The following is a 55,023-nucleotide window of genomic DNA, read 5'->3' on the forward strand; positions in this document are numbered from 1 at the left end:
ACAGGGTCGAGCCCAGGAGGTTATAGACCACATATTGCACGCCGGCCTGAAACCGCTTGGCGCCGCCTGCGTGGATCATCAACCCGTAGGAGGCAATCAGCAGCACTTCGAAGAACACGAACAGGTTGAAGGCATCGCCCGTCATGAAGGCACCGAGAATGCCCATGATCTGGAACTGGAACAGCGCGTGGAAATTGGCGCCGCGAGAATCCCAGCCGGTGCCAATCGCGTAGAGCACGACAGCCAGCGCCAGAACCGATGTCAGGACGATCATCATTGCCGACAGGCGATCCAGCACCAGCACGATGCCAAAAGGCGCAGGCCAGTCACCCAGCTCATAGACCTGCACGGTGCCGTCGGCGGCCTGCGCTGCCAGCGCCAGGGTCAGGCAGAGCACCAGCAGGCTGCTGGCGACCGAGAAGATCCGTTGCAGGTCCAGATGGTAGCGCAGGACCATGATAATAAAGGGCGCGACGATTGCCGGCAGGACAATCGGCGCAATCACGAGGTGGTTCATGCGTCATCTCCAACTTTGGCATCATCATCGCTGAGATTGATCCGGTCATCCTGCGACGACAGATAGGCCCCCAGCGCAATCATCACCACAACGGCCGTCATGCCAAAGGAGATCACGATCGCGGTCAGCACCAGAGCCTGCGGCAGCGGGTCGGTATAGGGGACCTCTTCGTATTTATTGAGGATCGCAGGGGCGTTGGTCATCAAGCGGCCAGTGGCAAACAGGAACACGTTCACCGCATAGGAGATCAGTGACAGCCCGAGGATGACGGGAAAGCTGCGTCGGCGCAGGATCAGGTAGATGCCGGCCGCGGTCAGGACGCCCACGGCCGAAGCGACTAGAATTTCCATAGTCAGCCCTCGTTCTCGGTCATGGCCACGTCATCGCGGGCCGGGTTGATATCCATCGCGTGGGTGCTGTCGGTGCCAGGCTGCCAGGCAAAGCGTGACAGGCTCTCCAGCGCCAGCAGCACAGCGCCAACAACTGCCAGAAACACGCCAAGGTCGAACAGCGCAGCAGTTGCCCATTCAAATTCTTCCAGCGGTTCCCAGTGGATGTACCCAAAGGCGCTGGTCAGGAAGGGCTTGCCGCTGAACCATGATCCCATGCCGGTTGCGGCGGCGATCAGCACACCGGATCCGATGATGCCATGATAGGGGTAGCGCTGCCGCTCGGTCGCCCAGGCAAAGCCCGACGCCATATATTGCATGATGACCGCAATCGCCGCGATCAGCCCGGCGATAAAGCCGCCACCGGGCAGGTTGTGCCCCCGGAAGAAGATATAGGCCGCCACCATCAGCGCCAGCGGCATCATCACGCGGGTCGCCACCACCATCATCATCGGATGCGAGTCACCGGCCTGCGGCAGATCGGGCTTGCGGTTCAGCAGATAGGCCCGCACGCGGGTGCCCAGCACCGCCTCGGTCAGCGCAAAGATCACCAGCGCGGCAATGCCAAGAACGATGATCTCGCCAAAGGTGTCGAAGCCTCGGAAATCCACCAGGATCACATTGACGACATTGGTGCCGCCGCCGCCCTTGTAGGAGTTTTCAAGGTGGAAGCCGGAAATCGTCTCGCCGATGAAATCACGGGTCATCAGTGCATAGATCAGCCCCGCAACCCCAAGGCCTGAGATGCCGGCAATGGAGATGTCGCGCAGGCGGGCGCCGCCAGAGCTTTCGACCGGGGTTTCCTTGGGCATGAAGTTCAGCGCCAGCAGCATCAGAATGATGGTGACCACTTCGACCGAAATCTGCGTCAGAGCGAGATCCGGCGCTGACATGTAGTTAAAGCCCATCGACACCACCAGTCCAACAACGCCGATCAGCACCAGCGCCAGCAGGCGGTTGCGGTGCATGGCAACCAGAAAACCGGTTGCGATCAGCAGGCTGGCCCAGCCAAGGATCGGGATCAGCCCGACATCCTGAAGGCTGCGGGTCGGCGCCGCCAATGTGCCGGATTGATAGGCATAGAAGGACAGTACCGCTGTAAAGGTGATCATGATGCCGGCATAGCGTGGCATCGAGCCATTGTGCATCCCGTCGGTAATGGCACGCGAAAGCCGTGTGAGCGCGCCGATCAGCGCCTCGAAAATCACCTTCGCCTCCGGGCGCGGTGCGGCATCCCACATACGCATCAGCGGTTTGTGCAGCATCAGCAGGACGACACCCCCGGCAACCGCCGCCATCGACATATAAAGCGCCGGAGTAAATCCGTGCCAGAGTTTCAGCGAATAATAGGGCAGTTTCTCGCCACCAATCACGGCAGAGGCCGCAGTGGCCACCAACGGCCCGACGATCTTGGCCGAGAACAGGCCGATCAGCACGACAAGACCAACCAGAAACGCAGGGGCCAGCCACATGCCGGTGCCGGGATCATGCGGGGTCGCAGGGTAGTCGTCACGCCTTGGTCCGAGGAAGACATGGGCGATGAAGCGGAACGAATAAGCGGCGGAGAACAAGGCCCCCAATAGCGCTAGACCCGGCACCAGATAATGTGAACCCGCCCAGACCGTGTGAACGGCTTCCTCCAGCATCATCTCCTTCGACAGGAAACCGTTGAAGGGCGGAATGCCAGCCATCGACAGGGCCGCGACCGTGGCGATGGCAAAGGTGATCGGCATCAGGTGCCGCAGGCCGCCCAGCCGTTTGATGTCGCGGGTGTGGGCCTCGTGATCGACAATGCCCGCGCTCATAAACAGAGCCGCCTTGAAGGTGGCATGGTTGATGATGTGGAAAACGGCGGCGACGGCAGCAAATTTGGTACCAAACCCCAGAAGCATGGTGATCAGGCCCAGGTGGCTGACGGTGGAGAAGGCCAGAAGCGCCTTCAGATCATCCTTGAACAGGGCAATGATCGCCCCCAGCACCATCGTGATCAGACCCGTCGTTGCGACGATGTAGAACCATTCCGGCGTACCGGCCAACACAGGCCACATCCGCGCCATCAGGAACAGGCCTGCCTTCACCATGGTTGCGGAGTGGAGATAGGCCGACACCGGCGTCGGTGCGGCCATGGCGTGCGGCAGCCAGAAATGAAACGGGAACTGCGCCGATTTGGTGAAGGCGCCAATCAGGATCAGGATCAGGGCCGGCAGATAGAGCGGCGAAGCCTGAATGACCTCCTTTGCGCCTAGGATCACGGTCAGATCATAAGACCCGACGATATTGCCGAGGATCAGCATGCCACCGATCATGGCAAGGCCACCGGCGCCGGTAACAGTCAGCGCCATTCGCGCGCCCTGACGTCCTTCGGGCAGATGCTTCCAGTAGCCGATCAGCAGGAAGGAACTGAGCGACGTCAGCTCCCAGAAGATCAGCAGCAGCAGAATGTTGTCCGAGGTGACAATCCCCACCATCGCGCCCTGAAACAGCAGCAGATAGGTGTAGAAATTACCCATCGGATCCTCGCGCGACAGGTAGAACCGGGCATATAGGATGATCAGCAGGCCAATTCCAAGGATCAGCCCGGCAAAGAGAAAGCCCAGGCCGTCGAGGAAGAAATTGGCATTCAGCCCAAGCGCCGGCAGCCAGTCGAATTGCGCCTGAATAACTTCGCCGCGCATCACCGCCGGGGCGTGCAGCATCAGTCCGACAAACGCGAGCAATGTTGTCAGGCCTGCCGCCGATGCCGAGGCATTGCGCCCGGCACGGATCAATAGCGCGGGGAATACCGCGCCGAGAAAGGGCAGGGCTGCAATCAGGAACAGGGACACGTGCGGTTCTCCTCCATGCACAAGGCCAGATCGTTTGGTGCCTAAGCAATTTTTCGCAACTGTGCCAGCCCCGACCGCGCCTGCAAACCCTGCAAAGGCAGCGATCCGGTGAGTTTTTTGCCCGCCGCAGCAATTTGGCGCGGCCCGGTGTCAGGTTGACAACAACTTGATCACCATGCGGGATGTCTCAGGCTGAACACTTTGCAGGAACCTGCTAGGTCTTGGGTCATGTAGGACGGCGCCGGCAGCGCGGGGAGAGGCCAGATGTCGCATTCTCAATCAAAACGGTCAGATAACTCCGGCCCTCAGACTGATGGCGCGGACAGGGACCCGGCAGCTGAGGCGGAGGCGGGTGATCCGTTGCTCTCGCGGCGTCGATTACTGCAGGCCGGTGTGGCCTTCGCCGGGATCGCCATTGCGGGGGGCGGTGGGTATACATGGTGGCGCAGGCAACCCCCGGCCCATGACCGTCCCCGCCTGTCGGTTGAGGACGCATTTGCCAGGGCCAAGGCGGGGGAGCTGATCCTGGTAGATATCCGCACACCGCGTGAGTGGCGGGCCAGCGGTGTGCCAGTGGGCAGCCATCAGATCGACATGCGGCGTGAGGATTTTCTGGCCGCGCTTGATCACGTCACCGGTGGTGATCGCAGCGCGCCGCTGGCCCTGATCTGCGCGCGCGGTGTGCGCTCCGCCCGGGTGACGCTGGCGCTGGACGCGGCCGGTTATACAAATGTGATCGACGTGCCGGAGGGGATGCTCGGCTCCGCCGCCGGACCGGGATGGCTGCGCAGCAATCTGCCGGTCGCGCGCTGGACGGGGCTGGGCTGATGAAACAGGTGATAGCAGGTATGGGGCGCCTCTGGCCGGGCGTAAGCGTTGCTCTGTCGGGCCTGCTTTTCGGCTCGGCGGTACAGGCTGGATGCGGGCCCCTCGCCGATGCCTGCCAGATTGACGGGGGCGACTATCACATCGTGCTGCCGGATACCGGCGATGAGAAAGCGCTGCCGGCGGTGATGTTCCTGCACGGCTACGGCGGGTCGGGTGAGGCTGCACTGCGCAATCGCGCGATGGTCGATGGGTTGAACGATCGGGGCTACGCGGTGATCGCCCCCACGGCGCTGCCGCGCAATCCCGGTGGCCCTCGCTCTTGGGCGTTCTTGCCGGATTTCGGTGGCCGCGACGAATCCGCGTTTTTTGAGGCGGTGCTGGCAGATGCTGAACATAGGTTTAATATCGACCGGAAATCCGTTGTTTTATCAGGATTTTCCGCAGGTGCCTTCATGGTCAGCTATCTGGCCTGTGCAACCCCCGATCAATTTGCCGCTTACGCAACGATTGCGGGCAGTTTCTGGCGGCCGCAGCCTGAGAGCTGCACCGGTCCGGTGCGTTTGATGCACACTCATGGATGGCGCGATGAGGTGGTGCCGCTGGAAGGCCGATACCTTGGCAATCGTCGTTTTCAGCAGGGAGATATCTTTGCCGGGCTTGAGCTGTGGCGCGATACCAACGGCTGCACGACACATGCGCCAAGCCACAGCGGATCTGAAGGAGGCACCCTGCGGCGCCGATGGGCCTGCGGTACAGGCGCGGATATCGACGTGGTGCTTTTCGACGGCGGGCACCGGGTGCCGGAGGGCTGGGCCGCATGGCTTGCCGATTGGTTCGAGGATCGCCCGCTGTCGCAGTAGTGCAACACATGGCGTCGATGAGGCGGCTGTTAATTCTCAATAAAAAATTCCGGAGAAACCTGATGGTTCCTGCCGGAATTTTCAATTTGATGCAAATTGTGGATATTTTCGCCTGAACTGTCTTTTTTACTCAGCGGCTGTGGGATGGGCGGGGGATCGCTCCAATGCCAGACGCAACCTGTCCCGTCTGGCACGGGCGATGCGGGTGATGCGGGGCTCGTTATGGACCTCACGGGTGGCCAGAAGGGCTTTGGCAAAGCGCTGCAACGGTACGCTCGACAGGGCCGAAAGGGGCACCGCAAGGATCAGCGATACGGCGATTGGCAATAGCCAGACGGATACCACGCCGGCAAGAATCCCCGTCCACAGCGCGATGCCGCTGACGGTTTCCAGCGCGTGGCAGGTGAACAGCGTGCGCCAGGAGTAGCTGCCACCGTCGCGTGCCTGCGGCGCCCATCCCTTTTGGAGGCCAAAGGCGGTGCGCAGCACCGCGATCATCTGCTGAACCATCAGGATCGGCGCATAAAGGATCGCGAGCAAGATTTCCGTCAACAGTGACAGGGCAAAGGCGCCCGCGCCGCCATAGTCGGAGAATCGGCTCCCGGTCATCGGCAGCGCCGCCACGGCCAGAAGCTTTGGGGCGAGCAGCATGGCATAGATGAGCAGGATCACCAGCACATGGCGCGGCTCTGACATGTCCGGCCAGGAGGGCATCAGCGGATTGGTTTCACTGAAATAGGTCAGGACCGAGGCTTCCTCGCCACGTCCGATGAGCGCCCAGATCACCAGCAGGGCGAACCAGACTGGCGCCATCAGGTAGCCGATGGCCCCATGCAGCAGATGAAAGCGTGACAAGGCGCGAAACCCCTTGGCGTTGAGCAGGTTCAGGTGCTGTAGATTGCCCTGACACCAGCGCCGATCCCGCAGCACATGGTCAATCAGCGTCTGCGGAGTTTCTTCGTAAGACCCACGAATGCGGGGCAGGAACTGCACGCTCCAACCGGCGCGACGCAGCAGCCCGGCCTCCACGAAATCATGGCTCATGATCAGCTTTTCACCACCAAAGACAGAGCGCAGCGGTGGCAGCCCCGCACAGGCGGCAAAGGCACGGGTGCGGATGATCGCATTATGCCCCCAGTAATTGCCTTCATGCCCTGCCCAGCGGGCCAGACCTTCGGCCAGAGCCAGGCCGTAGACGCCATTGGCAAACTGCTGCATCCGGCCAAAGACGGAATGCGCACCGATCAGCTGCGGATAGCTCTGGATCAGACCTGCGCCGGGATCACGAGCCAGCGCGTCGGCCAGATGGGCAATCGCGCGCCCGGTCATCAGGCTGTCGGCATCGAGCACCAGCATGGCGTCCCAGCCGGCGCCCCAGCGGCGTACCCAGTCGGCGATATTGCCGACCTTGCGTCCTGCGTTGTCATCGCGGCGCCGATAATAGAGCTGGGCCCCTGCGGGGAGCATACTGCGCAGGGCCTCGACACTGGCACGTTCCTCTGCGGCGATGGCATCGTCGCGGGTGTCGGACAGGATGAACATTGCATAGTCATGGACACCGCCACGGGCGTGCAGCTCTTCCAGCATGGATTGGGCACTGCCAAGTACATACCAGGGGACCTCGTTGTAGATCGGCATCAGGAGCGCGACCTTCATCCGCTGCGGGCGGCCTCGTCCCAGCGCGCGGGGGCGCTGGGACAGGCCCCAGAGACCCAGAAGAACGGTAGAGACCGAAAAGCAGATCCAGAAGAAATTGAACGCGATCAACACCAGAAGTGCGACCTCCAGCATGGAAAACCCGTCTGCCGCGAACCAGTCCTTCATACCCCAGGTCAACAGCCCCGTAGCGGCCATCGCCGGAGAGAAGGCCAGAACACGCCATAGCGCCACCTGACGCTGGCTTGACTCGCTGGGCTGTCCGCCGGTTGCCGCGCTGTCACCGGGTAAGGGGCAGGCGTGATCCTGAAAATGGGCACCGAAATTCTGCTCTGGCATAGCCAGCGGTTGTTCCGGTGGGGTCAGGGAGAAATTGGTCATTTGGTCCACCGGTAAAGCCAGACTTCGGAGGCGGGCTGATCATCCTTGCGCAGTTCAGCGCGCAATTCGACGTGGTCGCGTTCGCCCGGGTCAAAGGCAAAGGCCAACCGCACCCCGCCAGTTTCCGGGTTTTGCTGCAAGACGCCTTCGGTTGGGGTGACATGAGGTGACGTGATATGCGCCTTTAGATCATCAACGCCACCGGCAAACAGCGGATGGGCGGCGAAATCGATGGTGATGATCCGACCCGGATCACCAAAGATGCGCGCGCCCGCGGCGGTGTTGATCACCTGTGGCACCGGCAGATCCGGGCCGTTGCCCCAGGTCAGCCGATAGTCAATGGCAATCTCTGAGCCTGGGGCGTAGCTGTCGCGTGGGCGCCAATAGGCCACGATATTGTCGTAGATTTCCTTGTCCGCCGGGATTTCAACCAGCGTGACGGCGCCTTTGCCCCAATCACCCTTCGGCTCAACCCAGAGCGCCGGGCGCTGGTGATAATGCGCTTCCAGATCCTCATAATCAGACAGCAGCCGCGGGCGCTGCATCAGGCCAAAGCCACGCGGATTTTCATCGACAAAGGACGACAGCTGCAGCGTCTTGGGGTTGGCCAGTGGGCGCCACAGGGTCTCGCCGTTGCCATTGACCACCAGCAGACCGTCGCTGTCGTGAACCGCAGGGCGGAAATCGTCAAACCGGTTGCGATTGGTCTGATCAAACAGGAACATCGAGGTGAGTGGTCCAAGCCCGATATTGTCCAGTTCCGCACGTGCAAACAGGCGCGCCTCGACATCCATCACCGTGTCTTGCCCCGGCAGTATGTCAAACCGGTAGGCCCCGGTGACAGACGGCGAATCCATCAGCGCATGGACGATCATGTTCTTTTGGCCGGGAACTGGAGCTTCGAGCCAGAAGGCAATGAATTCAGGGAATTCTTCGCCCTTGGAGGTAGCGGTATTCACCGCCAGGCCGCGCGCCGACAACCCATAGGTGTGTGCAGCCCCGATGGCCCGGAAATAACTCGCGCCCTGGAATACGCAGAATTCCGTTTTCTTGCCGGGTTCCTTCAGATCGGTACGCAGTCGGAAACCGGAGTAGCCGAGGCTGTCGTCGACGCTGAGGTCGGGGGCTTTGTCAGTTTTGTCAAACAGTGACAAGTCAAAGGCCACCGGCTGGGCGAGGCCGTTTTCCACGGTGTAGATCTCGACCGGGCGCGGGAAATAAAGGCCGGGCAGAAAGAAATCGACATTGTAGCTGCGCGGGGTCTTCGACCAGAGCGCATCGCGGCTGCGGAACCAGCGGGTCTGGTATTCCTCATAGGTCTGCTCCTGCCAGTCCTGCGGCACGCTGGGGCGGGGCGCATAAGGGGCGGCCGCCAACTCGCGCGCCAGCGCCACAACCGTTTCGCGCGAGAATGCAGGGCCTCCGGTCGCACGCGCAGGCGAGGTCAGCGCGGCAAGCGCAAGCGGGGCCGTGCTGGCCAGGGCGGTTGCCAGAAAGGTGCGTCGCGAGAATTCTTTCATCTCTTGGTTTTCCATGGATGTGATTTGAACCAGGCAGCGATATAGGCGCAGCCGATGATCAGGCCAAACCCGGTGAGGTTAAAAAATGCAGTGGTCATGATCGACCTGTCGGTGAGATCCATGGCAAAGCCCAGCAACCGGGCCAGCGCCATGGAAAACACAAAGACCGCAAGCGATTGCTGACCGACTTTGGTGATCAGCGACAGCAGCACGGCCCAGATCCGGGCGGGTGTGGATTGCCCGGAGGCGATCAGACGGCGACCGCCTTCGCCCGCAACCACCCAGCCGAGGTAGGCCAGCGACAGGAAATGGCCATAGCGCAAAAGGCCAAAGTCGGTTTTTTCCCGCCATTCGGCTGTCAGCTGCCAGGTCGGTCGGATCAGCTCCGCCAAACCGGTGTTCCAGGCTTCGACCCAGAGGAAGACTTTCCAGGAGCCGAAGGGCGCCAGCAGGAGCAGATACGCGGTCGCTATGATCGTCAGTCCGCGTGAGACTGGCGGGGCGGGCAGCCAGCCTTTCATGAAGGCAAAGCCGGTGAAGAACAGCAGCTGCCAGCCAAAGGGGTTGAAAAACCATTCGCGGCTCGACCAGGGTTCGGCGGAGAGCGACAGCCCATTCGGCCGGAGGCCGATCATATACGGGTTGGCCAGCAGCCAGATCGCGATCGAGGTGGCCGCCACTGCCCAGACGCCGACGCGTTCCAGCCCCATCATCAGCGGCATCAGCCCCAACACGACGAGATACATCGGCAGAATGTCAAAGTAGTTTGGCACGTAGCTGAGTGTCATCAGCCCAACCAGCTGCGGCACCGGGTTTTCAAAGAACGGCAACAGGTTCAGCGAGGCAATATAGCTCTTGTCAAAAGCCCCGTAGAGATCCAGCGCCGCCATGGTGGTGGCGAGAAAGACGAACAGGCCGATATGGGCCCAGTAGACTTGCCAGCAGCGAAACACCACGCGCGCGCTGCCAATCAGCCAGCCGCGGCGGGCAAAGGTGCCGCCAAAGGCGATGGCCGAGGCCATGCCCGAACAGAAGACAAAGATCTCCGTCGCGTCGGAGAAGCCAAACCGGGCCGGAATCCAGCCGGTCCAGCGGTTCCCGGGAATATGAGCGCACAGGATGATGAACATCGCAATGCCGCGGTAGAAATCCAGCCGGGGATCGCGAAGCGCGCGGGTCTGCGCGTCCGATTGCGGGGCAACCGGGCGATTGGCCACTGGAGTGGTCTCGGTGCCCTTGGCACCGGGAAAGGGCGAGATGGTCGCCATAGGCTGTTGTGTCCTTACTTTTGTTATTCTGCCGGGACGCTTTGCGCGCAGGGCGCGCCACGTCCGGCAGCGATCAGTGCACGGCGCGCCTGTGCATAGCTGTCCTCGGCGCCGCCCCGCTGGGCGCGCCGCTCGTTGAGGATGGCCTCCACCGCGTCCAGACGCCCCGCGCGGATGCCCGCATCAATGGTCACGCGTTCGAAAACGTCCCGCTGGGCATGGCTGCCCCCTGCCAGTTGCAGGGAACTGCGTCCGCTGGCGAGATAGCCGAAGGCTTCGCTGTAGTTACCTTCGCCAAAGGCCTCGAGCCCCAGCGCAAGGCCGCAGCCTGGCGTTGCCATGCGGCCATCGCTCTCGCTGGCGCCGCGACGCGCATCAGCGTGGATCCGCTGCACCAGCTGGCCAGCCTCAACCTTGCGATCATCGCCCACCAGGGCAAGAAGATAGTGAAGATCAGCAAAGATCAGGCAGCCGTCTTCGGTCCGGTTGGCACAGAGTTCTGCGAGTTCTTCCCAGCGGTCACCGATTGCAACGCCCTCCAGCTCCAGCCGCATCAGCAGTGAGGTGGCGTTGGAAATGTCACGGTAATCATCGGTTTTGTCTTTGCGGATCTCGTGATCGTATAGCGCCAGCACCTGTTCGGTCTGCCCCTGATCCAGATGCATCAGCGCCTTGTGCCACCAGACGTGGTAGCGAAAGTTGTTGCAATGTGCCCAGGCCTCTTCGCGACCGGTCAGCCAGTCAAGCCCGGCACGGGAGTTGCCCGTCATATCATGGACATGGGCCACCGCATGCAGGCCCCAGGCATCATCCGGTGCCATCCAGAGTGCCTGACGCCCGGTTGCTTCGGCCAGGTCATAAGCGCCGGTTTCCTCCAGCGAAAAGGCGTGGCATCCAAGCAGGTAACCGCGCCCGGCGTGATCCGGCGCATAGGCGGGTAGGACCCGCTCGATCGACCGGCGCATACCTGCGCTGTCGCCCAGGATGAAGCGGATCGCGTGGCTCAGCTTCATCGCCAGTGCGTCCTCGGGGTGGCTGCGCAGCACGGTCTCCATCTCTGCAATCGCCAGCGATGGACGGCCCTCCAGCCAGGCACCAAGCGCCGCGATATAGTGGCGTTCGCGTGGCAAAGCACCATCCTCGGCGGCCTTGGCCGCGGCATAGGCGTCGCGTGCGGCCTGCATCAGTTCTGCCCGGCCCAGCAGCAGCACAAACATGCCCTTGGCCGCCTGGGCCATGGCAAACTCCGGTGCAGCCTCCAGCAGGGCGCCCAGATGTTGCGGCGCGGCAGCGCCGTGAGACAACACCCCCATCTGAACGCAGTTCCAGTTCTCGAGCGCCGCGGCGTTTGTCAGGCTGGTGTCCTGGCCAAAAATATCTTGCATCATCGTTTGTCCGATCCGTGTCAAAAACGAAAGCAGAGGTGCTTTGTCGTCGAGCCTAAAGCACGGCCGCGCGTCTCGCGATGCCCGCTCGCGGTTTGGTGAAGCGGCGTGTGCAATCTCGCCGGATTAATGGGCCAACCATATTGATTGACAGCGATTTCCCGCATTTTTTGTAATCTGGCAAGCCCGTGCAGCGCGACTTTGGCCGAAGACCGCCAGTTTCTGTAACACTCGGCCAGATCCTGCCGGTTGCAAGCCCGAGAAACAGGCGTTTTCTGCGGTGTCTTAAGGGGATAGCAGAGATATTGAGCAGGCAGCCGCCCCCGGGTGATGGGGCGTCTGCCTGTTCTCGGTGGCGGCGCGCCGCTGTCTTAGTTGTCGTCTTCCGAAAACGGGTCCGCGGTCCTGGCAAGGAGGTCGCTGTCTGCGCCGCAGATTGGAGGCGCATGGCGGTAGGTCACCGGCGTCCGGGAGAATTTGAGCGGATTGCCAAGCAAACGCACCGGCCCCGCCGCCGAGGACATTTCAATTGTCATATCCCGCGCCGCCACCTGATCAGAGGCAAAAACCTGATCGAGCGTCTGCACCGGTCCTGCTGGCACCTTGCGGGCCTCCATCGCGGCGATCACCTCATCGGTGCGGTATTGGCGCAGCGCCGGTACCAGGATATCGGCGAGCGCGTCGCGGTGCTGCAAGCGGGCCGGGTTGGTTGCAAAGCGCGGGTCCCGCGCCAGCCCGTCCAGACCGAGAAAAGATAGGAAGCGGCCAAATTGCGCGTCATTGCCGACCGCGAGGATCACATGGCCATCTGAGGTCTCATATAACCCATATGGCACGATGCTGGGATGCTCATTACCGCGCCGTTTGGGGGCGCTGCCAGTGTTGAGTGTTGCCACACCTTCGTTGATCAGCCAGGCGATCTGCGCATCCACCAGCGCGATATCGACCTGCTGGCCTTCGCCGGTCTGTTCCTTGTGGCGCAGCGCCGCGAGGATGCCGACACAGGCATACATTCCGCACATTACGTCGGCGATGCCGACGCCAACCTTCATCGGTCGGCCCTCAGGCTCACCGGTGAGCGACATGATCCCGCCATAGCCCTGTGCCATCAGGTCATAGCCGGGTTTCTGGGCATTGGGTCCAGTCTGGCCGTAGCCGGAGATCGAACCATAGACCAGATGCGGGAACTCCGCGTGCAGGCTCTCGTAGTCGAGGCCGTATTTGGCAAGCCCGCCGGGTTTGAAGTTTTCCAGCAGAATATCGGCTTCGGCGGCGAGACGACGTATGACCTGCTGGCCCTCGGTCGTGGCGATGTCCACCTCAATCGAGCGCTTATTGCGGTTTGCAGCCATGAAATAGGCCGACAGATCCGACTGGTGACCGTCTCCATCCACCACATAGGGCGGCCCCCACTGCCGGGTGTCATCGCCCCCGGTTCGCGGGTTTTCGACCTTGAGCACACTGGCCCCCAGATCTCCCAGCATCTGGGTGCAGGTCGGCCCTGCCAGAATGCGGGACAGGTCCAGCACCTTGACGCCAGTCAGCGGGCCATGGGGCAGCTTGGCTTCGGATGTCCGGTCAGATGAGTCCATCATAGGCCTCCCGCTCGAATTCTGCGGCAATGACGGTGAAACGCTCGGCCTGCTGTGCCTCTTGCAAGGCAGCGCGCAGGCCTGCGCGGTCGCGGACCCTGACGCCATGGCCGCCAAAGGCCCGGCCCATCGCGGCAAAGTCGTGCTGGCCGAAGTCGACGCCAGCGTTATCCAGCCGTCGCTGTCGCTGCTTCAGATCGATCAATGCGAGGCTGGCATCGACGAAGACGACAAAGATCGGCGCAACGCCAAGCTCGGCGGCGGTGGACAACTCGCCCGCCACCATCAGGAAACCCGCATCACCGGAGAAGCTGACAACCGTGCGCTGCGGCTCTGCCAGTTTGCGGCCAATGGCCATCGGCACCGCGCAGCCCATGGTGCAGAGGCCCGAGGATTGGATCAGGGCGCGAGGCTCATGGCAGCTCCACATCTGCGAGAGCAAGATCCGATGGGCACCGCTGTCTGCCGTCGCCAGCGTATCGCCGGGCAGGGTGGCCTGACATTCGGCAACGATCGCAGCGGGTCCCCAGTCCGCCTGCGGGGTGAAGGCGGAGCGAAGGGCTGCCCGGGCCACCTCAGGCTGACCTTCGGGCCAGCGCCGAGGGGACGGCTGCGTGTCATCGGCGAGCTGCGCCCCAACCGTCAGGGCGCGCAGACTGGGCGCAAGACCGGCAACCAGCGTCAGAGTGGCCGCGTGCATGTAGTGGGTGTTGTCCTCGGCGCAGATATCAATCACCCGCTGGCGGGAACAATCCCAGGCGTTGCGCCAGCCCGGGCGCATCTCGATTGGATCGTATCCAAGCGCAAGAACCAGATCGGCCTCGCGCACAAGCGGCAGCAGGTGACGATCGGCGAGCGGCGACAGCCCGGCGCCGCCAAGGCAAAGCGGGTGCTTCTCAGGCAGGATGCCCTTGGCCTTGTAGCTGGTTACAAAAGGGATCTGGTAGTGTTCGAGAAAGGCCAGAAGGGGCGCGGATGCGGCCTCGGCAACAGCGTCAAGACCGATCACCGCCAGCGGGCGCTCGGCCTCGGTAAGCCACGCGCGCGCCTGCGCCAGGTCAGCGGGCTGCGGTTGCGTTGCTCTGGCAGGCGCGAGGCAAGGACGGTGGGGGCCGGCAGGGGAATCGGCGACAGAGATCGGCACATCGATATGCACCGGCCCATTGCGCGGCGCTGTTGCGATCCGCACCGCCTTGTCGGCGATCACACCGGCAGCCTCGGCGTCGAGGCGATAGCTGGCCTTGGTGATCGGGGCAAAAACCGCCTGATGGTCCAGTACCTGATGGGTATAGGTGGCCGCTTCCGCCGCATCCACACATCCTGTCAGCACCAGCATCGGCACCCGGTCCTGATGCGCATTGGCAACAACGTTCACCCCATTGAGCGCCCCCGGGCCCAGCGTGGCCACCAGGATAACCGGCGCGCCATCGCTGTGGTGCACGCCTTCGCCCATGAAACCGGCGCTGTTCTCGTGTTTGGCAAGGTGAAAGCGGATGCCCGCCTTGGTCAGCGCATCGACAAGCGTCAGCACTTCGCCACCGGGCATGCCGAAGGCATGGCGGCATCCGGCGGCATATAGTCGCCGGGCCAGCACATCCGCCGCGCGCAATGGTTCTGTGGCCGTCGCAGCCGCGGTGTCGGTCTGTGTCATGAAATCCACCCTTCGTGAACAAGTGCCGCCAAATTGCCGGAACCGGGCAAGGTTGCAAGCCTCCTCACGCGGGTGTGAGCGTCAAGGCGCCGAGCGCGCCGCATTTTGCGCAATGGCATCAAGATGTTGGTCCAGCTCTGCCGCGATCTCGGCGAGATCAGCCCCGCCTTCATCGAGATAGGGGGCAAAGACATGGGTTGCGGTTTTATAAGAAAGCGTCGCCAAGCCATCTTCGCCTTCGGTCACATAAAGGCGGATCGGGGCTTCGATCATTGCGGCGGTGGAATGGCTGAGGACCCGCACCGCATAGTCATTGTTGAAAACACCGATCACCCGGTTGCCGGGTATGGTAATGCCACGGGCCGCAGCGGCCTTGGTCGGCCCGGCCTGCGTCACCACGACAAGACCCTGTGCCTTCGTCGCCGCAATCACATCTTCGACCAGCTGCGGGTAGGGCTTGCGGGTCTGATGAACCGCCCAGCCCTGGCGCTCGGCCAGCGGTGCGGCGGTCGCGACCATCATATGTGACCCTGTAGCGGCGAACAGCACGAAGGCCAGTGCCGCAGCGAACAGATGGCTGCGGCGGAGGGCCATCGAACCCATCACGTTTTGAAACATGGCGGTGATCTCCTATCGTTGCTTACGAGGTTAATGCCTCGGCGGCTGCACCGCAGTCACATTGTCGTGCAGCCGGGGCGAGCCGCGCGGCAGGGCAGTCAGGCGGGCAGTCAGGTGGTGCAGTCAGGCGGCGCGGCGAAAACCGGTGATCAGCTGGCGCAGCCCAACAGCGGCCCCGGCAAAGATCGACAGAAAGGTCACCGGGGCAGAAATCGACAACAGCGAAAAGGCGCTCAGCCCCTGGCCGACCGTGCAGCCCATTGCAAGGACCGCGCCGCCCCCCATGATCGCGGCCCCGATGATCTGGCGGCGCAGCTCGCGCGGGTCGTCGCAGGCTTCCCAGCGGAAATGCCCCTTGATCAGCGAACCGATAAAGGCACCGAGCCAGACGCCGCTGACCGAGCCGACGGCAAAGCTGATCGGCCGCAGGCTGCCGGTCATTGTCCACATGATGGTTTCGCCAAGCGGCGCGGAGAAGGAATGCGAGACCAGAGGTATCGCGTCAAACCCCGTCCGCGCGATATGGCTGCTGCCTGCCCAGCCGCTGATGATGGCAAACGCCACCAGCGCAGCCCAGCCAATAGCGGCCGGAGACTCGCGCACCTCGCGCCCGAGGATAGATATCAGCAGGATCGCACCGCCGATGGCAAAGCCGATAGCGCTGACCGACGCTCCAAGATGGTTGGCCAGATGATGGGCGATGCCGGCGGGCAGATCATCGGTGATGCTCTGTTGCCGGAAAAACAGGTTGCGCAGCGGGGCGAGAGGGCCTGTCAGCACGACAAAGGTCGATACGCCCATCACCAGCACGATGACAAAGCTGCGCAGATCGCCGCCGCCGAGCCGGGCTATGGCGCCATAGCCGCACATCCCGCTCAGGGCCATGCCATAGCCAAATAACAGGCCGCCGCCGATAGAGGCCAGCGGCATCCAGCGAATGGCAAGATATTGCGACTGCGCCGGGTCCAGCCAGCCTAGAGCCATGAGGCCAAAACTTCCCAGGATTGCCATGCCGATTGCCATGCCCCACATCCGCAGACGCAGGGACGAGCCGCCATAGAGCAGATCCTCGATGGCGCCCAGCGTGCAGAACCGCCCCAGCCGCGCCGCCAATCCCAGCAGGACGCCGCCAAACACCCCCAGCAGGGCGGTCAGTTGCGTATCGCTCAGGAGGTCGGACAGGGGGGTGGGCATCTTGTGCGGGTTCCGCCGGTGAAAGAGCTGCGGGGCTGGCGGCTGAAGGTTCCGCTGCCAGTGTGGCCGGGCCGACCGGTCGTCGGTCAGTCCTCCTTGCAGAACAGCTCGTAGACCACTTCCAGGATCCGGCGCGGACGATCATCTGCCAGCCGGTAATAGATCGCCTTGCCCTCACGGCGTGGAATGACCAGACCTTCCAGACGCAGGCGTGACAGCTGTTGGGAAACCGCCGCCTGACGTGCGGAGAGCAGCTCTTCCAGCTCGGTCACCGATTTTTCACCCGACACCAGATGGCACAGGATCATCAGGCGTCCCTCGTGGCTGATCGCCTTCAGAAAATTCGAGGCGCGGGTGGCATTGTCCACCATCGTATCGAGATCTTCGGGGGCCATATCGGCGGAAAACTGTGGCAGGGCCATATCGGTGTTCTCTCCTGGTTCAACCATTGGTGGCCATCGGGGCGGGCTGCTGGTCGGGGGCTTGTCCAGCGTCTGGTTGCTCGGCAGCGGGCGGGACAAAGCCTGCGTGCGCCTGCAGCAGACCGGAAATCAGCGGCCAGAAAAAATCCTCTCCCGGATAGCCTTCCAGTCTCGCCATCTCATGGCCGCCCTCAACGATCAAGAAGGTTGGCGTGAATGTGACCCGCCGTGACAGCGTCAGATCTTTCGGCATGTCGCGCAAATCTGCCCGGCGCAGCGGGGCAAAGGTGCCTTCGGCGGTCTTTGGATAGATCGGCGCAATCTCCGCGTCCCAGCGTTCGCACCAGGCGCAGCCCGGCTGCTCGACCATCACCAGCTCTGCGGCATCGCTGGCCGATGCGATCAGCGGCAATGCCGCCATGACAGCGACCTTTGCCAGCGCCGAGGCAGCGGCGCGGCAGCTGCGATAGGGCAGGGAGGTCAGCGAAGAAAAGGCCATGATGCGATTTGTCTCGATGATCTGTGTGGGGGCCGTGAAGTACGATGTCTGAGCCACGGCCGGTGATTGACGGGTCGGCATGAAGGGTGTCTATATGTACTACGTAATTTGAATATGTGAATAGTACAAGTTTCTACCGGGGTGACCGGCGGCCCGCGCATCTTGTTGGAGCTGTGCCTGATTTGGGCAATCGCGGCTTGCACACGGAGATCGACCGCCAGCAGCCGACAGAAGATACTTCTCGGCGCGATGTGGATCGGCAACTGTGGTCTTGTCTGGTTCGAACGCAGAAGATGGCAAGGGGCCTTGATACATGCTGGAAATCTCTTTGTTCGGAGCGCTTGTTGCGGGGCTATTGTCATTCTTCACGCCCTGCGTGCTGCCCATGGTGCCGTTTTACCTCTCCTATATGGGGGGGCTTTCCATCGCGGAGCTGCGCAGCGACGGCGAGATCGCTTTGGGCGCGCGGCGGCGCCTTGTGCTGGCGTCGATCTGCTTTGCCGCAGGGGTGACCACTGTCTTCGTGCTGATGGGAATGGGAGCCACCGCACTGGGGCAGGTGTTTGGCCAATATCTGGATGTGCTGGCCTATGGCGCTGCGGTATTGCTGCTGGTCTTTGGGCTGCATTTTCTGGGGGTCCTGCGGATTCCACTGCTTTATCGCGAGGCCCGGATCGAAAGCACCGCGCCGCCCGCGACCTTGGCTGGCGCCTATTTGATGGGATTGGCCTTTGGCTTTGGCTGGACACCCTGCGTGGGGCCGGCCCTGGCCTCGATCCTGATGATTGCCTCTGGCCTTGGCGATATCTGGCGCGGCGGGCTGCTGTTGCTGGTCTACGGCGCGGCGATGACCGCGCCCTTTGTGGTGGCGGCGCTGTTTGCCGGGCCTTTTCTTAGGTTTGTGGCCCGCCACCGGTCTGCCTTTGCCTGGGTGGAAAAGGGGATGGGCGTCATGCTCATCATCTTTGCGGTTCTGATCGCCACGGGCAGCGTGCGTTATATTGCCGAGGCTATGATCCGGTGGTTCCCGGGTTTTGCAAGTATCGGCTGAGCGGCCCAGAATGGCGGCCGTATTGGGAGGGTAAGAGATGAAACGACTAATGATCGGACTGTTGTGGCTGCTTTGTGTCGGCTCTGCGGGCGCGGTGGAGCTCGGCGATGATGGCCTGCACAAGACCCCCTGGATGCGCGAGACCTTCAAGGATCTGCGCGAGGATCTGGACGAGGCCAATGCCGAGGGCAAGCGGCTGGTGCTGTTCTTTGAACAAAGGGGCTGTGTCTATTGTACCAAGATGCACGAGGAGGTGTTCCCGACACCCGAGGTCGGGTCCTACATCGGCGACAATTTCTTTGTGGTGCAGCTCAATCTATATGGCGATGTCGAAGTGACGGATTTTGACGGTGAAACCCTGTCGGAGAAGGACATGGCCCGAAAATGGGGCGTTCTGTTTACCCCGACAATGATGTTCCTGCCGCAGGAGGTGCCCGAGATTCCGGCGCCGCGGGCCGCGGTGGCGATCATGCCCGGTGCCTTTGGGGTCGGCACTACGCTCGATATGTTCACATGGGTGAACGAAGAGCGCTATTTGATTGATAACGGAGAAGATTTTCAACGTTACCATGCCCGCCGCATCCAGGAACGGAACAACGGCTCCACCGATTGATACCGGTGATTTGATCGTCTTTGCAGCAAAGATGGCCTTGCCTGCGTGCCGTCGGGCAGACGAGGCCGGATAGGTTGAACGGTCGAAACGACATAATGAAATTCAAATTACTGAATTTGATGTTGCGTTAGCCGGGTGAGGTCGCCTAGGGTAAACGCCAGCGAAGCACGCCAAAGCGCGTGGGAGCCAATGGGAGGAAACATGAAGCAAATATCTCTGACACTGGCAGCCTGTCTGGCCGGGACAGTTGCGTTTGCCGCTGAGATCGCGCCGAAAGAGGTCGCCTATGACGAAGACGGCGCTGTTGCCGTATCGCTCAGCGGTGCTGCCGGGGATGCCGCCAGCGGCGCATTGCTGGTTGGCGACAAATCCAAGGGCAATTGCGTGGCCTGCCATCAGGTGTCCGCGCTGTCGGATGTGCCGTTTCACGGTGAAATCGGCCCTGCGCTGGATGGTGCCGGCAGCCGCTGGAGCGAGGCGGAGCTGCGCGGTCTGGTGGCCAATGCCAAGATGACATTCGACGGCACGATGATGCCCGCCTTTTACAAGGTCGATGGCTTCATACGGCCGGGCGATGCCTACACGGGCGAGGCGGGGACCGAGCCGCTGCCGCCGATCCTGACCGCCCAGGAAATCGAAGATGTGGTCGCATTTCTTGCGACCCTGAAAGAAGACTGACGCAAAGGACCGGGATCTTTTGCGCCATCAACGTCAAAGGAGACATACGATGGAGTTCTCACGTCGCGACACACTTGGCCTTGGCCTTGGGGCCGCTGCCCTGACCATGCTGCCCCTGCGTGTCGTTGCTGCAGCCGAGGATCGGATTGCAGAGTTCACGGGTGGCGCTGATATGGCTGACACCGGCCTGACACTGACCGCGCCCGAAATCGCCGAAAACGGCAATACCGTACCGATCGAGGTCGATGCGCCCGGTGCTTCCGCCATCATGATCCTGGCGACCGGCAACCCGACCCCGGGCGTCGCGACCTTTACCTTTGGTCCGTTGGCTGCCAGCCAGTCAGCCGCCACACGGATTCGCCTCGCAGGCACGCAAGACATTGTGGCGGTTGCCAAAATGGCCGACGGCAGCTTTGCCAAGGCAAGCGCGACCGTCAAGGTGACCATCGGCGGCTGCGGCGGCTAAGCGCGACCTGTCCGTCAGGTTCGCCCCATAGATATCAGGAGTTAACGACATGGCATCCGGTGTAAAACCCCGCGTCAAAGTCCCGAAGAAAGCAGCCGCAGGCGAAGCGGTGACCATCAAGACGCTGATCAGCCACAACATGGAAAGCGGTCAGCGCAAGGACAAGGAAGGCAACGTCATTCCGCGGTCGATCATCAATCGCTTTACCTGCGAGTTTAACGGTCAGTCCGTTGTTGATGTGGCCATGGAACCCGCCATTTCCACCAACCCTTACTTCCAGTTCGACGCCACCGTCCCCGAGGCGGGTGAATTCGTCTTCACCTGGTACGACGATGACGGCTCTGTCTACACGGAACAAAAACCGATCGCGATCGGCTGATCCCTTCCGGATCCATAGGCAAACGCCCTGTCCGGAACGCCGGGCGGGACGACCACCCAAGGGAGGAAACAAGATGAATAATAAGGCAATCACCGCAATTGCCATGGCGCTGGCCTTGCCCGTTACCGCCTTTGCCGAGGCGGATGATGATACGCTGGTCGTCAATGACGAGATCGAAATGGTCACCAAGACCGCCGCACCCGCGCATGTTGCTGATGTGCTGGACGAGGTGATGTCAGGCTGGCATTTCCGCTCGGATGAGACGCAGGCGCTGCAGATGGATGATTTTGACAACCCTGCAATGGTCTTTGTCGATCAGGCAATGGACACATGGTCCAAGGTTGAAGGCACCGCGGAGAAATCCTGCGCCTCCTGCCACGACGATGTCGAAGAGAGCATGGTCGGCGTCCGCGCGGTTTACCCCAAGTGGAATGAGGATGCAGGCGAGATGCGTACCCTCGTCATGCAGATCAACGACTGCCGCGAGAACCAGATGGGCGCGGAGAAGTGGAAATACACCAGCGGCAAGATGGCGGCCATGGAAGCGCTGATTTCGGTGCAATCGCGCGGGATGCCGGTCAACGTGGCCATTGACGGCCCGGCCCAGTCCACCTGGGAACAGGGCAAGGAGCTTTACTACACCCGCACCGGTCAGCTGGAACTCTCCTGTGCCAATTGCCACGAAGACAACTATGGCAACATGATCCGCGCCGACCATCTGAGCCAGGGCCAGATCAATGGCTTCCCGGTCTATCGCTTGAAGAACACCAAGCTGAACACGGCCCATGCGCGGTTCAAAGGCTGCGTGCGTGACACCCGTGCAGAGACTTACAAACCGGGTTCGGCTGAGTTTGTGGCGTTGGAGCTCTATGTCGCATCGCGTGGCAACGGCCTCTCGGTCGAGGCACCGTCTGTCCGCAACTGATCCGCGTGGCCCCGTGTCAGAGATGATGCGGGGCGCGTTTCCCTCAATATCATTCAAACATGCGAATATATCGTGTGTCTCAGTAGGAAGATGAACCCATGATCTCGCGGCGTGATTTCTTGCAGGTCTCCATGGCAGCGTCAGCGCTGGTTGGTGCCTCAGGTTTTGGCAGCTGGGCCAGACTGGCAGCGCAGCAGAAGCTGACACAGGATCAGCTCCTGCAGTTTGACACCTATGGCAACATCAGCCTGATCCATGTCACGGACATTCACGCTCAGCTGAAGCCGATCTATTTTCGTGAGCCCTCGGTCAATCTTGGGGTTGGTGACAACAAGGGCCATGTTCCGCATATCACCGGCGCGGATTTCCGCAAGGCCTATGGGATCGCCGATGGCAGCCCCTCAGCTTATGCACTGACCTACAATGATTTTGCGTCGCTTGCGCAGGGCTATGGCCGGGTCGGGGGGCTGGACCGGGTTGCCACCATTATCAATGCGATCCGCGCCGACCGCCCCGATGCGCTTCTGCTGGATGGCGGTGACACCTGGCATGGTTCCTACACCTGCCATCACACCGAAGGCCAGGACATGGTCAATGTGATGAACGCGCTGAAGCCGGATGCGATGACCTTCCACTGGGAGTTCACGCTGGGGTCGGATCGGGTGAATGAGATCGTCGAGGGGCTGCCCTTTGCCGCACTTGGCCAGAATATCTTTGATGCGGAATGGGATGAACCGGCTGAGCTGTTCAAACCTTATAAGTTCTTCGACCGTGGCGGCGCGAAGGTTGCGGTGATCGGTCAGGCCTTCCCCTATATGCCGATTGCAAACCCCGGCTGGATGTTCCCGGAATACTCCTTTGGGATCCGCGATGAACATATGCAGGAGATGGTCGACGAGGTACGCGCCGCTGGTGCGGATGTTGTTGTGGTGCTGTCGCACAACGGTTTTGACGTTGACAAGAAAATGGCCGGTGTGGTCAGCGGCATCGACGTGATCCTGTCCGGCCACACCCATGATGCGCTACCGGAACCGGTTCTTGTTGGTCAGACCCACATTGTTGCGTCTGGGTCCAATGGTAAATTCGTCTCCCGCGTGGATCTGGATGTGCGTGACAGCCAGCTGATGGGGCTGCGGCACAAGCTGATCCCGGTGTTTTCGGACGTCATTGCGCCGGATCCGGTGATCAGCCAGCTGATCAACGACCAGCGCGCGCCCTATGAGGCAGAGCTGGCCGAGGTGATCGGCCAGACTGATGAGTTGCTCTATCGGCGTGGCAATTTCAACGGCACTTGGGACGATCTCATCTGTGACGCGCTGCTGACCGAGCGTGAAGCCGATATCGCCCTGTCGCCCGGCGTGCGTTGGGGGCCGTCCTTGCTGCCCGGCGATGACATCACCCGCGAGGATATCTGGAATGTCACGTCGATGAGCTACGGTGCAGCCTATCGCAATGAAATGACAGGCGAATTCCTGAAGGTGGTGATGGAGGACGTGGCCGACAACATTTTCAATCCCGACCCTTATTACCAGCAGGGCGGCGACATGGTGCGCGTCGGTGGTATGGGCTACCATATCGACATCACCAAGCCGCAGGGCGAACGGATCAGCAATATGACACTGCTGAAGACCGGCGAGGCGATTGACCCGGCCAAGACCTATATCGTTGCCGGTTGGGCCAGCGTGAATGAAGGGACCGAGGGGCCGCAGATCTGGGATGTGGTCGAAAGCCACATTCGCAAGATGGGCACCGTTACCCTTTCCCCGAACAATTCCGTGCAGGTGTCGGGCGCCTAAGCCCGGCATCCGCGAAAAATTTTTGCGCTGATGAATTCACGAAAGTGAATTTTTCGATGTAAGGAGGCAATCAGAGATGACTGATAAACCGAAGCAAACCAGCCGGTCGCGCCGCCAGTTTCTGGCCGGTGCTGCGGCGGTTGGGGCAGGGGCAGTGGCGAGCCGTTCTGCTGGCGCCGCGACACCCGACCCGCTGATCACAGAGGTGCAGGACTGGGCATCCGGTCTTGGCGACGGCGTGGATACCACCCCCTACGGCCTGCCGATCAAATACGAAAGCGACGTGGTCCGGCGCAATGTGGAGTGGCTGACGGCGGACACCATCAGCTCGATCAACTTCACGCCGATCCACGCGCTGGACGGAACCATCACCCCGCAGGGCTGCGCCTTTGAACGTCATCACTCCGGCGCGATTGAGCTGCGCAAGGATGACTACCGGCTGATGATCAACGGCCTGGTCGACACGCCTTTAGTGTTTACCTATGCGGATCTGGAACGCTTCCCGCGCGAAAACCGCGTCTATTTCTGCGAATGTGCTGCGAATTCCGGCATGGAGTGGGCCGGCGCGCAACTCAATGGCGCGCAGTTCACCCATGGCATGATCCACAACATGGAATATTCCGGTGTCCCGCTGCGCACCCTGCTTGAGGAAGCGGGCGTAAACCCCGCAGGCAAATGGGTTTATGTCGAGGGGGCGGATGCGTCCTCCAACGGGCGCTCGATCCCGCTGGAGAAGGCGATGGACGACGTGCTGGTCGCCTTCAAGGCCAACGGCGAGGCGCTGCGCAAGGAGCACGGCTATCCGGTGCGCCTCGTGGTGCCGGGCTGGGAAGGCAACATGTGGATCAAATGGCTGCGCCGGATCGAGGTCATGGCGGGTCCGGTCGAGAGCCGCGAGGAAACCTCGAAATACACCGACACGCTGGCCAATGGCATCAGCCGCAAGTGGACCTGGGAGATGGACGCAAAATCCGTTGTGACCAGCCCAAGCCCTCAGGCACCGATTACCCATGGCGCCGGGCCGCTGGTGATCACTGGCCTGGCCTGGTCCGGGCGCGGCGCAATCACTGGCGTGGATGTGTCCCTGGATGGCGGCAAGACCTGGACCGAGGCGCGGCTGGCGGCACCGGGAACGGACAAGGCGCTGACCCGGTTCTATCTGGATATCAACTGGGACGGGTCCGAGATGCTGCTGCAAAGCCGGGCTCGCGACGCGTCGGGCTATGTGCAGCCAACCAAGGCGCAGCTGCGCGAGGTGCGGGGGCTGAATTCGATTTATCACAACAACGCCATCCAGACCTGGTGGGTCAAGGCAAACGGGGAGGCGGAAAATGTCGAGGTTTCTTGAAGTGGTGATGAAGCCCACCGAGGGGAGGCGGAGTTTGCTTGCAGCAGCTGTCTTTTCCACCATGGTCGTGACGCCAGCCGCAGCGGAAAAATTCGGCCTCGGTCGCCCGGCCATGCCGGAGGAAATCGCGGCCTGGGATCTCGATGTCTCTCCCGATGGCACCGGGCTGCCCGAAGGCTCGGGCGATGTCTTCACCGGCGAGGAGGTCTTTGCCGAAAAATGCGCGGTCTGCCACGGCGATTTCGCCGAGGGTGTGGGCAATTGGCCCAAGCTCGCGGGCGGGCAGGGCACGCTCGACCATGACGATCCGCTGAAAACTGTCGGCAGCTACTGGCCGTATCTCTCTACCACGTGGGATTACGTGAACCGTTCCATGCCCTTTGGCGACGCACAATCTCTGACCCCGGATGAGGTCTATGCGATTGTCGCCTATATCCTCTATTCCAACGACCTGGTCGATGATGAGTTCGTGCTGTCGGACGAAACCTTTGCCGGGGTGAAGCTGCCCAATGCGGATGGCTTCATTCTGGATGACCGGCTGGAAGCGGAAAAACACTTCTGGAACCCGGAGCCCTGCATGGAGAGCTGCAAGGACAGCGTCGAGATTACCATGCGCGCCATGGTGCTGGATTTGACGCCGGACGAAACCGATGCCGCTGAGACACAAGCGGACACGGCAGCCGAACCGGCCGTGCCCGCCGCAGAGGCAGACAGCGCGTCCGTCAAAGAGGCCGTCGCCCCAGAGGCTACCCCAGACATCGGCCCAGACCCTGAGCTGGTCGCAAAGGGCGAGAAGACCTTTCGCAAATGCAAATCCTGCCACCAGATCGGCGCGGGCGCGAAATCGAAAACCGGTCCGATCCTGAACGGAATCATCGGCGCGCCAGCCGCCCATGTTGATGGGTTTCGCTATTCCAAGGCGCTGCTAGCGGCGGCAGAAAATGGGCTGGTCTGGGATGAGGCCGCGCTTGCGGCCTTTCTCGCAAATCCGAAGAAATACATGAAAGGGACCAAGATGTCCTTTGCGGGGTTGAAGAAAGACGCCGATATCGAAGCAGTGATCGCTTATCTGAAGGCCGCAACCGCCGACTGACCCCGCCAGCACTCCTCAGTGCGGGCGTCAGGCGATGCCTGCCTCCCACCACCTCCGCGATGGCTATCGCGGGGGTGGTTTGCGTTCCGCCAGAGTTGTGTCGTTCCGCCGCTGTCTGAACACTTGTTTTGCACAACGTCTTCAGATACTCACGCCGGTTCTTTCTCAGCGATAGGTGCCAGACATGCCCACTCCCAACACCCTTGGAATCGACTTTGGCACCTCCAACTCGGCAGCCGGTGTTGCGGTCAACGGACGACCCTGGCTGGTGGAGATCGAGCCGGGGGAAACCACGCTGCCAACCGCCGTTTTCTTTGATCCTGATCGTCGCAAGATGATTATCGGGCGGCCAGCCACCCGCGCGTTGATCAATGGGGACGAAGGCCGCTTCATGCGTGCCTTGAAAAGCCTTCTCGGCACGCCGCTGATGTATGAAAAGCGTCGTCTGAACGGTGAGCTGGTCGATTTTGTCACTATCGTGGCCCGTTTTCTGGCCGAGCTGAAGACCCGGGCAGAGGCGGCAACCGGCCAGTCGTTCAGCCATGCGCTGTCAGGCCGTCCGGTGCTGTTTCACAGCAAGGATGCAGCCCGCGATGCCCAGGCCGAAGTGGACCTGCGCGCCTGCTATCTGGCCGCAGGGTTTGAGGAGGTCCGTTTCATGCTGGAACCCGAAGCGGCCCTGCGCTCGGCACAGCCCAAGCCCGGCATCGGCCTGATCGTTGATATCGGCGGCGGCACCTCGGACTTCACAGCCTTTGAGCAGTCACGGGATGGGACCGCGCGTATTCTGGCCTCGCATGGCGTGCGTCTTGGCGGGACCGATTTCGATCGGCAGCTGAGCATTGATTACGTGATGCCGCTGTTGGGGCGCGGCAGTGCCATTCGCAACAGTTTTGGCGGCGGCAGCCTGCCTGCACCCAACCGGCTGTTCAACGATCTGGCGACCTGGCAGATGATCCCTTTCCTCTATGCTGCCGACAGTCGCCGCGCCGCGCAGGATCTGGCGCGCAATGCCGAAGAACCTGAAAAACTGGCACGGCTTGTCTCCGTGTTGGAAGATGAGCTGGGGCACGATCTGGCCTTTGCCGTTGAGCGGGGCAAAATCGCGGTCAATCACCCAGATCGCCGCCGCGCGGTGATTGATCTGAAGGTTCTGGAACCGGGGCTGTCGGTGCCCCTGGACACGCAGAAGCTTGAGCAGAGCCTGGCGAGCGATATCGACGAGATCACCGCCTGTGCCCGCGAGACCCTTCGTCGGGCGGATCTGCGCGGTGATCAGGTCACGCGGGTGGTTCTGGTCGGGGGTTCGGCCCTGCTTGCGGCGGTGCAGACGCAGATGCAGCAGCTCTGTCCGCGCGCTGAGCTATATTCAGAGAACGCGATGACAGCTGTCGCCGATGGTCTGGCGCTGGCTGCGGGCAGCGCGTTTGCCTGAGGCCGCCAACTGACGTCGGACATAGGCTTGCGCCGGGGTGATCTGATGGCTGGTCTCGACGCAGATTTCAGCTAGACTGAAGGTTCAGCCCATAAGCTTCGGATTCAGGTTTTTTAAGATGTTCCAGTTGTTTCGCCCCTTCACCTCAGATGCCACCACCACTCATCGTCGAGCGCCGCTGCTGCTCAGCCGTCGGCTGTCAGCCATCGCAGCCGCCGCGATACTGGCCTCTGGCCTTCCCCTTGCCGCGATGGCGGCATCCTGCGGCAATACCTCTGCCGGGTTTGAGACCTGGAAACGCGATTTCGCCCAGGAGGCGCAACGCGCCGGCGTCCGCCAGGCCGGGCTGAAGGCGCTGGCCAATACCAGCTACGCCAGCCGCACCATCGCCGCAGATCGCAACCAGAAGAGCTTTCGCTATTCTCTTGAGAAATTCATGCAGATCCGCGGCGCCAATACGATCATCGCCCAAGGCCGCAAGCGCAAGGCACGCAATGCGGAGTTCTTTGCCGCCTTGGAACGCAAGTTCGGGGTTCCGGCCGGGATCCTGATTGCGATTCACGGTATGGAAACTGCGTTTGGCAATTACATGGGTGACAGTCAGGTAGTCTCGGCCATCGTGACGCTGACCTACGACTGCCGCCGCTCCGATTTCTTCAAACCCCATGCCATTGGTGCGCTGAAACTGGTGGATCAGGGCGCCATTACCGGCGCGACCAAAGGCGCCAAACACGGCGAACTGGGGCACACCCAGTTCCTGCCGGGGAATGCGCTCAACTACGGTGTGGACTGGGATGGCAACGGGCGGGTGGATTTCTACAACATGGGGGATGCGCTGGCCTCAACCGCCCATTTCCTGCGCAAGAAAGGCTGGAAACCCGGGCGTGGCTACCAACAGGGGGAGCCGAATTACCGCGTGCTGAAGGAATGGAATGCGGCAACCGTCTACCAGCAGTCGCTGGCAATCATGGGGCGCAAGATCGACGGCTGAGGACACCGCCTGCTCATCCGCAACGGGGGGAGTCTGCTGCTGTCGGCGGCTGCTGCGGCTCAGTTCCACCCCTTGCGGAAAAAATGCGGGCTGGCGCCGAACTTGCGTTTGAACTGGCGCGAGAAATGCGTGGCGCTGTTGAAGCCAGACGCCAGCGCGATCTCGGTCACTGACATCGAGGTCTCGTTCATCAGCGCAAAGGCATGGCTGAGCCGCATGTCGAAATAGACATGCATCGGGCTCTGGTCGAGATAGCGCGCAAACAGCCGCTCCAGCTGACGGCGCGAGATATCCAGCCGATCACAGAGCTCGCCGATTGAGAGTGGCTCCTCAATTGATTCCTGCATCAGCTGAAGCGCGTTCAGCAGCCGTTGGTTGCGGCTGCCGATTGCGACCGCGTAATTGGACTTCTGCGGTGTGCTCTGCCCGCCGGTACGCACATGCAGGCACATGTCGGCAACAATGATCGCCAGCTGCTTGCCATGGCGTTCCTCGATCAGGTTCAGCATCATATCTGTGGCTGCATTGCCGCCGCCGCATGTCATCAGAGTATCGCTGATTTCAAAGATCCGGGGCGATGGGAGCAGGTCCGGATATCTCTCGACAAAACCGGGCTGGTTCTCCCAGTGCAGGGTGAACCGATGCTCGCCCAGCAGCCCAGCCTGCGCCAGAGCAAAGGCCCCGGTGCAGATGCCGCCGATCGAGCGGCCAAAGCGGCGTTCGCGCCGCAGCCAGTTCAACACCGCTTCACCGGCGGCATTCTGCGGTTCCACGCCCGAGCAGACAAAAGCCAGAGCATCCCCCGGGAGCGGACCCATTGGCAGGTCCGGCGTGATGGTCATCCCGTTTGAACAGCGGATCGGTTCGCCATCCGGTGTCATCACATACCAGCGATAGAGCTGCGTATTGGTGACCTGATTGGCAATGCGCAACGGCTCGACGGCGGCCGCGATGGGCAGCATCGTCGCCTTCGGCAGCAGCAGGAAATAGAAATCCTGCGGCTCACCGTCAAAGGGGATCGTCAGATTGGCCGACGCCCCTTTTTGCACAAAATAGTCATCGATCATTTCGGGAACCTGTAACACACCGGTTTTGGTTGGGTCTGTGATCTTTGCTTGTTAACCGCGATCTGCGGCCTGCATCCCACCTTTTGCGACGGCGGGGCGATGGTTTTCGACGCGGACCTGACTGTTTGCGCCACCGAGGCCGCATTCGGGTGCAGGGCACAGGCCAGCGCAAAAACAATCGCCGCCCCTTGCAGCCCAAATGTGGCGGCACTAAGACTCGGGTAATACTCAGTCGGCTATGATGCCGATACAATTCAAAGCAGGCAGGTCAATATGGTCGATCCAAGAGAAACATACATGAACACGCTGGTGCCGATGGTGGTGGAACAGACCAGCCGCGGTGAACGCGCCTATGATATCTTTTCGCGCCTGCTGAAGGAGCGGATCATTTTCCTTAATGGTCCGGTTCACGACGGCATGAGCTCCCTGATCGTGGCCCAGCTGCTGCACCTCGAGGCGGAGAACCCGTCGAAAGAGATCTCGATGTATATCAACAGCCCCGGCGGCGTTGTGACCTCGGGTCTGTCGATCTATGACACCATGCAATACATCAAGCCGAAGGTTTCGACACTGGTGATCGGCCAGGCGGCCTCCATGGGCTCGCTGCTGCTGACGGCGGGTGAGGCGGGGATGCGGTTCTCGCTGCCCAACAGCCGCGTCATGGTGCATCAGCCCTCCGGTGGCTTCCAAGGGCAGGCGACGGATATCATGATCCACGCCGAGGAAACCCTGAAGCTGAAGAAGCGCCTGAACGAAATCTACGTCAAGCACACCGGCCAGGAATACGACAAGATCGTGAACGCGCTGGAGCGGGATAATTTCATGTCTCCCGAAGAGGCGAAGGAATTCGGATTGATCGACGAAATCGTCGAAAACCGCAGCAAGCTGGACGACGAGGACAGCTGATCAGCGGTGTGAGCTGGCAGGTGTGCCCCGTCGTCATCGGGGCACACTTTGCGATTGTGGCTGCTGTGCCTGTGGCATAAGCTGCCAATATTACGGGTGGCGCAGGAGGCGCATGCACGCCCTGGACGGAAAGGTAGACCATGGCAACGAACTCAAGCGGCGACAGTAAGAACACGCTTTATTGCAGCTTCTGCGGCAAGAGCCAGCATGAGGTACGCAAGCTTATTGCGGGCCCAACCGTGTTCATCTGCGACGAATGCGTCGAACTGTGCATGGACATCATCCGCGAAGAGACGAAGGCCTCCGGGCTGAAGTCCACCGACGGCGTTCCGACGCCGAAGGACATCTGCGAGGTCCTTGACGATTATGTGATCGGTCAGGCAATGGCCAAGCGGGTGCTGTCTGTTGCGGTGCACAACCACTACAAGCGCCTGAATCACGCTCAGAAGGCGGGTTCGGACATCGAATTGTCAAAATCCAACATTTTGCTGATCGGCCCCACCGGCTGCGGCAAGACGCTGCTGGCGCAGACGCTGGCGCGTATTCTGGATGTGCCCTTCACCATGGCGGATGCGACCACGCTGACCGAAGCCGGTTATGTGGGCGAGGATGTCGAGAATATCATTCTCAAGCTGTTGCAGGCGTCGGAATACAACGTCGAACGTGCGCAGCGCGGCATCGTCTACATCGACGAGGTCGACAAGATCACCCGCAAGTCGGAAAACCCTTCGATCACCCGCGACGTGTCGGGCGAGGGGGTGCAGCAGGCGCTGCTGAAGCTGATGGAAGGTACCGTGGCCAGCGTGCCGCCGCAGGGCGGGCGCAAGCATCCGCAGCAGGAATTCCTACAGGTGGACACCACCAATATCCTGTTCATCTGCGGTGGCGCCTTCGCCGGTCTCGACAAGATCATCAAACAGCGCGGCAAGGGTTCGGCCATGGGCTTTGGCGCGGATGTGCGTGATGACAGCGATGCGGGTGTCGGTGAAACCTTCAAGAAGCTTGAACCTGAAGACCTGCTGAAATTCGGCCTGATCCCGGAATTCGTCGGCCGTCTGCCGGTTCTGGCAACACTGGAAGATCTGGATGAGGACGCGCTGATCACCATTCTGACCAAGCCGAAGAATGCTCTGGTCAAACAGTATCAGCGCCTGTTCGAGCTGGAAGATACCGAGCTGGACTTTACCGAGGAAGCGCTGAGTGCGATTGCGAAGAAAGCGATCGAACGCAAAACCGGCGCCCGTGGTCTGCGCTCCATTCTGGAGGATATCCTGCTCGACACCATGTTTGAGCTGCCGGGAATGGACAGCGTCGAGAAAGTGGTCGTGAACGAAGAGGCTGTGAACTCGGACGCACAACCGCTGATGATCCACGCCGACGCCGAAAAAGAGTCGGCGACAGCTGGTTAAGCTTTGTAGCGATGCCAATGGCAGAGCTGAGATGATTGAAAGGCGGCGTGAGGGTAACCTTGCGCCGCTTTTCCATGTGATTTTCGGTAAGAAAGAGACAGAGAACATGATCAAACGCATTTCCTCCGGAGGCGAATTTGAGGCCAAGATCGGCTATTGCCGCGCCGTGGTTGCGGGCGGCTTTGTGCATGTGGCAGGCACCGTGGGACAGGGGGACGACGTGGTCGCGCAGTGCCAGTCAGCGCTTAATATCATTGGCGCCGCGCTTGAGCAGGCGGGCAGCAGTTTTGCCGATGTGGTACGGGTGAACTACTACCTGCCCGATCGCGCTGAGTTCGAGCCCTGCTGGCCGCTGTTGGCGCAGACCTTTGGCGATAAACCGCCAGCTGCCACGATGATCGAATGCGGGCTGATTGATCCCAAGTTTCGGATCGAGATCGAGGTAACGGCCCTGGCGTCGGCCTAAGGGGTACTCTGGCCTGGGCCGACTGCGGGCTAGAACTCGAAACTACGCATAGGGGCGGTTTCCTTGCGGCGCCGCTCCATCAGCTTCTGCAACTCGCTTTTCTCTGGTTCTGCAGTCAGGCCCAGCATGGATTTCGCCGCGTCCAGCGTTTTCATTGTCATCTGCTGCCAATCTCCTTCATCCGGTTCGGCCAGGCGGATCGTCTTTGGCCCCTGCTGGGCACGGTCGCCGTGGATCATCAGGCTGGTCACCTGCATCAGGTCCAGCACAGTAACGGCGACAATAAGGGTTGCGACCAGAGAAAGGATGAAGCGCACGGGCGGCCTCGCTATCGGATGTTAAGAATTCACGCGCATCTTAGGCGGCAATTATGGCCCGATTGTGCAAATGCCCGAGAAGTTTTGCGACAATCCCCATGGGCGGGTGCAGCGTGTCTGGACCTTGGCGGTAAATTGCGCCATATCAGAAGCGAAATTTTCGGAGGAACCGATGGGAATCCTGAACTCTCTCTTGCGGGCTGTGACCTGGTGGAACGGCTCGACCCTGAATACGCGTATCTTCACCGCCCGTAAGGGCACCAAGGTGGGTGAGGACGATCAGGGCAACGTGTATTATCGCAATGCCGACGACAGCAAGCGCTGGGTGATGTTCAACGGCGAGGTTGAGGCCTCGCGCATCGGGGCAGATTGGCATGGCTGGTTGCACCGCACGTTTGACGAAGTGCCGTCCGAAAAACCTCTGGCGCATAAACCCTGGGAAAAGCCGCATCAGGAAAACCTGACCGGCACCATGCTGGCCTATGCGCCGGCCGGGTCGATCCGCGCAGCCGGAGCTCCCAAGGAACGCAGCGACTATGAAGCATGGTCGCCGGAATAAGCATCGGTCACATCTGATCGAGACAACAGCGTCGCCAGCGGCGCTGGCCGGTCGGCGCAGGTGTCGACCCATCCAAAGGCAGGGGCTGAAACAGCATGTCGCATAACACTACCGAGGTTCTGGCAGGTGGGCTGGTTCTGGCCGCTGCCATCGGATTTGCCGTCTATGCCGGTCAGGCTGCCGGTCTGTCGCGCGCCGGCTCTGCTTATGAGCTGAACGCCTCGTTCCGGTCTCTGGAAGGGGTGAGCGTTGGCACCGATGTCCGTCTTGCCGGTGTCAAGATCGGCACGGTCACCGGTGTTGAACTGAACCCGCAGACCTTTCGTGCCGATACCCGGTTCTCCGTCAAGGAAGGGATCGAGATCCCCGACGACAGCGCGGTGGTGATTTCTTCCGAAGGCCTGCTTGGCGGCAACTTCGTTGAGGTGATGCCCGGCGGATCGCCCTTTGCCTTTGAGGCGGGGGACGCGGTGGAGGACACTCAGGGCGCGGTCAGCCTGATCTCGCTTCTGGTGAAATTTGTTGCAGGCAGCGGAGACGAAGGCTGATGCGTCTGATTGCGGCGCTTTTTGCACTTGCGATGGCCACGGGTGTCGCTTGCGCGCAGGGGGCTGCTGAAAATGGCACCTCCGCCGTTTTGCGCGGCCTCGACAAGGTCAGTGGTCAGACGCAGGATCTGGAAATTCCGGTGGGCGGCAGCGCTGAGATATTTGGCGTGATCGTTAGCCTGCAGGAATGCCGCTTTCCTGCCGACAACCCAACCGGCGATGCCTATGCCTATGTGACGGTGCGCAATCCCAATGATGCCACGGTTTATTTTGACGGCTGGATGATCGCGTCAAGCCCGGCTTTGAACGCGCTGGATCACAGCCGCTATGATATCTGGGTGATGCGCTGCACCAACGCCTGAGGCGTGGGCAGGGGGGCGGCGGTAAAATCCGCGTCAATATCCAGCGCCTCCCGCAATTGGCGGCGATAGCGCGCCCGGCTGATCTCGACCGCGCCGAGAGAGGCGAGATGCGGCGTCAGGAACTGCGTATCACAGAGGGTGAAACCCGTCTGTCGCAGCCGATCCATCAGATAGGCCAATGCGATCTTTGACGCGTCCCGGCGCCGGGAGAACATGCTCTCACCGAAGAACGCACCGCCCAGCACAACCCCATAGACGCCGCCTGTCAGCTCACCTGCGTGATAAACCTCAAGCGAATGGGCGTTGCCCTGCTGGTGCAGATCAATGTAGCGGGCGCGGATTTCTGGGTTGATCCATGTCTCGGCGCGATCGGCACAGCCGTCAAGCACTGCGGCAAAATCCCGGTTCACGGCAATTTCATGCCCCCCCTTTCGCAGGGTTTTGGCCAGCGAGCGCGACAGATGAAATCCACCGATCGGGAACACGCCGCGCCGCTTCGGATCTACCCAGAAAACGTCGGGGTCGTCCCGGCTCTCGGCCATGGGAAAAACGCCGACGGAATAGGCGTGAAGCAGCAGTTCTGGCGTGAGGGTCATAAGGCTAGTCTAAAACGGGATCGTGGGTCCGGGGAAATGGAAAACGCGATGATACAAGGCAAAGGGCAGGGGTAAAAATCGGGCAGCGGGAAAGAAAAAAGGCGGCCCCGCAAGGCCGCCCCGAATGATCAGGCGTTACCGAGATTGGTTTCCAGCCATTTTTCCAGCCAATGAATATTGTACTGCCCGGTGTGGATGTCCTTCTCTTCGAGCAGCGCGTGGAACAGCGGAACGGTGGTGTCGACACCATCCACGATCAGCTCTCCAAGGGCACGGCTGAGACGTGCCAAGGCCTCTGGCCGGTCGCGGCCATGCACGATCAGCTTGCCAATCAGGCTGTCGTAGTAGGGCGGGATCGAATAGCCGTCGTAAAGCGCCGAATCCATCCGCACACCCAGCCCGCCGGGGGCGTGATACTGGGTGATCTTGCCCGGACAGGGCGAGAAGTTCGGCAGTTTCTCGGCGTTGATCCGCACCTCGATCGAGTGACCGTTGATCTCCAGATCGTCCTGTGTGAACGACATCGGCAGGCCTTCGGCGACCCGGATCTGCTCGCGCACCAGATCGACACCGAAAATGCTCTCGGTGACCGGATGTTCCACCTGCAGGCGGGTGTTCATCTCGATGAAGTAGAATTCACCGTTTTCATAGAGGAACTCGATGGTGCCAGCGCCGATGTAATTGATCTTTGCAACAGCATCCGCACAGGTCTTGCCGATCCGCGCGCGTTCCTCCGGGGTAATGCAGGGGCCGGGAGCCTCCTCGAAAACCTTCTGGTGGCGCCGCTGCAGCGAACAGTCGCGCTCGCCCAGATGAACGGCATTGCCCTTGCCGTCGCCAAAGACCTGGATCTCGATGTGGCGCGGTGTGGTCAGGTATTTCTCGATATAGACCTCATCGTTGCCAAAGGCGGCTTTGCCTTCGGCGCGGGCAGTCATGAAGGCCTGTTCCATGTCGGCGGCGGTCTTGGCTACCTTCATGCCACGTCCGCCACCGCCGGCGGTGGCCTTGATGATCACCGGATAGCCGATGTCCTCGCCAATTTTCTTGGCAGTTTCCAGATCCGGTACACCACCATCGGAGCCGGGCACGCAGGGCACGCCCAGATCCTTCATGGTGTCCTTTGCGGTGATCTTGTCGCCCATGACGCGGATATGTTCCGCGGTGGGGCCGATAAAGGTCAGCCCGTGGTCCTCGACGATCTGAACGAAATTGGCATTCTCCGACAGGAAGCCATAGCCGGGATGGATCGCCTGAGCACCGGTGATCTCGCAGGCGGAGATGATGGCGGGGATCGACAGGTAGCTGTGGGTGCCGGACGGCGGTCCGATACAGACGGATTCGTCGGCCATGCGAACATGCATCGCATCCGCGTCAGCGGTGGAATGCACGGCAACCGACTTGATGCCCATTTCCCGGCAGGCGCGGATCACGCGCAGCGCGATCTCACCTCGGTTGGCAATCAGGATCTTATCAAACATGTTGGACCCTTACTCGATGATGACCAGCGGCGTTCCGAATTCGACCGCTGCGCCGTCTTCGACGAGGATACGCTTGATGGTGCCGGCCTTCGGGGCCGGGATGTGGTTCATGGTCTTCATGGCTTCGACGATCAAGAGGGTATCGCCCTCGGCCACCTGATCGCCAACTTTTACAAAGGTCGGCGCGCCCGGTTCGGGCTGGGTGTAGACGGTCCCGACCATCGGCGAGGGAACGGCGCCGGGGTGGCTGGCGGGATCCTCTGCGGCGGCGGGTGCTGCGGCAGGGGCGGCGGCCGCCGGGGCAGCTGCCGCGGCCACCGGGGCCGGTGCGGCATAAGCCTGTACAGGGGCCGCGGCCATGGTCTGGCGCGATACGCGCACGTTCAGGCTGTCGTCTTCGCCGTAGTCACGTTTGACCTGCAATTCGGTCAGATCATTGTCGCGCAGCAGTTCCGCCAGCGCTTTGATGAAGGATACGTCTGCTTCGTGGGTCTTATTTGTCATTGTTGTCCTCAGCCGGTTCCGACAGGCCCGCAGATCCCTACGGGCATAAGAATTGAAGGCGCTTATAGGGTATGCTTTACCACAAGGAAAGCGCTGACAAGATAGCCGCTAACATGAGCGCCATTGGCAGGATTTGCAATCTCGTCGCGCAGATCAGAGCTCAGAGCGGCATTCCGGTCAGTTTTGCCACCAGTTCCGGCAGCTTGCGGGCGGAGAATTTGACCAGGAGATGGGCGCGATGGGTTTCTATCGTGCGATACGAAAGGTTCAGTTCCGCACCGATTTCCTTGGCCGACAGCCCGCGACAGGTAAGGATCGCCACATCCCGCTCGCGCGGGGTGAGGCTGACCACCGGTCGGTCGTCTGAAATATCGGCAAAGCTCCAGACACCGCTGCGAAAATGCTGCTCCGGTGTCAGCGACCGCCCGCGCACCCGGCACCAGAACAGATCGCCGTTGCGACGGCGCATGATCCGTTCGTCGTTATAGTGGCCGGATTGCGCATCCGCCTGTTGCAGCCGATCTCCAATCCGCTGGAAGTCTTCCTGACTGGGGTAAAGCTCGGCGATGGGCAGGCCGACATAACTGGCGCTGGCGCCGCCAAAGGTTTCGGCAAACTGCCGGTTGCAGCGCTGGATCACCCGTTTGTCAAGCAAAGCCAGCCCCACCGGGGCAAATTCAAAGGCGAGATCGGTCATGCGGGCAGATAACCGCTGTTATTGTGCAAAGCAAAGCGAATTCCGCCCGATAGGCGCCAGTGCCGATCTGTCTCGTGGTGGCAGGCCTTCATTGTCCGGGATTCCGCGCGGATGCGGCACCAAAAAAGGGCTGATGCACTGGCATCAGCCCCAAGGTGCCAAGGTCGGCCATTCGTACCGACCCGACGGGGAGTGTTTGGATCAGATGGCCAGATATTCGGCGCGCAGTTCCTCGTTTTCCAGAACCTCGGCCGCTGAGCCATCAAAGACGATGCCTCCGGTGTCGAGGATCACCGCGCGGTCGGCCAGTTCCAGAGCGCGCACCGCGTTCTGTTCGACGATGACGGTGGTGATGCCCTGCTGTTTGATGTGGATGAGGGTCTTTTCGATCTCATCGACGATCACGGGGGCCAGACCTTCATAGGGTTCGTCGAGCAGCAGCACCTTGATGTCACGGGCCAGCGCGCGGGCGATGGCCAGCATCTGCTGCTCCCCACCGGAGAGGGTCACGCCCTCTTGCTTGCGCCGCTCGCCAAGACGCGGGAACAGTTCATATAGACGTTCGATCGACCAGCCGATGGGCGGGGCAATCTGGGCCAGCTGCAGGTTTTCCTCAACCGTCAGGCCGGGGATGATGCGGCGATCTTCCGGCACCAGACCCAGGCCCGCCGCCGAAGCCTCATGCGAGGACATCGTGTGCAGCGGCTGATGATCGAGCCAGATTTCACCCTTGGTCACCATCGGTGAACCCGTGCGCGCGATGGAACGCAGGGTCGAAGTCTTGCCAGCGCCGTTGCGACCCAGAAGCGCCAGGATCTCACCTTCATGCACATTGAAGGAAATGCCCTGAACGATGTAGCTCTCGCCGTAATAGGCGTGCATGTCCCAGACCGAGAGAAAGGCCGGGGCCGTGGTGGCGTGGTTGGCGTGTTTGGAAAAGTCGGGTTTGACGTTCATCTGTGATCTCCTTACGCCGACTCGCCGAGGTAGGCTTCGCGCACCTTCGGGTTGCCTTTGATGTTTTGCGGATCATCCTCCACCAGTGGTTTACCCTGCGCCAGCACGGTGATCCGGTCCGCCAGCGAGAATACGACGTGCATGTCGTGTTCGATGATCGCGATGGTGATGTCGCGCTCGGACTTGATCTGTTTCAGCAGATCAATGGTGTTGTTGGTATCGGCCCGCGCCATGCCCGCTGTGGGTTCGTCCAGCAACAGGAGGCGCGGTTCTTGTGACAGACACATGCCAATCTCAAGCCGTCGCTTATCCCCGCGTGACATGGAGGCCGCGTTCATGTGCCGTTTGTCGGCCATGTTCATCTCCTCCAGCATATGCTCTGCCTTTTCCAGAATGTCGCGCTGGCTGGAGACGGCGCTGATCGCATTCATCTCAAAGGCGCCGTCGCGTTTGGCAAAGCAGGGGATCATCATGTTCTCCAGCACCGAGAGGTCGCCAAAGATCTCTGGCGTCTGGAAGACGCGGGAAATGCCCATCTGGTTGATCTCATAGGGCGCGCGGCCCAGAACGGATTTGCCGTCAAACATCACCGACCCTGTATCCGGGATCAGTTTGCCCACCAGGCAGTTCAGAAGGGTCGATTTGCCTGCACCATTGGGGCCGATGATGGCATGGACCGTGTTTTCGCGCACGCTGAGGTTCACCTCTGACAGCGCCTGAAGGCCGCCGAACCGTTTGCCTACGTTTTTGACTTCAAGGATACCCATTGGTCTTGCTCCTTATTCCGCAGGTTCAGTTTTGCCCGAGGGGCTGTCTTTTTCGTGTTTGCGCCCCTGGATCCAGCCGCGCAGCTTCTGTCCGCCTTCGACCAGGCCACCGGGCAGGAAGATCACAACCAGCATGAACAGGATGCCCAGCGTCAGGTGCCAGCCCTTGCCGATGAAGGGGTGGACGATGAAGACCATCGCATCCTCGATCCCGTCGGGCATGAAGCTGAACCAGCTGTGCAGGACGTTGTCGTTGATCTTGGAGAAGATGTTCTCGAAGTATTTGATGAAACCTGCGCCCAGAACCGGCCCGATCAGGGTGCCTGCTCCGCCGAGGATTGTCATCAGAACCACTTCACCAGAGGCGGTCCACTGCATCCGTTCGGCGCCTGCCAGCGGGTCCATTGAGGCCATCAGGCCGCCAGCCAGACCGGCATACATGCCCGAGATCACAAAGGCAGCCAGCGTGTAGGGCCGCGTGTTCAGGCCGGTGTAGTTCATCCGCTGCTGGTTCGATTTCACCGCCTTCAGCATCAGACCAAAGGGCGAGCGGAAGATACGGATCGACAGGTAGAATGCGGCCAGCAGGATCAGTGCGCAGAGGTAGTAGCCCGCGTTGAACTGGAAGGCCCACGGACCCACGACCATCTCGAAGGTCGAGCGCATCTCCAGGCCAAAGAGGCTGGTCACCGGGATCGAGCCATCAGCGGTCGCCGACACGCCCAGAATGCGCGGGTCATCCAGCGTCAGCTGCAGGCCGGTCTCGCCATTGGTGATTGGGGTCAGCACCGAATAGGCCAGATTGAAGGACATCTGCGCGAATGCCAGCGTCAGGATCGAGAAGTAGATGCCGGAGCGGCGCAGGCTGACATAGCCGATCACCAGTGCAAACAGACCCGCGACGATCACCGACAACACGATGGCCGGAACCACGTTCATGCTGAGCAGCTTGAACATCCAGACCGCTGAATAGGATCCCACACCAAGGAAGGCGGCATGACCAAAGGACAGGTAGCCGGTGAGGCCAAAGAGAATGTTGAAGCCGATGGCAAAGATCCCGAAGATTACAAACCGCTGCATCAGGTCCGGGTAGCCCGCGTTGAACTGCGCCAGGGCGCTGCCCGTCGGGAAGGGGTTCAGGATGAACGGTGCAAACAGGGTCAGGATGGCAACGACCAGCAGCAGCGTCTTGTCTTTTTTGTTGAGTGCGAACATGTGCTTAGTCCTCCATCACACCTTTGCGGCCCATCAGGCCTCGAGGGCGGGTGAGCAGAATGATGATTGCGACCACATAGATGATGATCTGGTCGATACCGGGGATCAGGGATTTGATTTCATTCATCGAGGCGAAGCTTTCGAGCACGCCAAGAAGGAACCCTGCAAGCACGGCGCCGGGCAGCGATCCCATACCTCCGACAACCACCACCACAAAGCTCAGCACCAGGAAATCCATACCCATGTGGTAGTTGGGGGAGTTGATCGGTGTGTACATAACGCCGGCCAGTCCCGCGACGGCGGCCGCGATGCCGAACATGATGGTGAAGCGGCGGTCGATATTGATCCCCAGCAGCCCGACGGTTTCACGGTCGGCCATACCGGCGCGCACCACCATGCCGAATGTGGTAAACTGCAGGAAGGAGAAGATGCCGCCGATGATCACAAGGGCAAAGCCGAAATAGACCACGCGCCAGACCGGATAGATGATGTCGAGGCCGATGATCGCACCCAGATTGATCACGCCGTTCAGCGCATCGGGCGCAGGCGTCTGGATCGGGTTGGCGCCGTAGAAATATTTCACCACCTCTTGCAACACGATGGCGAGGCCAAAGGTCACCAGAATCTGATCCGCATGGGGGCGCTTGTAGAAATGCTTGATCAGCCCGCGTTCCATCACATAGCCAACCGTAATCATGATCGGGATGGCAAATAGGATCGCCAGCGGCACGGCCCAGTCGACGATGGCACCGCCCACCTCGGGGCCGAACCAACTCTCCACATAGGGGGTTTTCACCTTGAGCGGATTGCCCAGAAAATCCTTCTGGGTTTCATCCACGGTTTCAAAGCTGAGGCTCAGGACGCGTTGCACGGTGACCGCACAGAACGCGCCGATCATGAACAGCGCCCCATGGGCAAAGTTCACCACGCCGAGCGTGCCAAAGATGAGTGTCAGACCCAGCGCGATCAGCGCATAGGCCGAGCCCTTGTCGAGCCCGTTCAAGATTTGCAATAGGATTGCGTCCATTGTCCCCACCTTCGGTTGGTCCGTCTGGAATTGGCATAAGTCGGCTGTTCAGCGCCGCTGGCGCTGGTCCTGTCGTCTAGACATGTCGGGCAGGGTCAAGCCGGGAGAGTGACGGGACGGGCACCGTTGAGAGTGCCCGCCCCGGTTATCGCGATCAGGCGCCGCTGTTGCAGGTGCCCAGGGCACCGCCTGCAAACATCGGGTGATCCGGCGGGTAAGTCACCTGCGCTGCCGGGGTCACTTCGACCACTTCAAGCAGGTCGAACTCCGAGGTCGGGTTTTCCTTGCCGCGCACAACCAGAACGTCCTTGAAGCACTGGTGGTCTTCGGCGCGATAGAGCGTCTTGCCGTTGCCCAGACCGTCGAATTCGAACCCTTCGAGGGCTTCGACAACCGCACAGGGGTTGAACGAACCCGCGCGTTCCACCGCATCTGCATATAGCAGGGTCTGACAGTAGACGGTATGCGCGGCCTGGCTGGGCGGGAAGCCATACTTGGACCCGAAGGAACGTACGAATGCCTGCGAGCCTTCGTCCTGCAGCGACCAGTGCCAGTTGGTGGAGCCGTGGATGCCCTTCACGTTCTCGCCCGCACCTTTCGCCATCAGACGCGAATAGAGCGGTACGACAATCTCGAAGTTCTTGCCGTTTACAACCTTTTCACGCAGGCCGAACTGAACCGCGTTGGTCAGCGAGTTCACCATGTTGCCGCCATAGTGATTCAGCACCAGCACATCCGCGCCGGAGTTCAGAACCGGGGCGATGTAGGACGAGAAGTCGGTTGCAGCCAGCGGCGTGCGCACCTTGTTCACGGTGTTCCAGCCCAGGGCCTCGGTGGCGGCGGCGATGGATTCTTCCTGGGTCCAGCCCCAGGTGTAATCCGCCGTCAGGTGATAGGCGTTCCGGTCAGTGCCGTAGAGGTTCTTCAGCACCGGCGCCAGGGCAGCGCCGGACATGTAACCGTTGAAGAAGTGACGGAAGCCGTTGGCTTTCTTGTCTTTACCAGTGGTGTCGTTGGAGTGGGTGAGACCCGCCATGAAGATCACGCCGGCCTCCTGGCAGAGACCCTGCACGGCAATCGCAACACCGGAGGACGAGCCACCGGTGATCATTACGGCACCGTCCTTTTCGATCATCGACTTGGCGGAGGCACGGGCGGCGTCAGATTTTGTCTGAGTGTCGCCGGTGACGTATTTGACTTCTTTGCCCAGGATACCGTTGCCCTGTAGCGACTTGGACGAGAAGGTGTTCATCATGCCGCCGTCGCCGCCGCCATTCAGATGTTCGACCGCCAGCTTGTAGGCGCGCAGCTCGTCCGCGCCTTCGTCGGCATAGGGGCCTGTTTGCGGAACGTTGAAGCCCAGCGTCACGCTGCTGCCGGTCGGTTCGTTGGTAAACGCCGCAGCAGACGATGCGGTAAAGATTGTCGGAAGCGCAACGCCGGCACCTGCCAGGGCGCCGGTCTTCAGGACTCCGCGACGTGATACGTCAGTCTTGGACATGTAATCCTCCCATTTGTGTAATGACGACAACAGCTCCTCACTTCCGCTGGCGCCCGCACGTTTTCGTGCAAAATCAGTATGGGCGCGGCTTGTAAAATTGCGCAATAAAACCCTTGAAATGCAGGTTTATTCTGTAAAGAAATGAACAGGTGTTAAGGATTTTTTGTAAAGAAACTTATGTTGCGTTGCAGAAAACCCTTGATCCACCGTGTTTTTGAGAGGGGGCATTGCCATGGGCCGTGACACGCTGACAGGAAGCCGTATCCGGGAGAGGCGCTTGATGTTGGGACTGCGTCAGGCGGAGCTGGCCCGGCTGGTCGATATCTCGGCCTCCTATTTGAACCTGATTGAACACAATCGCCGCAGAATCGGCGGTAAGCTGCTGGTGGATCTTGCACGGGTGCTGGCGGTTGAACCCTCCATGCTGACCGAAGGGGCAGAGGTGGCGTTGCTGGCGACCCTGCGGGAGGCGGCGGCTGATCTAACCCGACCTGTGGCCGAACTGGACCGGGTAGACGAATTTGCGGGCCGCTTTCCCGGCTGGGCCGAGGTTCTGGCCCAGGGCCGACTGCGGATTGCCAGCTTGGAACGGACGGTCCAGACGTTGTCGGACCGGCTGACACATGATCCTCAGCTGGCGGCTTCGCTGCATGAGGTGCTGTCTACCGCTGCCGCCATCCGGTCGACTGCCTCGATCCTCGCCGAAACCGGCGAGCTGGAGGCCGAATGGCGGGATCGGTTCCACAAGAACCTCAACGAGGATTCCCGGCGTCTGGCCGAGAGCAGCCGTGCGCTGGTGAATTTTCTTGATGAGAGCAACACATCGGTCGAACGGCGGGGGATGCCCCAGGAAGAGGCGGAGCAGTTCTTTGCCGCTCATGAGCACCACTTTGTGGAACTGGAAGTTGCGGATGTGGCCGCCCGCCCCGGGCTGATCGAGGCAATGCTGTCGCAGGCCGATGAGCTGGTCAGCGCCGCCGGAACCGCCATTGCCCGCGCCGGGCTGCTGCAATATTGCGCCGATGCCGAGGCGATGCCGCTGACAGATTTGGCCGAGCGGCTTGCCCGCGATGGCGTGGCCCCTGTCGCCCTGGCGCGTGCGTTCGACTGTGACCTGCCGACGGTGCTGCGGCGGCTTGGGGCCTTGCCGCCTGAAGTTCTGGGGCAGGAGGCAGGGCTGGTGATCTGCGATGCCTCGGGGTCGATCCTGTTCCGCAAGCCTGTGACCGGGTTCGCCCTGCCGCGTTTTGGAGCCTCCTGTCCGCTCTGGCCGCTTTACACGGCGCTGTCGCGGCCGCAGGAACCCGTGCGCCGCGATGTGGTGCAACAGGGGCGCAATGCAGTCGGGTTTGATTGTCTGGCGGTTTCCTGGCCGCATCAGCGACCGGATTTCGACAGTGATCCGTTGTATCATGCTGTGATGCTGATCCTGCCCAAGCGTGACGTGGCTGAGACCGCTCAGCCGGTCGGCGCGAGCTGCCGGATCTGTTCGCGCCGCGACTGTGTGGCGCGGCGCGAGCCGTCGATCCTGAAGGAAGAGTTTTGACAGCGGCGCAAGCGCAGCGCTACTGTTGCGCCAGGGACGGAGGCGCCTGGGGGCAATGACCCCGCGAAGGTTCGGGCGTAGGGGAGGACTATCCACACAATGGGCAGGCATGTTGTTCTGGTCGAAGACGAGCCGAATATCACCGAAGCAATCCGGTTTCTGCTGACCCGCGACGGCTGGCAGGTGGACAGCCATGCCGATGGCAGTGATGCGGTAGAGGTGATCTGTGCAGCCAAGCCGGATCTGGTGATCCTGGATCTGATGTTGCCGGGCAAAAGCGGCCTGGAGATCATCCGCGAGCTGCGCGAGAGCGCGCGATTGCCGGGGTTGCCGGTGCTGATGCTGACCGCAAGGGGGCAGCTGCGCGACCGGGAGATGGCCGAACAGGCCGGAGTTACGCGGTTCATGACCAAACCGTTTTCCAACAATGAGGTGCTGACCGCTGTGCGGGATCTGCACGCGCAGGCTGCCCAGAACCGGGCCAAACTGTCTGATGCGGCGGCTGCCGCCGCTGCCGATCTGGCCGAACAGGCCCGCCAGGGATGATCCGTGGCGACGGGGCCGAAGGCGAGGGTGAAACCGCGGCGCCGTTTGTCGAGCGCAAGACCTACCGCCGCCGTCGCCTGATGGATGTCGCACGATTCTTGCCGGTGCTCGGTGCGCTGCTGTTTGCGGTTCCGCTGATGTGGCCTGACCCTGATCCCTATCCAGCCACCGACACGGTGTCGGGTATGCCCCTGTCGCGGGCGATGATTTATATCCTGGTCGTTTGGGCGGGGCTGATCCTGGCCAGCTTCGGCTTTGCGCTGGCGGTGCGCCGCTGGGCGGAACATTGGACAGAGGGTGGCGAGCCGCGCCGGGGCGGGGACGCAGACTGATGGCGTCGCTCAATGTTCTGGCGCTGGTCTGTCTGGGATATGTCGCCCTTCTGTTCATCGTCGCCTTTGCGGCGGACCGCCATGCCAGCCACGGTCGCGCTGCCCGCTGGATGCGATCTCCGCTGATCTATACGCTGTCGCTGTCGATCTACTGCACGGCCTGGACATTCTATGGCGCCGTGGGCTACGCGGCACGTTCGGGACTGGAGTTTATCACCATATACCTCGGCCCGACGCTGGTAATGGTCGGCTGGTGGTGGGGGCTGCGCAAGCTGGTACGGGTCGGCCGCAGCCAGCGGATCACCTCTATCGCTGACCTCTTGTCTGCGCGCTATGGCAAGTCGAACCTTCTGGCGATTGGCGTCACGATTCTGGCGGTGATTGGTACGACCCCCTATATTTCGCTGCAATTGCAGTCCATTACACTGTCTTTCTCGATCTTTGCCGAGGCTGATCCGCTGCGCAGTGTCAATGAAACGCAGACGGTGTTCTGGGTGGCGGCGGGGCTTGCGGCCTTTGCCATTCTGTTTGGTACGCGCAATCTCAACGCCAACGAACGCCATCATGGTGTTGTCACCGCCGTCGCGCTTGAGGCCGTGGTAAAACTGATCTCCCTGCTGGCGGTGGGCATTTTTGTGGTCTGGGGAGTGGTGGGTGGTGTGGGCGAGACGATGGCGCGGATTGACGCCTCCAGCATAGGTCAGTGGCAGGTCGATGGCGGTCGCTGGGCCACCATTACGTTCCTGTCCGCCGCCGCCTTTGTCTGCCTGCCGCGTATGTTTCAGGTCATGGTGGTCGAGAATGAGGATGAACGCCACCTGCGGGTCGCGGCCTGGGCGTTTCCACTTTATCTGCTGTTGATCTCGATCTTCGTGGTGCCGATTGCGGCCATCGGGCTGGAGTTGCTGCCGGCCGGGTCGAATCCGGATCTGTTCGTGCTGACCCTGCCGCTGGCGCAGGGACAGCAAGGGTTGGCGATGCTGTCTTTCCTTGGCGGGTTTTCCTCGGCAACATCCATGGCCATTGTGGCTGCAATGGCGCTGTCGACGATGGTGTCGAACCATATCGTGATGCCGATCTGGCTGCGCTGGCAGGAGGTGGGTGCCTCGGTCTCGGGGGATGTGCGGCATGTGGTGCTGCTGTCGCGACGTCTGTCCATCGCAGGCATCATGGCGCTGGGGTATTTCTATTACACGCTATCGGGCGGCGGTGCGGCGCTGGCCGCCATCGGTCTGATCTCCTTTACCGGTATCTCCCAGATGCTGCCGAGCCTTGTCGGGGGCCTGTTCTGGCGCGGCGCCACGCGCAGCGGTGCGCTGGCCGGCCTGTCGGTCGGCTTTGCGATCTGGCTTTATACAATGCTGCTGCCGGAGCTTGGCGGTGGGCTGTTGCCCGCGCGGGTGCTGGCCGAGGGGCTGCTGGGCCTATCCTGGCTGCGGCCACATGCGCTCTTTGGGATCGAGGGCCTTGATCCGACGGTCCATGCGGTGCTCTGGTCGATGGCCTTGAACACGGCGGCGTTTCTTATCGGATCATTGCTGACCTTTCCAAGCCCTTTGGAGCGGTTACAGGGCGCGCAGTTTGTTCATGTGTTCGATCATTCGTCGGGGCCGCGCGGCTGGACCGGCTCGGTTGCGCAAAGCGAGGATCTGATGATCATGTCGCAGCGTATTCTGGGCGCGGGCGAGGCTCAGCAGTTCTTTCAGAGCGAATTGGCGCGGCAGGGAGGGCGTGGTCCGTTGCCGGAGCCGACGCCTGCGTTTCTGGAGCGGCTGGAACGCGAACTCAGCGCCTCGATCGGGGCGGCGGCGGCCCACGCCATGGTGGGGCAGATTGTGGGGGGATCGTCGGTGTCGGTGCAGGATCTGCTGGCTGTGGCGGATGAGACCGCGCAGATCCTCGAGTATTCCAACCGGCTTGAGGCGCAATCTGAAGAGCTGTCAAGAACCGCGCGCAAGCTTCAGGAAACAAACGAAAAGCTGACCCAGCTATCGCAGCAGAAGGATGCGTTTCTTAGCCAGGTGAGCCATGAATTACGCACGCCAATGACTTCTATTCGCGCCTTCTCCGAAATCCTGCGCGACACTGAGAACCTCGAACCCCGTGATCACAGCCGCTATGCTGGTATCATCCATGACGAGGCGCAGCGGCTGACCCGTCTGCTGAACGATCTGCTGGATCTGAGCGTGTTGGAAAACGGTCAGGTCAGCCTCAACATCAGCGCCGGGCGGCTCGGCGATGTGCTGGATCATGCGGAGGCGACCGCGCTGGCGGATGGTTCCGCGCGGCTGAAAGTTCAGCGTGATACGGCGACGGATGAGATGCGGCTGTCATCGGATCTGGACCGGCTGGCACAGGTGTTTATCAATCTGATCGCCAATGCCGACAAATACTGCACCGCGGCAGAGCCGCAGCTGCGTATCATGGCGCGGCAGAGCGGTGACTGGTTGTTCATTGACTTCATCGACAATGGGCAGGGAATCCCGGCGGAGTTTCGGACCATGATTTTCGAGAAATTCTCGCGAGTTAGCCCAGAACGTGCAGGCGGCGCCGGTCTTGGTTTGGCGATCTGTCGCGAGATCATGCAGCGCCTCGGCGGTGATGTGGCCTACCTATCGGATGAGGTCAGCGGCGCGTTTCAGGTTTCCTTACCTCTTCGTCGGGAAAACCCGGTTTAACTGTTTATCGTAAAGTTATTGGTAACCACTCTTGGGGTAGACCTATGGCAAAGCGGTGCGAGAGGGGCAGGTTTACAACCTATGTCTGAAACGAAATCGGAATCGGCAGCGACTGGTGGCAGCGGCGTATTGGCCCGCAAATTGGCCGCCACCAAAGAAGGCAAAGGCGGGCTTACCAGCTCCCTGACCCTGAAGGCGTTGCGCCGCTCGATTGCGCGGGCGGCGGCGGATCTGTGTGATCTGCCGGTCGCTGTGCTGGCCGCGCGCCAGTCCAACCGTGTTCCGGAAGATCTGCCACCGCATCTGTCGGACAAGCATCTACTGGTGGTATTGGACGGGCCGAACGGGCGTATCGGTGCTGCGACACTGGACGCGCCAACCGTGACCGCCCTCATTCAGCAGCAGACCATGGGGCAGGTTCTAGGCAAGGCGCCGAGCGAACGTAATTACACCCCGACAGACGCGGCCATGGTTGCCGATTTTCTTGAGCGCACCTTTGCCAAGGTGGTCTCCATGCTGGCCCAGCAAAAGGATGAGGCGATCTTCTCCGGCTACCGTTTCGGCGCGCAGGTAGAGGATGTGCGCAGCCTCGTTCTGGGTCTTGAGGCTGAAGATTACCGGGTGATTGAGCTGACGCTGGATCTGGCCTGCGGTGCCATGCAGGGCGGGCTGACATTGATCCTGCCGGAACCCACGCCGGAGGATCTGGGGCAGGCCGGGCAATCGGCCCATGCTGCGGGTCCGTCACTGGGCAGCAATATGGGGTCAATGCGTGCAGAGCTGCGCGCGATCCTCTGCAAGATGAAGATCCCCGCAAATGAATTCTCCTCGCTCGAGGAGGGGGATCTTCTGCCGCTGGATCAGGCCTATCTCTATGAGACGGAAATGATCTCGATCAGCGGCCAAGCCGTTGCGCAGGGACGTCTGGGGCAGATGAATGGCGCCCGCGCCGTGCGGCTGACAGATCCCCGGACCAAACTTGTGAATGATAGTGCGGCCGATCAGGGCTCATTCTCAACTCATATGGGCGGCGATGCCGCTGCGCTCGACCATGAACCTCCGACGCTGGATCTCTCCATAGCGGCCGACGGGTTGCAAGACCCGATGGGCGGCATGGGTGGGCTTGGCGATATGGGCGGCGATCTTGGGGATTTGGGCGGTGATCTTGGAGCCGACTTTGGCGGCGATCTGGGAGGCGACCTTGGCGGCGATTTCGGCGGAATGCCAATGGGCGATGGCCTCGGTGATGGGCTTGGCGACGGTCTTGGTGATACGATGTCTGGTGATCTGCCGGATCTTGGCGAATTGCCGGACCTTGGCGCGATGCCCATGGGGGACGGTCTGGGTGATGGATTCGGAGATGGGCTGGGCGAGTTCAACGCCGACGCCGCCGCGATGGAAATCTCCGATCTGGCCGGGCTGAACAGCGGTACCGGCTGACCGCGATAACGCAATCCCATCGCGCCTGATGCTGTCCTGCCAGTCTCCGCACGGTGCGCGGCAATGCGACCCTTTCGAAAGCTCAGTGGAACACCCGCTATCGACAGAAACAATAAAGACAGTGCACGATCGGCACTGTCTTTATTTTTCATATGTTTATATGGCGAAGCTTATCTGGCGTTGCGGGCTTTGGCCACGACGTCAGCTGTCGCCTTCGGCAAGGGCGGATTGGGTTGCGACGGCGATCAGAGTCGGCCGGAGCCCGTCCAGCTGATAGCCCGCCTGCGCGGTTGCGGCGAGGATTTCATCCACCGGCATCACCGGCGCTTGCCCAAGGGCCCAGATGACCGAGCAGCGCGTGCCCGAGGCACAATAGGCCAGAACCGGACCTTCGGAAGCCTCAATAAAGGCCTGTTGCTGTGCAACATTCTCAGGCGTCATGGTCTGGTGGGTCAGGGGAAGCACCTCAAACCGAAGCCCCTGCGCCTCAGCGGCGGCGCGGATAGCCTCGGCCTGATGGCTTGGCGGTACCTCGGCATCGGGCCGATTGCAGATCACCGTGGTGAAACCGGCCTCGGCCAGCTGTGGCAGGTCCTCAACCGAAATCTGCGGCGAGACGGAATAGCGGGGGGTCAATGTGCGTGCATCCATGGATCTGTCTTTTACGTGCTTGCTGCGGTTCGGTCCAGTCGCTGGACGACGGGCGGTGCCGCAATCATGCCGGCGCCCATCGAGACCAGGAAAATGACGCCTCCAAACCCACCATAGCTGAGCGAGGCCATTGCTGGTCCGGGGCAGAGACCGGCAAGTCCCCAGCCCATCCCGAAGAGGACCGAACCGATCACCAGGCGCCTGTCCAGTTCCTGGCGCGGCAGGCTGGGAAAGGAGCCACCGACCAGTGGGCGGCGTCCGTCTGTCAGTTGCCAGGCCACTGCCATCGGCAGGATCGCGCCGCCCATTACGAAGGCCAGCGTGGGGTCCCAGTTGCCAAAGATATCAAGCCAGCCCTGGACCTTTTGCGTGTCGGTCATCCCTGACAGAAACAGTCCCAGACCAAAAAGCCCGCCGGCGACGAAGGACAGCAGTACCCGCATTAGATTAGCCCCCAGAGATGACGAAACAGGGCCAATGTCACGGCGCCTGCAAGAATGTAGATGAGAGTTGCCACCAGCCCGCGCAGCGACAGCCGCGATATGCCGCAGACGCCATGGCCGGATGTGCAGCCATTGGCGATACGAGTGCCAAGACCAACCAGCAGGCCCGCTGCGATGATCACCACGGTGTTGCTGGTCAGATGGGTGTCAGGGGCGTCGGCCACGGTCAGCCAGATCACCAGCGGCACCAGAATGACACCGGCGATGAACGCGATGCGCTCGCCCGACGTATTGCGCCCACTGCCGTCGATCAGCCCTCCAAGGATGCCGCTGGCGCCCATGATACGGCCGTTGCCAAGCAGATAAACTGCCCCGCCTGAGCCGATCAGCGCACCGCCAATCAGTCCCCAGATCCAATCTGCATTCATCGTGATATCCCTTGTTTATGGCCGCTTGTGCCCAGTTCGGCGCAGTGTGTGTCAGGCCCGATCAAAGCTTGTCGATCGGCACCTTGAGGTAGACATGGCCGTCGTCCTCCGGTTCTGGCATCCGGCCGGCCCGCATATTGACCTGCAGTGATGGCAGGATCAGCCGGGGCATGGCCAGAGTGGCGTCACGGGCATCCCGCATGGCCACGAATTCCTCGATGGGACGGCCCTGACCGATATGGATGTTGAGCGCCTTCTGCTCTCCAACGGTGGTTTCCCAGGCATAGTCGTCGCGGCCAGGCGCCTTGTAATCGTGACCGACAAAGATTCGGGTCTCATCGGGCAGGGCGAGAATTTTCTGGATGGATTGAAACAGCGCCTCAGAGGATCCACCCGGAAAATCGCAGCGGGCGGTGCCGAAGTCCGGCATGAACAGCGTATCACCGACAAAGGCTGCGTCGCCAATCACATAGGTGAGGCAGGCCGGGGTATGGCCCGGTGTGTGCAGCACGTCGCCGCGCATCTGGCCGATGTGAAAACTATCGCCATGTTTGAACAATGCGTCGAATTGGCTGCCGTCGCGCTGAAACTCGGTGCCTTCGTTGAACACCTTGCCGAAAGTGTCCTGTACCAGCGTGATATTGGCACCAATGCCTATCTTCCCGCCGAGCTGTTCCTGAAGATAGGGCGCTGCCGACAGGTGGTCGGCATGAACGTGGCTTTCGAGGATCCATTCCACCCGCAGCCCTTCGGCCTTGACCCAGGCAATCATCTCATCAGCGGACCGGGTATCGGTGCGCCCTGCGGCATGATCAAAATCCAGTACGGAATCGATCAGCGCGCAGGCGCTGCCGTCCGGCTCCCGCACCACATAGGATACGGTATTTGTCTGTTCATCAAAAAAGGCTTTGACGATCGGCTTCATGGGGACCCTCCTGCTGTGGCACTTACATATATTAAATAATGAATATGTTCAAGTGGGCATTCACCCGGGGCTGCGAAAAATCGACCGTAAATCAGGGCGCGGGGTCGGTGCCTTGGCTTGTACCTGCTCATTTTCTCGTTATGGTTGATCTCGCTCAAAGTCATGCTGCGGATACTATGCTACTGTGGCGATTGTGGTGAGGTGAACCGCGATGACTTGTGCAGAACACAAGGGGTGTCGGGAGCGGGCAGAAGGGCGTTGTTGAGCCCCCCCCCGGTCCCGGTTCATACCCCCGTGTTGCGGCGCGGGTGATGCCCGCCGCGCAGGCTCTAGGGAGGAGTGTGGAATGACCAACGACAATAGCAGGATCGACAGTCTGATACAGCGGGCCGAAGGGCTCGAACGCAAGATATTGGCCGCACATCGCCAGGATCGGCTTGCGCTGCATCCTGATTTTAATCGGACATTGGCACGTCTGCGTGTGGCAGGTGGGCGTGTGCCGACCCGCATGGTGCGACTGGAGCAGATCCTTAGCGAGGAATCCGCCGAGGATATGTTCGACAATATGCCGGTTTGAAAGATGGCGCTGTGCCCGGCGGTCAGCCGCTGGCCTGTCATGGTCACGGTCGGCCTCCCCGGGGGGCAGTGCGTCACCGACACGGTGGAGAAAACGGCGCCACCGCAAGGCGGGGCTTAGCCCAGGCTGAGCCCCAGCATGACCAGCATCAGGCCGATAACCGACAGGAATAGCGCGCCCAGATTATAGGGCAGGACCTTTTGGATGACGGCCCGCAGGGCGTCGTCGTCCAGCTTCTGACGTTTGGCCTGCATCACGCGCAGAACGCTCCACATCAGCCCCAAAAGACCGGCCACAGATACAGCCGCACCAGCCCAAACCAGAATCTCGTACATCGCAATCTCCGATGGCGGCGCGCCAATGCGCCGGTCGTTTTCAGGGGCAGCGCCTATCGGATTGCTGCGCCCGGGGCAACCCGCGCGGGCCTGGTGGGTTATGGTGTGTGGCAGATTTTGCCTATTGGGGCGGGCGCTGCGCGGGATTGTCCTATCACTGCTTGCGGACTGAGGTGCGCACTTGTATCTGGAGGGCTGATCCGAATGTCTACCCTTTGCCGACGGAGCCCACGATGGATATGACCGAAGACGAAAAAAGCGACAGCTACCGTGTGACCGCTGGTGAATTGCGCCAGTTTATCGAACGGTTCGAGCGTCTGGATGCCGAGAAAAAAGATCTCGCAGAGCAGCAGAAAGAGATCATGGCCGAAGCCAAAGCGCGCGGCTATGACACCAAGGTGATCCGCAAGGTGATCGCCCTGCGCAAGCGGGACAAGGACGATATCGCCGAGGAAGAAGCGGTTCTTGAAATGTATAAAGAAGCGCTTGGCATGTAACGGCGGCCTCAGACCGCGCGTGACTGCAAGGTGACGACATCGGCCCTCCGCCAATGCGGGGGGCTTTGTTGTTTCTGGGCCTTTGATCCCGGTTATGCTTTAGGTCTGTAAATTTTAAGCTTGAAGTATTTTCTCAGGTGACCGATATTGGCGGATAATTGTCCCCCGTCCGCCGATGCAGGAGTCCCCAATGCCCACAATCAACGTGCACCCCGATGGCTGGAAACCTGCAAAAGGCTATGCGAATGGCATGATCGGCGAGGGGCGGATGTTGTTTGTCGGTGGCCAGATTGGCTGGACTGCGGATCAGGTGTTTGAAACCGATGACTTCATCGGCCAGATGAGCCAGGCGCTTCAGAATATCCTGACCGTGGTGCAGCAGGCGGGCGGGCAGGCCAGCGATATCACCCGGCTGACCTGGTATGTCACCGACAAGGCGGAGTATCTGGCCCATCAGGCGGAGGTTGGCGCCGCCTATCGTGCGGTGATGGGTTATCATTTTCCAGCCATGACAATGGTCGTTGTTGCAGACCTGGTGGAAGACCGTGCCAAAATCGAGATCGAAGCGACGGCCATGCTTGCCTGAGGTGGCTGGGGCTTAGCCGCGCGCTGAATCTTTCTATGCGAATGGTCCTGTCGGCAGCGCTGCGGGCGTTGTTTTAGATCAGTTATCCTGACCTTTTTTGACACCGATACTGTCCCGAGCGCGCGGGTAGATTGAGGGATGCCGCGCCTGCCCATATTCTGGGCGGCGCGGTTTTCGTTTTTGTTTTTAACGCCTTGAGTGGAGGCTCGGCAGGGCAGGCTAAGAAAAACGTCATTTCAAAAATTTTACCAGTTGATAAAAAATCAAACTGTGGCACTCTGGTTTGCATAATAAACAAATCCAGGGAGACACCCAATGGCGACCAGCCATCAGGCATCCGGCGTTCAGGCAGGGCGTTTGTCCGCCTCAGAAATTGCCGACAACTTTGGAGATCTGCATCCGCAATATGAGGCGCATGAGGCGGCGGTGGCAGCGGATCGCTGCTATTTCTGCTATGATGCGCCCTGTATTACGGCTTGCCCAACCTCCATCGACATTCCGCAGTTCATCCGCGAGATCCAGACCGGCCACCCGGAAACGGCGGCGAAGACTATTCTCGAACAGAACATCCTTGGCGGGATGTGCGCGCGGGTCTGCCCGACCGAAACCCTCTGCGAGCAGGCCTGCGTTCGTGAAGCGGCCGAAGGCAAGCCGGTCGAGATTGGCCGTCTGCAACGCTATGCAACCGACACGCTGATGGAAAAGGGCGTGCACCCTTTCAGCCGCGCCGAAACAACCGGCAAGAAAGTGGCCGTGGTTGGTGCCGGTCCGGCGGGTCTCTCTGCGGCGCACCGTCTTGCGATGTTGGGCCATGACGTTGTCGTTTATGACGCCAGGTCCAAGGCGGGCGGCCTGAATGAATTCGGGATCGCCGCGTATAAATCCACCAATGATTTTGCGGCGAAAGAAGTCGATTGGCTTCTGCAGATCGGTGGAATTGCCATGGAATACGGCAAGAAGCTTGGTGGCGATCTGAGCCTCGATGCTCTGAAGGCCGAATATGACGCAGTGTTTCTGTCCATCGGTCTTGCCGGTGTGAACGCCCTGCGGGCGGCGGGCGAGGACAAGGACGGTGTGCGTGATGCAGTCGATTTCATCGCCGAGCTGCGTCAGGCCGATGATCTGGCAAACCTGCCGGTCGGTCGCAATGTCGTGGTGATCGGCGGCGGCATGACTGCGGTTGACGCGGCTGTGCAGTCGAAGCTTCTTGGTTCCGAGAATGTCACCATCGCCTACCGCCGCGGCCGTGACGCCATGGGGGCGAGCCGGTTCGAGCAGGA

Annotated in this window: 57 protein-coding genes (2 of these 57 cut by a window edge); 28 read left to right on the forward strand and 29 right to left on the reverse strand. The window is 61.0% G+C overall.

Annotated features, from left to right (window positions below; translation table 11 throughout):
* The 3 genes in view from VXL81_RS06965 to VXL81_RS06975 are tightly spaced (at most 2 nt apart) and all read right to left on the reverse strand, a layout consistent with a single transcriptional unit that may run on beyond the window.
* Window positions 1-517: the start of a monovalent cation/H+ antiporter subunit D gene (locus tag VXL81_RS06965; protein WP_416553484.1), read on the reverse strand. Its footprint begins 1,046 nt before the window's first position; the window shows 517 of its 1,563 coding nt (coding positions 1-517); the start codon lies at window positions 515-517; its stop codon lies beyond the left edge, outside the window.
* The gene (locus tag VXL81_RS06970; protein ID WP_340545289.1) at window positions 514-867 is read right to left on the reverse strand and encodes a Na+/H+ antiporter subunit C; all 354 of its coding nucleotides are present in this window, start codon (window positions 865-867) and stop codon (window positions 514-516) included. The genes VXL81_RS06965 and VXL81_RS06970 overlap by 4 nt, the downstream gene beginning before the upstream one ends.
* 2 nt (window positions 868-869) lie before the next feature.
* Window positions 870-3,731 (reverse strand): monovalent cation/H+ antiporter subunit A, encoded by a 2,862-nt coding sequence (locus tag VXL81_RS06975; protein WP_416536212.1) that lies wholly within the window; start codon window positions 3,729-3,731, stop codon window positions 870-872.
* 264 nt (window positions 3,732-3,995) lie between these two features.
* Between VXL81_RS06975 and VXL81_RS06980 the strand changes: the two genes are divergently transcribed.
* Both VXL81_RS06980 and VXL81_RS06985 read left to right on the forward strand, forming a co-directional pair.
* Complete coding sequence (locus VXL81_RS06980; RefSeq protein WP_416553486.1) at window positions 3,996-4,559, forward strand: rhodanese-like domain-containing protein; 564 nt, start codon at window positions 3,996-3,998, stop codon at window positions 4,557-4,559.
* Window positions 4,559-5,419, forward strand: coding sequence for an alpha/beta hydrolase family esterase (locus VXL81_RS06985; protein WP_416553488.1), 861 nt, complete (start codon window positions 4,559-4,561; stop codon window positions 5,417-5,419). The genes VXL81_RS06980 and VXL81_RS06985 overlap by 1 nt, the downstream gene beginning before the upstream one ends.
* Window positions 5,420-5,545: 126 nt before the next feature.
* Here the strand turns inward: VXL81_RS06985 and mdoH are convergent, their stop codons facing one another.
* The 10 genes from mdoH to VXL81_RS07035 form a co-directional block, all read right to left on the reverse strand.
* Window positions 5,546-7,456, reverse strand: a complete 1,911-nt coding sequence (gene mdoH / locus VXL81_RS06990; protein ID WP_416553490.1) for a glucans biosynthesis glucosyltransferase MdoH — start codon at window positions 7,454-7,456, stop codon at window positions 5,546-5,548.
* Entirely contained in the window at window positions 7,453-8,976 is a 1,524-nt protein-coding gene (locus VXL81_RS06995) for a glucan biosynthesis protein (protein WP_416542417.1), read from the reverse strand. Before VXL81_RS06995 ends, mdoH begins: the two co-directional genes overlap by 4 nt.
* A complete protein-coding gene (locus VXL81_RS07000) occupies window positions 8,973-10,244 on the reverse strand; it encodes an OpgC family protein (protein WP_416553492.1) in 1,272 nt (423 codons plus the stop codon). The genes VXL81_RS06995 and VXL81_RS07000 overlap by 4 nt, the downstream gene beginning before the upstream one ends.
* Before the next feature lie 23 nt (window positions 10,245-10,267).
* Window positions 10,268-11,632, reverse strand: coding sequence for a tetratricopeptide repeat protein (locus tag VXL81_RS07005; RefSeq protein WP_340545296.1), 1,365 nt, complete (start codon window positions 11,630-11,632; stop codon window positions 10,268-10,270).
* Window positions 11,633-12,000: 368 nt separating this feature from the next.
* Window positions 12,001-13,224, reverse strand: coding sequence for a CaiB/BaiF CoA transferase family protein (locus VXL81_RS07010; RefSeq protein WP_416553494.1), 1,224 nt, complete (start codon window positions 13,222-13,224; stop codon window positions 12,001-12,003).
* Complete coding sequence (locus tag VXL81_RS07015; RefSeq protein ID WP_416553496.1) at window positions 13,208-14,872, reverse strand: thiamine pyrophosphate-binding protein; 1,665 nt, start codon at window positions 14,870-14,872, stop codon at window positions 13,208-13,210. Before VXL81_RS07015 ends, VXL81_RS07010 begins: the two co-directional genes overlap by 17 nt.
* Before the next feature lie 81 nt (window positions 14,873-14,953).
* Window positions 14,954-15,394, reverse strand: coding sequence for a DUF302 domain-containing protein (locus VXL81_RS07020; RefSeq protein ID WP_416553536.1), 441 nt, complete (start codon window positions 15,392-15,394; stop codon window positions 14,954-14,956).
* A 219-nt stretch (window positions 15,395-15,613) separates the two neighbouring features.
* Window positions 15,614-16,684, reverse strand: coding sequence for a YeeE/YedE family protein (locus VXL81_RS07025; RefSeq protein ID WP_416553498.1), 1,071 nt, complete (start codon window positions 16,682-16,684; stop codon window positions 15,614-15,616).
* An 86-nt stretch (window positions 16,685-16,770) separates the two neighbouring features.
* Complete coding sequence (locus tag VXL81_RS07030) at window positions 16,771-17,106, reverse strand: ArsR/SmtB family transcription factor (protein ID WP_340546305.1); 336 nt, start codon at window positions 17,104-17,106, stop codon at window positions 16,771-16,773.
* A 19-nt stretch (window positions 17,107-17,125) separates the two neighbouring features.
* On the reverse strand, window positions 17,126-17,605 hold the full coding sequence (locus VXL81_RS07035) for a hypothetical protein (RefSeq protein WP_416536308.1): 480 nt from the start codon (window positions 17,603-17,605) through the stop codon (window positions 17,126-17,128).
* 313 nt (window positions 17,606-17,918) lie between these two features.
* On the opposite strand from VXL81_RS07035, the gene VXL81_RS07040 reads away from it, so the two are divergent.
* The 11 genes from VXL81_RS07040 (at window position 17,919) to VXL81_RS07090 (ending at window position 28,380) form a co-directional block, all read left to right on the forward strand.
* On the forward strand, window positions 17,919-18,656 hold the full coding sequence (locus VXL81_RS07040) for a cytochrome c biogenesis CcdA family protein (RefSeq protein ID WP_416553500.1): 738 nt from the start codon (window positions 17,919-17,921) through the stop codon (window positions 18,654-18,656).
* Window positions 18,657-18,693: 37 nt separating this feature from the next.
* Entirely contained in the window at window positions 18,694-19,269 is a 576-nt protein-coding gene (locus tag VXL81_RS07045) for a thioredoxin family protein (protein WP_416553502.1), read from the forward strand.
* Window positions 19,270-19,470: 201 nt separating this feature from the next.
* Window positions 19,471-19,947: a sulfur oxidation c-type cytochrome SoxX gene (gene soxX / locus VXL81_RS07050; RefSeq protein WP_416553504.1), complete on the forward strand. Its 477-nt coding sequence runs from the start codon at window positions 19,471-19,473 to the stop codon at window positions 19,945-19,947.
* Between the two features lie 49 nt (window positions 19,948-19,996).
* Window positions 19,997-20,413, forward strand: a complete 417-nt coding sequence (soxY, locus tag VXL81_RS07055) for a thiosulfate oxidation carrier protein SoxY (protein ID WP_340545303.1) — start codon at window positions 19,997-19,999, stop codon at window positions 20,411-20,413.
* A gap of 49 nt (window positions 20,414-20,462) precedes the next feature.
* The gene (soxZ, locus tag VXL81_RS07060) at window positions 20,463-20,792 is read left to right on the forward strand and encodes a thiosulfate oxidation carrier complex protein SoxZ (protein ID WP_340545304.1); all 330 of its coding nucleotides are present in this window, start codon (window positions 20,463-20,465) and stop codon (window positions 20,790-20,792) included.
* Window positions 20,793-20,865: 73 nt separating this feature from the next.
* On the forward strand, window positions 20,866-21,717 hold the full coding sequence (gene soxA, locus VXL81_RS07065) for a sulfur oxidation c-type cytochrome SoxA (protein WP_416536194.1): 852 nt from the start codon (window positions 20,866-20,868) through the stop codon (window positions 21,715-21,717).
* A 98-nt stretch (window positions 21,718-21,815) separates the two neighbouring features.
* Entirely contained in the window at window positions 21,816-23,513 is a 1,698-nt protein-coding gene (gene soxB, locus VXL81_RS07070; RefSeq protein WP_416542408.1) for a thiosulfohydrolase SoxB, read from the forward strand.
* A 76-nt stretch (window positions 23,514-23,589) separates the two neighbouring features.
* A complete protein-coding gene (gene soxC / locus VXL81_RS07075; RefSeq protein WP_416553506.1) occupies window positions 23,590-24,861 on the forward strand; it encodes a sulfite dehydrogenase in 1,272 nt (423 codons plus the stop codon).
* Window positions 24,862-24,922: 61 nt separating this feature from the next.
* Entirely contained in the window at window positions 24,923-25,954 is a 1,032-nt protein-coding gene (locus VXL81_RS07080) for a c-type cytochrome (RefSeq protein ID WP_416553538.1), read from the forward strand.
* Between the two features lie 184 nt (window positions 25,955-26,138).
* A complete protein-coding gene (locus VXL81_RS07085; protein ID WP_416553508.1) occupies window positions 26,139-27,389 on the forward strand; it encodes an Hsp70 family protein in 1,251 nt (416 codons plus the stop codon).
* Window positions 27,390-27,570: 181 nt separating this feature from the next.
* Window positions 27,571-28,380 carry a lytic murein transglycosylase gene (locus tag VXL81_RS07090; RefSeq protein WP_416553540.1) on the forward strand — a complete coding sequence of 270 codons (810 nt, stop codon included), beginning with the start codon at window positions 27,571-27,573 and terminating at the stop codon, window positions 28,378-28,380.
* 59 nt (window positions 28,381-28,439) lie between these two features.
* On the opposite strand, the gene VXL81_RS07095 is transcribed toward VXL81_RS07090, so the two are convergent.
* Complete coding sequence (locus tag VXL81_RS07095; RefSeq protein ID WP_416553510.1) at window positions 28,440-29,447, reverse strand: GlxA family transcriptional regulator; 1,008 nt, start codon at window positions 29,445-29,447, stop codon at window positions 28,440-28,442.
* A gap of 273 nt (window positions 29,448-29,720) precedes the next feature.
* On the opposite strand from VXL81_RS07095, the gene VXL81_RS07100 reads away from it, so the two are divergent.
* The 3 genes from VXL81_RS07100 to VXL81_RS07110 all read left to right on the forward strand — a co-directional run bounded on the left by VXL81_RS07100 (window position 29,721) and on the right by VXL81_RS07110 (window position 32,228).
* Window positions 29,721-30,353 (forward strand): ATP-dependent Clp protease proteolytic subunit, encoded by a 633-nt coding sequence (locus VXL81_RS07100; RefSeq protein WP_340545310.1) that lies wholly within the window; start codon window positions 29,721-29,723, stop codon window positions 30,351-30,353.
* A 140-nt stretch (window positions 30,354-30,493) separates the two neighbouring features.
* Entirely contained in the window at window positions 30,494-31,762 is a 1,269-nt protein-coding gene (clpX, locus tag VXL81_RS07105; RefSeq protein WP_340545311.1) for an ATP-dependent Clp protease ATP-binding subunit ClpX, read from the forward strand.
* Window positions 31,763-31,868: 106 nt separating this feature from the next.
* Window positions 31,869-32,228, forward strand: coding sequence for a RidA family protein (locus tag VXL81_RS07110; RefSeq protein ID WP_416553512.1), 360 nt, complete (start codon window positions 31,869-31,871; stop codon window positions 32,226-32,228).
* A gap of 29 nt (window positions 32,229-32,257) precedes the next feature.
* On the opposite strand, the gene VXL81_RS07115 is transcribed toward VXL81_RS07110, so the two are convergent.
* The gene (locus tag VXL81_RS07115) at window positions 32,258-32,545 is read right to left on the reverse strand and encodes a hypothetical protein (RefSeq protein ID WP_416553514.1); all 288 of its coding nucleotides are present in this window, start codon (window positions 32,543-32,545) and stop codon (window positions 32,258-32,260) included.
* 172 nt (window positions 32,546-32,717) lie between these two features.
* Here VXL81_RS07115 and VXL81_RS07120 point away from each other — a divergent pair, with 172 nt between their 5' ends.
* The 3 genes from VXL81_RS07120 to VXL81_RS07130 all read left to right on the forward strand — a co-directional run bounded on the left by VXL81_RS07120 (window position 32,718) and on the right by VXL81_RS07130 (window position 34,014).
* Window positions 32,718-33,104: an NADH:ubiquinone oxidoreductase subunit NDUFA12 gene (locus VXL81_RS07120; protein WP_340545314.1), complete on the forward strand. Its 387-nt coding sequence runs from the start codon at window positions 32,718-32,720 to the stop codon at window positions 33,102-33,104.
* Between the two features lie 95 nt (window positions 33,105-33,199).
* On the forward strand, window positions 33,200-33,652 hold the full coding sequence (mlaD, locus tag VXL81_RS07125) for an outer membrane lipid asymmetry maintenance protein MlaD (protein ID WP_340545315.1): 453 nt from the start codon (window positions 33,200-33,202) through the stop codon (window positions 33,650-33,652).
* Entirely contained in the window at window positions 33,652-34,014 is a 363-nt protein-coding gene (locus VXL81_RS07130; protein WP_416553516.1) for a DUF2155 domain-containing protein, read from the forward strand. Before mlaD ends, VXL81_RS07130 begins: the two co-directional genes overlap by 1 nt.
* Here the strand turns inward: VXL81_RS07130 and aat are convergent.
* The 9 genes from aat to VXL81_RS07175 form a co-directional block, all read right to left on the reverse strand.
* Window positions 33,978-34,610, reverse strand: a complete 633-nt coding sequence (aat, locus tag VXL81_RS07135; protein WP_416553518.1) for a leucyl/phenylalanyl-tRNA--protein transferase — start codon at window positions 34,608-34,610, stop codon at window positions 33,978-33,980. The two genes, VXL81_RS07130 and aat, sit on opposite strands and share 37 nt — an antisense overlap.
* Before the next feature lie 128 nt (window positions 34,611-34,738).
* Window positions 34,739-36,091: an acetyl-CoA carboxylase biotin carboxylase subunit gene (gene accC / locus VXL81_RS07140; protein WP_340545318.1), complete on the reverse strand. Its 1,353-nt coding sequence runs from the start codon at window positions 36,089-36,091 to the stop codon at window positions 34,739-34,741.
* Between the two features lie 9 nt (window positions 36,092-36,100).
* Window positions 36,101-36,595 (reverse strand): acetyl-CoA carboxylase biotin carboxyl carrier protein, encoded by a 495-nt coding sequence (gene accB / locus VXL81_RS07145; RefSeq protein ID WP_340545319.1) that lies wholly within the window; start codon window positions 36,593-36,595, stop codon window positions 36,101-36,103.
* Window positions 36,596-36,755: 160 nt separating this feature from the next.
* Window positions 36,756-37,292: a PAS and helix-turn-helix domain-containing protein gene (locus VXL81_RS07150; RefSeq protein WP_340545320.1), complete on the reverse strand. Its 537-nt coding sequence runs from the start codon at window positions 37,290-37,292 to the stop codon at window positions 36,756-36,758.
* Window positions 37,293-37,493: 201 nt separating this feature from the next.
* On the reverse strand, window positions 37,494-38,249 hold the full coding sequence (locus VXL81_RS07155) for an ABC transporter ATP-binding protein (protein ID WP_340545321.1): 756 nt from the start codon (window positions 38,247-38,249) through the stop codon (window positions 37,494-37,496).
* Window positions 38,250-38,260: 11 nt separating this feature from the next.
* Window positions 38,261-39,016 (reverse strand): ABC transporter ATP-binding protein, encoded by a 756-nt coding sequence (locus VXL81_RS07160; RefSeq protein ID WP_340545322.1) that lies wholly within the window; start codon window positions 39,014-39,016, stop codon window positions 38,261-38,263.
* Window positions 39,017-39,028: 12 nt separating this feature from the next.
* Window positions 39,029-40,231 (reverse strand): branched-chain amino acid ABC transporter permease, encoded by a 1,203-nt coding sequence (locus VXL81_RS07165; protein WP_416536174.1) that lies wholly within the window; start codon window positions 40,229-40,231, stop codon window positions 39,029-39,031.
* Between the two features lie 4 nt (window positions 40,232-40,235).
* Window positions 40,236-41,258: a branched-chain amino acid ABC transporter permease gene (locus VXL81_RS07170; protein WP_340545324.1), complete on the reverse strand. Its 1,023-nt coding sequence runs from the start codon at window positions 41,256-41,258 to the stop codon at window positions 40,236-40,238.
* Window positions 41,259-41,412: 154 nt separating this feature from the next.
* A complete protein-coding gene (locus tag VXL81_RS07175; protein WP_340545325.1) occupies window positions 41,413-42,759 on the reverse strand; it encodes a substrate-binding protein in 1,347 nt (448 codons plus the stop codon).
* Window positions 42,760-42,991: 232 nt separating this feature from the next.
* Here VXL81_RS07175 and VXL81_RS07180 point away from each other — a divergent pair, with 232 nt between their 5' ends.
* The 5 genes from VXL81_RS07180 (at window position 42,992) to VXL81_RS07200 (ending at window position 49,301) form a co-directional block, all read left to right on the forward strand.
* Complete coding sequence (locus VXL81_RS07180) at window positions 42,992-44,305, forward strand: short-chain fatty acyl-CoA regulator family protein (RefSeq protein WP_416553520.1); 1,314 nt, start codon at window positions 42,992-42,994, stop codon at window positions 44,303-44,305.
* A gap of 99 nt (window positions 44,306-44,404) precedes the next feature.
* Window positions 44,405-44,851 carry a response regulator transcription factor gene (locus VXL81_RS07185; RefSeq protein WP_340545327.1) on the forward strand — a complete coding sequence of 149 codons (447 nt, stop codon included), beginning with the start codon at window positions 44,405-44,407 and terminating at the stop codon, window positions 44,849-44,851.
* Window positions 44,848-45,183: a hypothetical protein gene (locus VXL81_RS07190; RefSeq protein ID WP_416553522.1), complete on the forward strand. Its 336-nt coding sequence runs from the start codon at window positions 44,848-44,850 to the stop codon at window positions 45,181-45,183. The genes VXL81_RS07185 and VXL81_RS07190 overlap by 4 nt, the downstream gene beginning before the upstream one ends.
* On the forward strand, window positions 45,183-47,861 hold the full coding sequence (locus tag VXL81_RS07195) for an ATP-binding protein (protein ID WP_416553524.1): 2,679 nt from the start codon (window positions 45,183-45,185) through the stop codon (window positions 47,859-47,861). The genes VXL81_RS07190 and VXL81_RS07195 overlap by 1 nt, the downstream gene beginning before the upstream one ends.
* An 81-nt stretch (window positions 47,862-47,942) precedes the next feature.
* On the forward strand, window positions 47,943-49,301 hold the full coding sequence (locus VXL81_RS07200; RefSeq protein WP_416553526.1) for a FliM/FliN family flagellar motor C-terminal domain-containing protein: 1,359 nt from the start codon (window positions 47,943-47,945) through the stop codon (window positions 49,299-49,301).
* Between the two features lie 201 nt (window positions 49,302-49,502).
* Here the strand turns inward: VXL81_RS07200 and VXL81_RS07205 are convergent, their stop codons facing one another.
* From VXL81_RS07205 to VXL81_RS07220, 4 genes are all read right to left on the reverse strand, one after another.
* Window positions 49,503-49,952, reverse strand: coding sequence for a TIGR01244 family sulfur transferase (locus VXL81_RS07205; protein WP_416536168.1), 450 nt, complete (start codon window positions 49,950-49,952; stop codon window positions 49,503-49,505).
* A gap of 11 nt (window positions 49,953-49,963) precedes the next feature.
* Window positions 49,964-50,395, reverse strand: a complete 432-nt coding sequence (locus VXL81_RS07210) for a DUF6691 family protein (protein WP_416536166.1) — start codon at window positions 50,393-50,395, stop codon at window positions 49,964-49,966.
* Entirely contained in the window at window positions 50,395-50,823 is a 429-nt protein-coding gene (locus VXL81_RS07215) for a YeeE/YedE family protein (protein ID WP_416540299.1), read from the reverse strand. Before VXL81_RS07215 ends, VXL81_RS07210 begins: the two co-directional genes overlap by 1 nt.
* A gap of 61 nt (window positions 50,824-50,884) precedes the next feature.
* Window positions 50,885-51,748, reverse strand: coding sequence for an MBL fold metallo-hydrolase (locus VXL81_RS07220; RefSeq protein WP_416536162.1), 864 nt, complete (start codon window positions 51,746-51,748; stop codon window positions 50,885-50,887).
* Window positions 51,749-52,094: 346 nt separating this feature from the next.
* On the opposite strand from VXL81_RS07220, the gene VXL81_RS07225 reads away from it, so the two are divergent.
* Window positions 52,095-52,325 (forward strand): hypothetical protein, encoded by a 231-nt coding sequence (locus VXL81_RS07225; protein ID WP_340545335.1) that lies wholly within the window; start codon window positions 52,095-52,097, stop codon window positions 52,323-52,325.
* 116 nt (window positions 52,326-52,441) lie between these two features.
* On the opposite strand, the gene VXL81_RS07230 is transcribed toward VXL81_RS07225, so the two are convergent.
* On the reverse strand, window positions 52,442-52,660 hold the full coding sequence (locus VXL81_RS07230) for a hypothetical protein (protein WP_340545336.1): 219 nt from the start codon (window positions 52,658-52,660) through the stop codon (window positions 52,442-52,444).
* Between the two features lie 233 nt (window positions 52,661-52,893).
* Here VXL81_RS07230 and VXL81_RS07235 point away from each other — a divergent pair, with 233 nt between their 5' ends.
* The 3 genes from VXL81_RS07235 to VXL81_RS07245 form a co-directional block, all read left to right on the forward strand.
* Window positions 52,894-53,157: a DUF2312 domain-containing protein gene (locus VXL81_RS07235; protein ID WP_014874404.1), complete on the forward strand. Its 264-nt coding sequence runs from the start codon at window positions 52,894-52,896 to the stop codon at window positions 53,155-53,157.
* A 190-nt stretch (window positions 53,158-53,347) separates the two neighbouring features.
* Window positions 53,348-53,743 carry a RidA family protein gene (locus tag VXL81_RS07240; RefSeq protein ID WP_340545337.1) on the forward strand — a complete coding sequence of 132 codons (396 nt, stop codon included), beginning with the start codon at window positions 53,348-53,350 and terminating at the stop codon, window positions 53,741-53,743.
* Between the two features lie 315 nt (window positions 53,744-54,058).
* Window positions 54,059-55,023, forward strand: the 5' portion of a protein-coding gene (locus VXL81_RS07245; protein WP_416542396.1) for an NAD(P)-dependent oxidoreductase. It continues 370 nt past the right edge of the window; only the first 965 of its 1,335 coding nucleotides appear in the window; the start codon lies at window positions 54,059-54,061; its stop codon lies off the right edge, out of view.

The organism is Phaeobacter sp. JH204B, from assembly GCF_048055755.1.
GTDB classification, from domain to species: Bacteria; Pseudomonadota; Alphaproteobacteria; order Rhodobacterales; family Rhodobacteraceae; genus Phaeobacter; species Phaeobacter bryozoorum.

Excerpts from the sequence above, each read along its gene's own strand:
- VXL81_RS07120 (WP_340545314.1), top strand. The coding sequence starts at position 32,718 with ATGGGAATCCTGAACTCTCTCTTGCGGGCTGTGACCTGGTGGAACGGC.
- VXL81_RS07155 (WP_340545321.1), bottom strand. The coding sequence starts at position 38,249 with ATGAACGTCAAACCCGACTTTTCCAAACACGCCAACCACGCCACCACG.
- VXL81_RS07100 (WP_340545310.1), top strand. The coding sequence starts at position 29,721 with ATGGTCGATCCAAGAGAAACATACATGAACACGCTGGTGCCGATGGTG.
- VXL81_RS07045 (WP_416553502.1), top strand. The coding sequence starts at position 18,694 with ATGAAACGACTAATGATCGGACTGTTGTGGCTGCTTTGTGTCGGCTCT.
- VXL81_RS07185 (WP_340545327.1), top strand. The coding sequence starts at position 44,405 with ATGGGCAGGCATGTTGTTCTGGTCGAAGACGAGCCGAATATCACCGAA.
- VXL81_RS06995 (WP_416542417.1), bottom strand. The coding sequence starts at position 8,976 with ATGAAAGAATTCTCGCGACGCACCTTTCTGGCAACCGCCCTGGCCAGC.
- VXL81_RS07160 (WP_340545322.1), bottom strand. The coding sequence starts at position 39,016 with ATGGGTATCCTTGAAGTCAAAAACGTAGGCAAACGGTTCGGCGGCCTT.
- VXL81_RS07110 (WP_416553512.1), top strand. The coding sequence starts at position 31,869 with ATGATCAAACGCATTTCCTCCGGAGGCGAATTTGAGGCCAAGATCGGC.
- accB (WP_340545319.1), bottom strand. The coding sequence starts at position 36,595 with ATGACAAATAAGACCCACGAAGCAGACGTATCCTTCATCAAAGCGCTG.
- VXL81_RS07130 (WP_416553516.1), top strand. The coding sequence starts at position 33,652 with ATGCGTCTGATTGCGGCGCTTTTTGCACTTGCGATGGCCACGGGTGTC.
- VXL81_RS07010 (WP_416553494.1), bottom strand. The coding sequence starts at position 13,224 with ATGATGGACTCATCTGACCGGACATCCGAAGCCAAGCTGCCCCATGGC.
- VXL81_RS07025 (WP_416553498.1), bottom strand. The coding sequence starts at position 16,684 with ATGCCCACCCCCCTGTCCGACCTCCTGAGCGATACGCAACTGACCGCC.
- VXL81_RS07180 (WP_416553520.1), top strand. The coding sequence starts at position 42,992 with ATGGGCCGTGACACGCTGACAGGAAGCCGTATCCGGGAGAGGCGCTTG.
- VXL81_RS07095 (WP_416553510.1), bottom strand. The coding sequence starts at position 29,447 with ATGATCGATGACTATTTTGTGCAAAAAGGGGCGTCGGCCAATCTGACG.
- VXL81_RS07210 (WP_416536166.1), bottom strand. The coding sequence starts at position 50,395 with ATGCGGGTACTGCTGTCCTTCGTCGCCGGCGGGCTTTTTGGTCTGGGA.
- VXL81_RS07225 (WP_340545335.1), top strand. The coding sequence starts at position 52,095 with ATGACCAACGACAATAGCAGGATCGACAGTCTGATACAGCGGGCCGAA.
- VXL81_RS07200 (WP_416553526.1), top strand. The coding sequence starts at position 47,943 with ATGTCTGAAACGAAATCGGAATCGGCAGCGACTGGTGGCAGCGGCGTA.
- clpX (WP_340545311.1), top strand. The coding sequence starts at position 30,494 with ATGGCAACGAACTCAAGCGGCGACAGTAAGAACACGCTTTATTGCAGC.
- soxC (WP_416553506.1), top strand. The coding sequence starts at position 23,590 with ATGACTGATAAACCGAAGCAAACCAGCCGGTCGCGCCGCCAGTTTCTG.
- VXL81_RS06970 (WP_340545289.1), bottom strand. The coding sequence starts at position 867 with ATGGAAATTCTAGTCGCTTCGGCCGTGGGCGTCCTGACCGCGGCCGGC.
- VXL81_RS07240 (WP_340545337.1), top strand. The coding sequence starts at position 53,348 with ATGCCCACAATCAACGTGCACCCCGATGGCTGGAAACCTGCAAAAGGC.
- VXL81_RS07205 (WP_416536168.1), bottom strand. The coding sequence starts at position 49,952 with ATGGATGCACGCACATTGACCCCCCGCTATTCCGTCTCGCCGCAGATT.
- mlaD (WP_340545315.1), top strand. The coding sequence starts at position 33,200 with ATGTCGCATAACACTACCGAGGTTCTGGCAGGTGGGCTGGTTCTGGCC.
- VXL81_RS07235 (WP_014874404.1), top strand. The coding sequence starts at position 52,894 with ATGGATATGACCGAAGACGAAAAAAGCGACAGCTACCGTGTGACCGCT.
- soxX (WP_416553504.1), top strand. The coding sequence starts at position 19,471 with ATGAAGCAAATATCTCTGACACTGGCAGCCTGTCTGGCCGGGACAGTT.
- VXL81_RS07080 (WP_416553538.1), top strand. The coding sequence starts at position 24,923 with ATGGTCGTGACGCCAGCCGCAGCGGAAAAATTCGGCCTCGGTCGCCCG.
- VXL81_RS07040 (WP_416553500.1), top strand. The coding sequence starts at position 17,919 with ATGCTGGAAATCTCTTTGTTCGGAGCGCTTGTTGCGGGGCTATTGTCA.
- VXL81_RS07170 (WP_340545324.1), bottom strand. The coding sequence starts at position 41,258 with ATGGACGCAATCCTATTGCAAATCTTGAACGGGCTCGACAAGGGCTCG.
- VXL81_RS07030 (WP_340546305.1), bottom strand. The coding sequence starts at position 17,106 with ATGGCCCTGCCACAGTTTTCCGCCGATATGGCCCCCGAAGATCTCGAT.
- soxZ (WP_340545304.1), top strand. The coding sequence starts at position 20,463 with ATGGCATCCGGTGTAAAACCCCGCGTCAAAGTCCCGAAGAAAGCAGCC.
- VXL81_RS07005 (WP_340545296.1), bottom strand. The coding sequence starts at position 11,632 with ATGATGCAAGATATTTTTGGCCAGGACACCAGCCTGACAAACGCCGCG.
- VXL81_RS07195 (WP_416553524.1), top strand. The coding sequence starts at position 45,183 with ATGGCGTCGCTCAATGTTCTGGCGCTGGTCTGTCTGGGATATGTCGCC.
- soxA (WP_416536194.1), top strand. The coding sequence starts at position 20,866 with ATGAATAATAAGGCAATCACCGCAATTGCCATGGCGCTGGCCTTGCCC.
- soxY (WP_340545303.1), top strand. The coding sequence starts at position 19,997 with ATGGAGTTCTCACGTCGCGACACACTTGGCCTTGGCCTTGGGGCCGCT.
- VXL81_RS07000 (WP_416553492.1), bottom strand. The coding sequence starts at position 10,244 with ATGGCGACCATCTCGCCCTTTCCCGGTGCCAAGGGCACCGAGACCACT.
- VXL81_RS07175 (WP_340545325.1), bottom strand. The coding sequence starts at position 42,759 with ATGTCCAAGACTGACGTATCACGTCGCGGAGTCCTGAAGACCGGCGCC.
- VXL81_RS07220 (WP_416536162.1), bottom strand. The coding sequence starts at position 51,748 with ATGAAGCCGATCGTCAAAGCCTTTTTTGATGAACAGACAAATACCGTA.
- VXL81_RS07085 (WP_416553508.1), top strand. The coding sequence starts at position 26,139 with ATGCCCACTCCCAACACCCTTGGAATCGACTTTGGCACCTCCAACTCG.
- VXL81_RS07230 (WP_340545336.1), bottom strand. The coding sequence starts at position 52,660 with ATGTACGAGATTCTGGTTTGGGCTGGTGCGGCTGTATCTGTGGCCGGT.
- VXL81_RS07165 (WP_416536174.1), bottom strand. The coding sequence starts at position 40,231 with ATGTTCGCACTCAACAAAAAAGACAAGACGCTGCTGCTGGTCGTTGCC.
- soxB (WP_416542408.1), top strand. The coding sequence starts at position 21,816 with ATGATCTCGCGGCGTGATTTCTTGCAGGTCTCCATGGCAGCGTCAGCG.
- VXL81_RS07190 (WP_416553522.1), top strand. The coding sequence starts at position 44,848 with ATGATCCGTGGCGACGGGGCCGAAGGCGAGGGTGAAACCGCGGCGCCG.
- aat (WP_416553518.1), bottom strand. The coding sequence starts at position 34,610 with ATGACCCTCACGCCAGAACTGCTGCTTCACGCCTATTCCGTCGGCGTT.
- VXL81_RS07035 (WP_416536308.1), bottom strand. The coding sequence starts at position 17,605 with ATGGCCTTTTCTTCGCTGACCTCCCTGCCCTATCGCAGCTGCCGCGCC.
- VXL81_RS06980 (WP_416553486.1), top strand. The coding sequence starts at position 3,996 with ATGTCGCATTCTCAATCAAAACGGTCAGATAACTCCGGCCCTCAGACT.
- VXL81_RS07015 (WP_416553496.1), bottom strand. The coding sequence starts at position 14,872 with ATGACACAGACCGACACCGCGGCTGCGACGGCCACAGAACCATTGCGC.
- VXL81_RS07020 (WP_416553536.1), bottom strand. The coding sequence starts at position 15,394 with ATGATGGTCGCGACCGCCGCACCGCTGGCCGAGCGCCAGGGCTGGGCG.
- mdoH (WP_416553490.1), bottom strand. The coding sequence starts at position 7,456 with ATGACCAATTTCTCCCTGACCCCACCGGAACAACCGCTGGCTATGCCA.
- VXL81_RS07215 (WP_416540299.1), bottom strand. The coding sequence starts at position 50,823 with ATGAATGCAGATTGGATCTGGGGACTGATTGGCGGTGCGCTGATCGGC.
- accC (WP_340545318.1), bottom strand. The coding sequence starts at position 36,091 with ATGTTTGATAAGATCCTGATTGCCAACCGAGGTGAGATCGCGCTGCGC.
- VXL81_RS07150 (WP_340545320.1), bottom strand. The coding sequence starts at position 37,292 with ATGACCGATCTCGCCTTTGAATTTGCCCCGGTGGGGCTGGCTTTGCTT.
- VXL81_RS06985 (WP_416553488.1), top strand. The coding sequence starts at position 4,559 with ATGAAACAGGTGATAGCAGGTATGGGGCGCCTCTGGCCGGGCGTAAGC.